The organism is Paenibacillus sp. GCM10023252, assembly GCF_042653305.1.
GTDB lineage: Bacteria > Bacillota > Bacilli > Paenibacillales > Paenibacillaceae > Pristimantibacillus.
In genome coordinates, this window is record NZ_JBHSHW010000029.1 from 295370 (window position 1) to 352238 (window position 56869).

Below are 56869 nucleotides of genomic sequence, written 5' to 3' on the forward strand. Positions count from 1 at the left end.
GATCTGTCTTCATCCAATATGCTCAGAACACATTCGATTGTCTGCCTAAGACGCTGAAGTCTGAGGGCTACAGCACTTCTGTGTTCCATGCCTATGAAGGCGGATTCTGGAACCGCAATACGATGTACGAGAATATGAAGTACGATACGTTCTACAGCAAGAAGCACTTCACCATTGACGAGCCAGTTGGCTGGTCGCTTGGCGACAAGTCCTTCTTCCGCCAGTCCGTCGATGTCATGAAGGAGCAGCAGCAGCCCTTCTATTCCTTCTTAATCACGCTGTCCAGTCATCACCCGTTCACAATGCCGGCGAGCTATCAGACACTCGATGTCGGGGAGTTCAAGGGGACGATCTTCGGTGATTATCTGCAGTCGATTCACTATGTAGATGCTTCTCTAGGCGCACTGGTAGAGCAGCTCAAGGCTGAAGGACTGTGGGATAAGTCAATCTTCCTGCTCTATGGGGATCACGACAACTCCTACAAGGATTGGCCGGTCTATGAGAAGTTCCTGGGCAAGCCGCTGAGCGAAGTGGAGAGAGATCGGATATTGAAGCAAGTTCCATTCCTCGTTCATCTGCCGGACAACGCTGCTGCTGGTGTACATGAGCAAGCAGGCGGCCAGATTGATGTCACGCCGACGATTCTTCACTTGCTTGGCGTAGACACGTCGAAGCAGCACTTGGCCGGTCTTCCGCTCGTTACCGACAAGCCTGTCGACAGCAAGCTGGTCGTCATCCGCAGCGGCGCATTCACGAACGGGAAGATCTATTACTTCCCATCCGCTGACGGCGTTCCGGAGAACGGCAAGTGCTGGGACATTGCCAAGAATGCGATTGGTGATGTGAATCAATGTCTGCCGTACGTCCAGACTGCCCGAGACGAGCTTAATATGTCAGACCGGTTAGTGACCCATAACTTGATCGCTGACTTTAATAAGGAAGCAGCTAAGGCTGCCGGTAAGAAATAAATAAAACCTCCTGGTGTTACAAGTGTCCGTTCGCGGGCATCTTGTAACACGGGAGGTTTTATTCATTCATTCTAGTCCTTCTTGTGCTGCTCCAGCCACTTCAGCATATCTTCCACTGTACGAACAGGCACAATATTCAGATTAGGGGCCCCTATGCGAGCCTCTCCTTCTTCACTCGCGGGTACGAAGAACACCTCGGCCTTCGTTCGGCTGACGGTATAGGCCTTCTGCCGCACCCCTCCGACCTCTCCAATACGGCCATCCGGCTCTATCGTGCCCGTACCGGCAATTGGGATACCTCCCGTGATGCCGCCGGGTGTCAGTTGATCCAGCAGAGCCAGTGTCAGCATCGCTCCATGCGAAGGGCCTCCAATATGGGCAATATAGGACTTGTACTGCACTTCCCGCGGAATGTCATATGTATAATCATTCTGAATGGTGATTCCCAAGACTGGACGGAGCGGGTCCGTACTCGCAGCCCGAGTGGTGACAGCTACCTGCAGGCTGAGACCGTCTCTCTTCACCTGCACATTAACCGTCTGTCCCGGCTCAACCTCCTCCATCACTGCTGCCACATCCTTCAGCGAAGTTATGCTTCGCCCTTCCAGCCGGGTAATCTGATCATCTGGACGAAGCAGACCCGCTGCAGGGGCATTCAGCAGGACGGACATCACTCTTACACCAGCGAGCTTCACGCCGCGCCCGAGCCCAGCTCTCTGCATGGCAATCGCGCTGGCTGCTTCATTCGCATCGGACTTCATCGCCGACACCTGGGCATAGGCGACATCAAGCGGGGTACGCTCCACCTCAATCTTGTGCAGCTCATAATGAGGGAATATCGCCGTATAGAGCCAATCTACGGGGAAGGCGGTTCGCACGAACACGAGTACTCCGTCAATGGAGCTGCTCGGGCTCCCTCCCTCTACCGCCGCATAATGACTCAGATTCATCGTCAGTCCTGGGTACTTCACCTCATAGTCCGTAGGACAGAGCAGCAGCAGCAGCAGGAGCCCCGTCATGAGCAGCGTCGTTAGACTTCTCTTCGGCATGAACCGCTGCTTCTCTCTCCTCAGCCATGCAGTCTCCGTTAGAATCATATCTGCGAACAGGAACAGGACGCCAGCACAGATCAGGACGAACAGGAGGAGCAGCAGCTTAGGTACCGCAAGGATTGTAATCGCAGCAGCCAAGCTGAGCACGAATACTGTTATTCTTACTCCGATAATGGCCCGATACCATCGTGCGCGCCGATATCGAAGGGCTTGTCTGCTGCGCTCAGCCCGCGTCAGTCCCCTTGCTGCGCCGATTGCCCACAGCAGAGGAACAGCCGCTGCCGCATACGTCAGTCCATTAATGACTTCTATCCATCGCATGCCGCCCAGCCGGAGAGGATCAGGCAGCCAGAGCAGCTCTGCCAATAGGATGAAGACGACGGCCAGCACGAGGCCTGCCGAGTAGTAACGTCTGGTTAACTGCATGGAAGCTCCGCTCCCTCCCTCTCTAACGATAAAAAAAGACTCAGAGATTGCTTGACATCTCCAGAGTCTTATCCTATAAGGCTATCGCCTTACTTCTTCACGTACTTGCTGGCCTTCTCGATGACTTCGTCCTCCGTCGGCGCCGTAACGTATCTTCCGTTAATGAACACGAAGGCGAAGCGTGAGCATGGCCCGCAATACGACTTGCAGCCTACCTTAACCTCGGTGTCCGGTGCAATCTTACTCAGCTTCGTCAGCATCGTCTTCACACGAGTATGCTTGCACTTGTCGCATATTCGAATATCGTTAGCCATGTGTGCTACTCTCCCATTATGGCTCCATTGCTAGCTGCTTGCTTAGTGGTCGCCGTGATTGCCCTTAGCCGGATTCGTAATTACGAAGCCCTCTTCAGGGGTGTAGAAATAATCGATTCGAATGCCGTCAAGGAATTCATTGCCTTGCTCTAGTATGACATCAATCTCCTTGTCCGTGGATACGACAACATCCTTCTCGGAAGGCACGTCAATGCCTAGACCGTAGTGTGCATGGTCTCCATGGGAGTGAGTAACGTATACCCGAAGCAGCTTGCCTTCGTTCTCCGGCTTGTCCAGCTCAAGCTTCAATTCCTTGGCCGCATTGCGTGAGATCTTGCAGTTCATAACGACAACTCCTTGTATTGTAAAATAGACCGCCCTCGGCGGCAATGGCAGTAATCTATATCATTCTATAGAATGGAGAGCAGAACTTCAACCTCTAGTTCAGCTTAGTCGGAAGCCGATACTTCCGCTCCGTCCGGCGGGCGAACCATTCAGCCGCAACCATCGTGACGGCAATATCATCAATCGGAAGATACGGCAGCACATCCGGCAGAATCCAATATAAGCCCACTGGAATGAGGAATAGCAGCTTATCTCCTAGAGATACCTGCTTGGAGACCAGCAGCTGCCCGATCCTCACGAAGAGATGCTTCCAATGTCTGAGAGACAGCAGCTTGCGCATGATGACATCCACTCCTTAAGTCTGACTTATGCTCGTATTATACCATATTGTCCCCGCGATGACAGCGGAGCACCTCTACGAGCAGAGCCTGCACTTCATCATAGATCTCTTCGAAGCGGCTGAGAGAGAGCGGATTCACGCCATATCCCGCTTCGACGGTGAAGCCAGGCTTCCTGAACTGCTGGATGAACCAATCCTTGTAGCCGGCATCGCTTCCAGTCAGCTTGACGGGCTTGTAGCCGCTGACATTACCCAACCTGCGGGCAAGGCTCTCCGCTTCCGGAGGCTCGCAGTCCCGGTAATTCCAGTAGATCTCCTGCCCTTGGGTATGGAGAGCGACGACGAGCTCGAACGGTATCGTTCGCGTTAACGCCGCAAGGGATTGCGCTTCCGGTTCGCTGAGAGGCGACTCCCCTGGATAGTCACGCGGGCCCGGCCCTTCGGTTCCCCGGCGGCGGCACTCCTCCTCCCAATGAGCAGGGAACTGGTCATTGAGATCCACTCCCCGTGCATTAGCCTTCCACCTGCGGAACTGTGCCGACCCATAATTCCATTGCAGCAGCTGCTCATAGTAAGGGTGATGCTCCTGCAGCCCGTCCACGACCAGTTCAACCCCGTCGGGATTGACCATGGGCACGGCCCACAGCGTTACTTCCTCGTATAACTCCTTCACGCTCGTACCGCGCAGCTTGCCCCCCTGTGTATAAGCTTGACCTAAGTCCTCGAGGAACCGCATCAGGAGGAGCGAAGTGATCCATTCATTGGCGTGGCAAGCCGCATTCACATGAATCGCCCGGCTGCCCCTGCCGAAGGTGACGGCCCATAGCTTCTTGCCAAGCACGCTTCTGCCGATTGATCGCATCTCTAAGCAAGGATAGTACTGCTGCAGCTGCCGCAGATTCCGGCTAAGCTCAGCAGGTCCGTAAGCTGCTGCTTCGACCATTCCAGCAGCCTGCCCCCCTTCCAGCCTGCGGCTGGAAGTTGCTTGATCGTTCATGAGATTCATAGCTGCCATCCTCCCTATTCCCTACAGTTCCTATCACTGTATGCAGGAAGCAGGTCGCTCCATGACAACAATAGAGCAGCCGAATTCCTCCTTAGGAATTCGGCTGCTCTCGTCTTAAGCTTGGCAGGTCTCCTGCTTATCCGATCTTCGGAACTTGCCATACGACAGGAGTAAGCTCGATCTGCTCACCCAGCCATTGCTGTGCGATCGACTTGAACATGGTAGGCTGTCCGCTGCAGAAGAACTGGTGGACGGGAAGCTCATCTCCACGTGACAGCTTGCCCTCATTATGAAGAATCGCGCTAATCTCCCTTGCCGTCTCATCCGCCGAGCTGATTAGCATCACCTGCGGTCCCATCACTTCGGATATTAAGTCCACTAGGAATGGATAATGGGTACAGCCAAGGATAAGGGTATCGAGTGAGTAGCTCCTCATATGTCCGATGGACTGATAGACCGCTTCACGGGTCTCGTTCGATCTGAAGTTGCCCTGCTCGACTAATGGAACGAACAGCGGACATGCTTCACTGATGACACGTACATGGGGATTAAGCTGACGCAAGGCCTGCTCATAGGCGCCGCTGCGAATCGTCCCCTCTGTTCCAATTACACCAATCTGACCTGTAGTGGAACGGCCAATGGCTGCCCGAGCACCAGGGTTAATGACTCCAATGACAGGAATGTTCAGCCGAGAACGAATATCCTCCAGAGCAACCGCTGTCGCTGTGTTGCAAGCGATGACAATCATTTTCGGTCCGAATTGAACAAGATAATCGACGATCTCACGGGTAAATCGAACAACTTCCTCAGCCGGCCTTGGTCCGTAAGGCGTACGTTCTGTATCCCCGAAATAAATAATTTTCTCACGCGGCAGTTGGCGCATGACTTCTCTAGCGACTGTAAGCCCGCCTACGCCTGAATCTAGTATCGCAATCGGTTGCTGCACAAACACACCGCTTTCCTTAAGCAAATTTCTCCAGCTTCGACCAAAATAGCATATGAACATAGGTTCGAAAAGGTACCTACATCTTAACGCAATTAGGGACAAGGTTCAAGAAACGGGTGCTTGCCATACAAGGCACAAAGCCGAGCTGCACCCCAAAAGGATTCAGCCCGGCTTGTTATCAACCAGCATGCAGCTTATCTATTAATGGATTGAAGCTCTCTGTCTACCGCAGCTTCCTTCGCTTCCACAATCTGCGGCAGCTCGGATGCCTCCTGCAGTTGAATCTCTTCATCTTGTTCAGGCTTCACAGCCTCACGCCAGCCCTTCACACTCTCCGCCACGCTGCCTGCTGCATCCTTAGCTCTGCCAGCAAGATGAACGGCTCTCTCGCTCACTTCCTTCGCTATTCGGCTGCTCGCAGCACGAGCTTCTCCTGCTATCCTTGTCGTCGTCTCACGAGCCTTGCCTGTCGTGTCTGCCAGATCCTGACGAAGCTCCTTGCCCGCCTTAGGCGCTAACAGCAGCGCCGTTACAGAACCAATAATTCCTCCAGCCAATGCGCCTAACAGAAAGCCGGTCGACTTGTTACGGTTAGCCATCATCATTCGCTCCCTTCATTCCTTCTGCTATTAGATTGCCCTTCACCCTGTGAACTCCATTCGGAGGAACGGGAGACGGCCCCTGATGCTTGCCGGCGAGCATGCCATAGCTGCCATGCAGCAATTCCAAGCTCAGCCCAATCCATCGTCTCCTCGAGCTTAGCGACAGATCGTTCGGAGTACTTGGCTGCTGCCTTCGAGATCGCACCGGTTACATGATGAACAGCTGAGGTCGTATGCTCAATGGCTTCACCTATCTGACCCGCTGCATCGAACAACCTTCCCGTAGCTCCGAGCTGACGGCTTGCCGCCTGCAGCGTCTGACTGGCAGGAACGAGGACCGCTCTCACCTCAGCCGCAAGCCCCATTAGCTCTTGCCCAAGCTCATCCACACCTGCCTGCATGGTGGTCAGCTTGTTCATCGCTCCTCTAATGCCCAGCAGTACGCCGATGACAAGGATAACTACGGCTGCTGCAATCACTGCGGCGCTCCATGCTGCAATCATGTGCCATTCCTCCTGCCTTCCTGAATGGATTACCCGGGCTAACGCCCAGTTCGTACTGACAGTATAAGCAGCATGGGCTTGTCTTGACACAACCGAAGCATATATTTCTATCTCTCCTGACACGATAATACGAAAAAGGTGTTGATCCCCTGCCTATAAGGAAGGTTATCAACACCTAATCAACACCTGTAACGACTATTCCAGCTCTCTCGCAAGGTAAGCTTCTACTGCCTGCTTGAAGGACAGCAGCCGCTTCGGAAGCTCCAGTGAGAGGGGATGCAGCTCACTCCGTGGCCATTCGTAATAATCTTGAACGAGCGGCTTGCGCAGCTTAACGAGCTGCAGCAGCATAGGAAGCTCTTCCGCTGAGAAGACTCCCTCTGAAGCAATAATATCTATAATGTCCTCGTAGCTGCTCGCATCCCGCATGATGAATCCGTCAATGAGGAAGCTTCCAACATCTGTGACGGTCTCCAGAGCCAGATGCAGCGCCCTCTCCTGAGCCAGACCCTCAAGCAGCGTTCCTTGCCAGCTAGCGCTGATCATATCCAGCGCTGCTGCAAGCTCCGGCAGCACCTGCAGCCTTACAGCCAGCTGTTCTTGATTTACATAGTACATGCTATTTTCCTGCTTTCACATTCTTCTTCTTGGCCTTGCGCTTCAGCCAGGCAACCATGACTATGCTGCTAATAATGACAACCAGCAGATAAGTCAGCATCTCATATACGTCACGCATGAACTTCTTCTCCTTCTAACTTACGTAATCAACGCTGACTGAAGCCTCGCGTACTTGGCTCATATGCTCGATTACTTTCTTATGAACCGGATGTACCTGGTAAGCTTCAAGAGCTTCCATCGATTCGAACTTCGTCACGAGAGCAATATCATAAGAGCGCTCGGAGTGCAGGACATCTATTCCTACTTCAATGGACTTCAGTTCTTCAATCTGGCCTTCCATGTCGCGAAGAACCTGTGCTGTGCGTGCTACACTCTCCGCGCTCCCATCCTTTAGCTTGAAGCATACGATATGAGTAATCATGTCCTAGTCTCCCCTTATCATGAGATGCTTGTCCGAATGACGAGCACCCTTTTGTCACATAATAACCTAAGCTGTCGCATTAGAGCAATCTTCTCATAGACCAAGGAGGTCGGCAACGACATGCGCTATACCGTAACCATTGCAGCAGCCCTGTTCGGGCTTGCCCTCTGTCTCTATAATTACACAGGCTACGACCCCCATAACTTCGTCTTCTTCATGTTCAGCATCCCCGCCTGGATTGCGGACTTATTCGTAGATATTCATGAGGTTAGCGTCCTCTGGATGTACGTATTGACCGTCATCAGCTATGCTCTAATTGGTTATATTGCCGATCGCTTCATTGCAGCGAACCGCAGACGGGCAAGGAACGAGGCCTGATCATGCGAATATCGGCAAAAAAAAAGGAGCCTAATCGGCTCCTTCCTCGTCTATGTTGACCTCTTGTCTAGGCCGCTTCGACTACAAGCTTCGCCTTCATTGTCGTATGTCCAGCACCGCATGGAATGGAGCAGACCATCTCATATACCTTGCCGGCTTGCTCCGGCTTAATCTCGATATCTACTTGATTAGCCTCTGCCGTCAGTTCAACGCCTAAGTCTTGAATAGCAAGGCCATGAATGCCGCTCGTGTTCTTAAGCACCATTCTTACCGTCTCGCCGGCCTTCACCTTATATTCCTCTTGGTCAAATACGAAGTCATTGGAAGCTTCTACCTTAAGCAAGGTAGTGCCTTCAGGAAGCGCTGCTGACTCATCAACGGGCTTCTCTGGCAGACCTGCTGTCAGCAGGTACACCGCTAGCAGCGATGCTGCTGAAAAAACGATAAACATAATCCACTTTTGCATAACTACGTGCTCCCCTTTACGATCAAAATGTCTATTTTCTATATTACATAAGATCGTCCAGAGTTCTCAACCTTAAACTGCAGAATGATGGAAATTTTTTTGGCTTATATGACAAAACCATGAACATTGTATGAACTTATGGAGACAAAAACTGCTTCAGCAGCCGCTCCGATTCCGCTCGTACGAATGACCACAGCATAAAGAAACGGTGATGGTAGCCTCGGCATATATACTGGGCTCCGAGCCCTTCCGTACCCCGCTCCTCCTCATATACCTTAATTCCTGCCTCGCGGAACTGCCTGCGGATAGCCGCCAGCTCAAGCAGCACTCGATCCTGGATACCTCGCAGAATCGACTCGTACAATCTAGGAAGCTTCATAGAAGCTGAGCCCATTGCCCGGATATCATGGTCCAGAATTCTCATGACGATGCCCAGCAGCATATACCGCTTCACAAGCGCAAGCTCTTCCTCCGTCTGAATGGGCGGGTGTCCGGATGAACCCTCCTTATTCTTAACCGCAGTTAAGCTCTCTTCCTTGCTAGTGGCCATAGCCGACCCTCCATAACAGAACATTTGTTCTTATTATAACGGGAGGCGGCTCGTCCATGCAAGTTAAATTCCGCCAAGGCACTAATCTCTATTCTTATCTTGCAGAACCTCAATCATCCGGCGCAGCTGCTCGGGCAGCGGCAGACCCAGCCTCCCGTAATTCTCGGTGATGGAGATTAATTCGTTAGCAATATAGAAGTAGATGGCTGCGCCCATCGTCATATTGTTCGACACGTCCAGCAATATATCAATGCGATGGGCAACCAGTATGACTAGCAGCATCAGCCCCTTGCGTGCAATGCCCCATGCCCCGAAGGAACTGTTCAGCCCCTTCCCCTCCTTAATGGAGGCAGCGACCCCCGTGACATAGTCCGTACCCATAGCTACCATCAGGAACGTCATAGACTCCATCCACATACCGAATGCAAATGTAATCATGGAACCGAAAAATGCGGATGCGGCACCAATAAAAAAGAACGGCAAAACACTCACTCCTTCCTATCATAATCTGATATATTGTATGCAAATAGAAGTAGGAATGGGAGGATAAGATGTGCATTTTCTAATACGCTTGTCCCACAAGCTGCTGCGGCAGAGCACCTATCTGCTGCTCATTAACACCGTGCTGCTCGTTGCCGTAAGCTCGACCGCTGCTTATCTCCTCGAGCCGGATACGTTCGGCAATTGGTTCAATGCGATGTGGTGGGTAATGACGACAATCGCTACGGTCGGCTACGGTGATTACTATCCGGTGACACCAGCGGGCAAGGGACTGGCCATGCTGCTCTATGTGTTCGGGATCGGCCTGCTCAGTCTACTAATTGGCAAGATTATTGATGCCGCTGCCGAGCTGCAGCGAAGAAGGGGGTCAGGCAAGTTGAAGTACGGAGGGCAAGGACATATTATCGTAATCAATTGGAGCACGAAGACGAAGCTGGCAGTGGAAGAGATACTCTCCTCTTCCTCACAAGCAGACATCCTTATTATTGATCATGGCGAGAAGCATCCCTTTGATCATCCAAGAGTACATTTTGTGAGCGGCGATGCTGCCTCAGAGGACGTATTGGAGCAAGCCAGCATCACGACAGCCAGCTCGGCTATTATTTTCGCAGATGGGAGCATCGATGATTCCTCGCTCGTAGACGGCAAGTCGCTCCTCATCGCCTCATCTGTTGAGCGAGCAGCCCCGAACGTACATACGACAGTAGAGATTATGCTGGAGAAGCATATTCCGAGCTTCCGGCATGTGCAGGTGAATGACTTCATTCTCTCACATGATGCGGTGTCGAGGCTCGCGGTACGGTCAGCGCTGGGTGAGGGCAACAATGACCTTATTCATCAACTGCTCAGCCGCCAGCATGGCTATGAGGTCATCGAGGTGAATATAGAGCCCGGCTGGAGCACATACAGAGAGGCCTTCGATGCTCTCCTGAAGCAGGGAGCGACCCTCATCGCCGACCGGAGCGATATGGGAATCAACAGCCGTCTTGATGACGCGATCCCGGAGGATGCCAGGCTGTACGTCCTTGCCGATCCACTGCGCTACTTCCCAACGAAGAATCGATAATATCATGTCGTAATTTCTGAATTCTGTTGTCACTTAATTATAATATTAATACCTACGAGATTATGTTACTTTATAGTCATGTCGTATTATTGAAGCCTAGAGAGGAAGATTATATTCATGATTAAGGTAGCGATGTTAAGCTTCTGGCACGTACACGCAGGTGATTATGCAAGAGAAGCGAACGAGCATCCAGGCACTGAGATTGTCGCAATCTGGGATGAGCTCGCTGACCGCGGACAGAGAGAAGCGAAGGAACGCGGTGTCCGTTATTATGAGTCGCTTGATGAGCTGCTGGCGAATGATGAGATCAACGGCGTCATCGTCGATACGCCGACGAATCTTCATCATGAAGTGATGATTAAGGCAGCTAGAGCTGGCAAGCATATTTTCACCGAGAAGGTTGTTGCGGCTACGCTCCGTGAAGCGAATGAGATCCTTGCAGCGGTTAATGAAGCGGGCGTGAAGCTGACGGTATCCCTGCCGCGCTTGAATCATGGATATACGCTTGCGGTGAAGGACGTGCTGGATAAGAAGCTGCTAGGCAACCTGACACAAGTTCGAGTGAGGCTGTCCCATAACGGCGCGCTTGCCGGCTGGCTGCCTGAGCACTTCTACAATGCTGAGCAATGCCAAGGCGGAGCCCTGATCGATCTTGGATGCCATCCGATGTACTTGACTCGTCTGTTCCTCGGTGAGCCTGTAAGCGTTACAGCTAACTATGGATATGTGACAGGCAAGGAAGTGGAAGACAATGCGGTTGCTGTCCTTCGCTATGAGAACGGCGCTGTAGGCGTCGTGGAAGCTGGCTTCGTAACGGCTCATTCACCATTCGCCATTGAGATTCACGGGACCGAAGGCTCCCTGCTGTACGGCACGCCAGAGGATAAGCTGCTCGTTCGCAGCAACCTAATTGAAGCAAGCTCCCAAGGCTGGGTGGAGCTGCCTGTACCAGACTCCATTCCAGGCGCATTCGATCAGTGGGTGAACCATGTGAACGACAATACGACAGGGGATGACAATATTGCGCTGGCGCTTGAGCTCACGCGTCTGATGGAAGCCGCGAATCTGTCTGCGAAGCATGGACGCGCTGTGAACTTGAACGAACTGGAAGCATGAAGCCGAAGATAGCGGCCGCAGGATTGTCTATTATGGAAGATCGGCCGGCTGCGCTTGACCGGCTCGACCTCTCCTTCCGCTGGGGCAGATTCGGCATCCGCATTCTCCACTGCCATCTGACCTCCTTCCCCCCTGGACGGATGGTCGGATTCCACAAGCATTCGGAGTATGAATTCCACTTCATTCCGAGCGGCAAGGGCAAGGTTATCATCGAGAAGCAAGAGTACAGCCTGGAGGCGGGCATGTTCTATCTGACGGGTCCAGGCGTCCTCCACTATCAAGAGGCTGATAGCGAAGTAGCTATGGATGAGCTGTGTCTGCATGTGGATATCGTCGAGCTGGAGGAAGCTCTTGGCTCTGATGATCAAGCTAGGGAGAACTGGGGGCAAGGGGCCGAGTATCGTGAGGCGGAGCTGTGTATGACAGGCCTTCGTGAGATGCCGCTGCATCCGGCCGAAGACCTCCATCATGCGATGGATTACTTCGTCTTCGCTTACCGCGCTTGGCTTCAGAACGATCCGGCATTCTACTCCGCCTACCGCCATGCGGTTATTCAGATTATGAGCCGGGCGGTCAGAGCCTACAAGCCGAATGAAGCTGAGCTTCCGCTCCCCGAGCGCGATATGGGCCACCACCGCTATCAGATGGCTACCCAATATATCCAGGACAACTACACCGATGCACTTACGCTGGAGAGCGTCGCGGAACGGATTCAAGTGAGCGGCCGGCAGCTTCAGCGTATTTTCCGAGAATGCGGCGGACTGTCCTTCAGTGAGTATATGGAGTCGATTCGGCTCGCCCATGTATGCAGCCATCTAAGGCGGACGAATGAACCGATCGAGGAGATCGCCCTGCAGCACGGCTATACCAGCGGCAACTATCTGTATTATGTGTTCAAAAAAAAGCTAGGCCTTACCCCGAAGCAGTATCGAGAGATGAAGTAGCAACCAGGAGGTCATATCGTGTCAGACATCATTAGAGTGGGAATTATCGGCAGCGGAGGCATCGCCCGAGCGCATGCGGCAGCTTACAAGACAATGATTGGCGTGGAGATTGTCGCCGTCGCCGACGTCGTGCCAGGAAGAGCCAAGCAATTCATCGAGCAGGAGCAGCTCGGATTCGCCTTAGCGTTCGAGGATCATCGGAAGCTGCTCGAGCTTGACCTGGACGGAGTCAGTGTATGTACGCCTAACTTCGCCCATTACGAGACGTCGGTCGATGCCTTGAACGCCGGGAAGCATGTGCTCGTGGAGAAGCCGATGTCCGTCACTCTGGAGCAAGCGGTAGATATGGTCGCTGCGTCGCAGCAGAGTGACCGCATGCTGTCTGTCGGCTTCCAGCCTCGCTATGACCCTAATATGAAGACGATTCGGGACCTCGTGCAGACGGGCCAGCTCGGCAAGGTCTACTTCGTGGAGACGGGCGGCGGGAGAAGACGCGGCATGCCTGGAGGAACCTTCATCCGCCAAGAGCTGGCCGGTGCCGGTGCGATGGCCGATATTGGCTGCTACTCTCTGGATATGGCGCTCAGCGCGCTCGGCTATCCGAAGCCGCTGACGGTGTCGGCCTATACGTCCAACTACTTCGGTACGAATCCGAAGTATCATAGCGAAGCCGACAAGTTCAATGTAGAGGACTTCGGTGTCGCGATGATTCGATTAGAGGGCGACATCGTCCTGAACTATAAGATCTCGTGGGCGATGCATATGGATACGCTCGGAGCTACGATGTTCCTCGGTACGGATGCTGGACTGAAGATTACTCCGGCAGGCAGCGGGCCTTGGAGCGGCGTATGGGATGGCAGCGTGGGCAGCATTACCCTGTTCCATGATGTGCTCGGCCATCATACAGAGAGCCCGATCCCCGTTGCTCAGCACGGAATCAACCTGTTCGAAGCGAAGGTGCATGACTTCGTCGCTGCCATTAGGGACGGTAAGCCCGCCCCTATACCTGGAGCGGATATTCTGTACAACCAAGCGATTATCGACGGGGTGCTGCGCTCAGCTGCGAGCCGCCGCGAGGTCGAGATTCATATTCCTGAGCTATAGGGATAGAGCAAATTCCTGAGGGATAGGGATAGAGCAAATTCCTGAAGGATAGGGATAGAGCAAGAGGGCTAAGCCATGCTGCATGGCTTAGCCCTCTTTTGACTTCAATTAATAGCTATGGCCGCTTACTCTGGCACACATGTCCCTCTTCTTACTTGTGAAGGCGGTATTCCCTTGAACTGCTTGAACATCTTCGTGAAGTAATTCGGATTGCCGCAGCCCACCTGCTCCGCGATCTCCGTAATGGTGTGGTCGCTCTCCACCAGCAGCCTCTCCGCCGCTAGCATGCGATGCCGATTCACGAATTCAATGAAGGTGCTGCCGGTCAACTTCTTGAAGCTTTTGCAAAAGTGATAAGGGTTCATGTTCACCATCTTCGCCGCTTCCCCAATCGTCAGCTTGTCAGCATAGCGGCTCTCCACGTAACGAATTAATGGCTTGAACCGGTCGCTGTTCTTAGCAAAGGCGGCTCTGGAGGCAATCCCCCTGCTCTCCGGCAGGAATTGTCTGGACAGCTGAGTCAAGAGCAGATAGAGATAGGTTCTGACAGCAATCTGGTACGCTCTCTTCTTCGCTTCGAACTCTGAGATGGCTTGCTCCAGAATGTGGCGAGCGGCTCCGCTGGAGAGATCGGCTGCTGGCAGCTTGACCGGGAAGTGCGTGGATCCCTCTAGGTATGGCATCATATACTCAGCATGCACGGGATCTGGTGTGATCGGGCTGAGCAAGGATGGATTGAAGACGACGGACACATATTCAATTGCCGCGTTGCTGGTGCTGTAGCCGACATGCAGGCCGCCTGCCGGAACGATGAGGATATCGCCTGGGACAGCATCATAGGGCTGGCTGTCGATGTGGAACACCGCTTCTCCAGCGACCATCAGGATGAGCTCGAAGTGCTCATGCCAGTGCAGCCCCAAGATGCAGCCGTCCTTGCGTCCCTCCGGGCCGCTGTTGCGGAATACATTGACCGGGTAGTGACTGTCCATTAGCTTAGTCATCTCGTGAAGCTCTTGAGGATAGGTCATATCATGCCTCCTGGTAGGGTCGGACTGCTGCACAAGATTGCACTGGTATTGCCCAAGATTGTATAGAGATTAAGGGCTTACATGGCGATATAATGGGCTTGTAGCACTTATCATATACCAACATAGGAGTGATTCTCAACCATGAGCAAGTACAAGGCAGCAATCGCAGGATGCGGCGGGATGGCGAATACATGGGTGGAATATGCACTGCAGCATGAGGATATCGAGATTGTGGCGCTGATTGATATTAAGAAGGAATTCGCAGAGGCGATGGCGGCTAGACACGGGATCTCGTGTGCAGCTTATGAAGATGTTGCCGAGGCGATTGAGCAATCGGGAGCGAACGTCGTATTCGACGTAACGATTCCGGCCAGCCACTTCAAGGTGAGCTCTACTGCCATGAGATTAGGCTGTCACGTGATGGGCGAGAAGCCCATGTCTGAATCGATTGCCGAGGCGCAAGAGCTCATCCGGATATCCGATGAGACCGGCAAGTCTCACTCCATTATGCAGAATAGACGGTATATCGCTCACATTAGAGCGCTTCGCGAGCTGATTGCGTTGGAGCAGATCGGCCGCGTCGGCTATGTCGGAGCTGACTTCTTCATCGGCGCACACTTCGGCGGCTTCCGCGATCTCATGGACAGCCCGCTAGTGCTTGATATGGCTATCCACACCTTCGATCAAGCAAGATTCATCACAGGAGCGGACCCGGTATCCGTCTACTGCCATGAGTTCAACCCTCCAGGCTCGTGGTATGCCGGCAATGCGTCTGCGATCTGTATCTTCGAGATGTCTGACGGCTCCGTATTCTGCTACCGGGGATCCTGGTGCGCCGAAGGGGCTAATACGTCCTGGGAATCAAGCTGGAGAATTCAAGGCGAGCGAGGCACCGCGATATGGGACGGTCATGAAGCCCCTTATGCCGAGGTGGTGAAGGCCGGGCAAGAGGCGAAGTTCAACCTCGAGACGGAGCGGATCGAGGCGCCGTACAGCTGGACTGGCCGATCGGGACATGCCGGCTGCTTGGATGAGATGTTCGCTGCGCTGGCGGAAGGACGGCCCGCCGAGACCGATTCGCGCGACAACATCAAGAGCATGGCCATGGTGCTCGGAGCAATTGAGAGCGCAAGAACAGGCCGGAAGGTGGACTTGAGCGTATAGGCAAGCAGCAGCGGTATTGGGGCTCCTCCAACTAGCTGCTTCCTCGCGTTGCAGCATCACATTCCGATGCTGCAACCTCCAACTAGCTACCTCTGAGCACTGCAGCATCACATTCCGATGCTACAGCCTCCTACTAGCTACCTCCAAGCGCTGCAGCATCACATTCCGATGCTACAACCCCAACTTGCTACCTCTGAGCACTGCAGCATCACATTCCGATGCTACAGCCTCCTACTAGCTAACTTGCTACCTCTGAGGGCTGGAGCATCACGTTCCGATGCTGCAACCCAACTAGCTACCTCCGAGAGCTGCAGCGGCTGCTGCAACGCCAGATTCTGGCGCTATTGCCCTCGGCCCGCCTCATCCGGCTGCTGCAACGCCAGATTCTGGCGCTATTGCCCTCGCCCCGCCCCATCCGGCTGCTGCAACGCCAGATTCTGGCGCTATTGCCCTCGCCCCGCCTCATCCGGCTGCTGCAACGCCAGATTCTGGCGCTATTGCCCTCGGCCCGCCTCATCCGGCTGCTGCAACGCCAGATTCTGGCGCTATTGCCCTCGGCCGGCCCCATCCGGCTGCTGCAGCGCCAGATTCTGGCGCTATTGCCCTCAGCCGGCCCCATCCGGCCGCTGCAGCGCCAGATTCTGGCGCTATTGCCCTCGCCCGGCCCCATCCGGCTGCTGCAACGCCAGATTCTGGCGCTATTGCCCTCGCCCCGCCCCATCCGGCTGCTGCAACGCCAGATTCTGGCGCTATTGCCCTCGGCCAGCCTAATCCGGCTGCTGCAACGCCAGATTCTGGCGCTATTGCCCTCGCCCCGCCTAACCCGGCCGCTGCAACGCCAGATTCTGGCGCTATTGCCCTCGGCCGCTGCACCTTATCCAGCGAGGCTGGACCAGCCCCGCTCACATATACTTCATCAGAATGGTCTCCACATGCTGAAGGTGCTGCCTCATCGTTGCAGCGGCACGCGCCTCGTCACTTGCAAGGACGGCCTCGTAGATCTCGCGATGCTCCTCGTACAGCTGCTGGGCGACGAGTTGATTCGCATAGATCTCGACCCTCCGGACATCGCGTATCGCCGCTTCAGTCTGATTCATGATGGACTCGAACAGATGAGCCATTATGGAGTTATGCGTGCTCTTGGCCAACATGAGGTGGAATTGCAGGTCCGTCCGCTCACCCTCAATATTGTCTCCGACGGAGCTCTCCATCTCATCGACTAATGCCTTCAATGCTGCAATATCCTCATCCGTCCGCTTGCTTGCTGCAATAGCTGCGTTCGACACTTCGAGCGACTGCCGTGCTTCGAGCAGCTCCAGCAGGGTTCGACGATTCATTCGGAGCGACTGAAGCTCCAACTCAGGCAGCACTGAATCACTAACCGACTGACTGATGACACGGCAGCCTCCTCCTTGACGTATCTCAATGAGTCCCATCGCCTTCAGCGCACTAAGCGCCTCTCTTGTTGTTGATCGCCCAACGCCGAATTGCTCCGACATCTCCTTCGTCGATGGCAGCTTATCGCCCACCTTCAGCTTGCCATCTAGGATGAGACTCTTAATTTGCTCGGTAATCTCTTCATAATGATTACGCCTTGTCAGCTTCGTAACTTCCATTCCAGTCGTCCTCTCCAGTTCCTATCTAACCACAATCGAATGATCTAGACGTCGTCAGCTGCTGAAAATAAAGACATATCCCGCCTCTACAGCTCAAATCGCCATCCCCCACGAGCTTGTATAGGCACATTCCTCCTATACAAGCAAGCAAGCCAGCGGGCGTGGTGGCACGCAGTGACACTCCCCCACGGCCCCAGCACCACGCAAGCACCTGCTTGAAATCAAGCTGCGCAGGTGCATTCCTCCTGTCTGCGCTGCTTAACCCACAAGCAGTGCGTATACAATACCAGGTCCATGCACGCCGATCGTCAGATCGTTCTCAATGTCAGAGGAGCGGCTCGGGCCGGTGATGAAGTGAACGCCAGCTGGCAGCTTCTCCCTGCCCCCTTCATCCAGAGGCGCCAAAATCTCGCCCAACCGCGTGACCAGCCGCTCAATCGGAACAATAATAATCAGCACTGTGGGCAGCAGGCTGACCGATCTCCCCTTATCCTTGGAGGACAGCACTGTAACAGAGCCGGTATACGCAGCCGCGTGGTCTGCAACAACGATTCCGAAGTCCGCCTCAGCCGCTCTCGCCTTCCAATCAATGGACGTTCCGCCCCCCTCGTTCCACACCGACACCTCCACCTCTGGCAGCGCAGATTCCAGCTCCAAGCCATCAAGCTCAGACTGATTCTGCCTTATTACATACCTGGCGCCCATCTCTTCAGCCTTGCTTGCAATGAACCCGCGTACCTCATTCCAATCCGCCAGCCTGGCAACATGGCCGCCGACGCTCACAAAGTTAGAGGTGAACTGCTCAATCTTCTCATCCAGCGTCCACTCGAATGACTGCCAGAAGTCCGGTGCTCCTCGATATGGGTGTTCAGGAGCCTCTAACTGCCGCGGCCTCCTTAGCTTCTCGGCAATACCGTTCATGAAGGCTTGCTGCTTCGTGCGAGAAGTCTCTTCCAGCTTAGCAAGCCACTCCCCATGCTGCTTAACAGATGGGTCATGCTGTTCCTCACTTTGCTCCTCACGCTTCACACGTATCTTCCCGTCACCCATGCTCATGTCCGCCTCCAGTACTCCGTCTGTTCACTGCATCCTGCATCAGCTGCTTCATGGCCGGGTCCATCGGCTTCAGCCCTTCACGTATCTCCTGCTCAAGCGTCCCCCACTGCTGGCGAAACGTCTTGTTCGGCAGACTAGGCGTTACCCGATAAGAGTTCCAGCCCTTGAGCGGACCAAGCTTCGTCCGAATCGCGCCATCCCTCACGATCAGCCTCTGCCCCAGCTTACCCAGACGAACCATACTATTCATCACCTTGGCATTGTTCATTACGCTCGCGAAGCCCTGCATACCGAGCCCCTCCAGCTTGTTCCCGTGGCCGCTCTCCACCTTGCGACGGCGAAGATAGACGAGCATATCGTGCAGCGGAATTTTCACCGGGCATGCCTCATAGCAAGCCCCGCATAGGCTGGATGCATTGGCGATATCATCCCACTCCGCAATATTCTTGTTCAAGGACGGGGTCAGCACCGCGCCGATTGGTCCGCTGTACGTGCTTCCGTAAGCATGCCCGCCGATATGGCGGTACACCGGACAAGCATTGAGACAAGCTCCGCAGCGAATGCAATTCAGCAGCTCCTGGAACTCCGGATCGCCGAGCTGCAGCGACCGCCCATTGTCGACAATGATGATATGCATCTCATCCGGTCCGTCCGCATCCTCTGAGCGGCGAGGCCCGGTAATGCCCGACATATACATGGTCAGCTTCTGTCCGGTTGCCGAGCGGGGCAGGAGGGTAGCCATCACTTCGAGGTCGGCCCAGGACGGAATAATCCGTTCCATCCCCATGAGCGTAATCTGCGTTCGGGGAACGGTCGTGACCATTCTGGCGTTCCCTTCATTCTCGAACAGCACCATCGAACCCGTCTCCGCTATTGCGAAGTTGCAGCCCGTCATGCCGATGTCCGCCTCCAGGAACTTCTCCCTTAGCTTCTTACGCACGAAGCCCGCGAGTATGGTCGTATCTGCCTCAAGCGTCTCGCCCGCTTCCTTCGACAGCAGCTCCGCGATCTGATACCGGTTCTTATGAATGGCGGGGATGACGATATGCGATGGCATCTCTCCGGCCAGCTGAATGATATACTCACCCAGATCCGTCTCGATAGCCTCTACCCCGATCGACTCCAGTGCCTGATTAAGATGCAGCTCCTCGGTCACCATCGACTTGGACTTCACCACACTTCTCGCCCCGCACTGCTTCGCAATATCTAGAGAGAGCTGAACAGCCTCCTGAGCCGTCTCGGCAAAATGAACATGAACCCCATTCGCCCTAGCATTATCGACAAATAAGTTCAAATAATAATCAAGATAAGCAATCGTATGCAGTCTAATCTGCTGGCCGCGCTCGCGCCATGCCTCCCAATTGCCATGCTCTTCCGTTGCTCTCTTCTTCCCGCCGCGCAGACGCTCCGTCGTGAACCGAACCGCCTTGCGCAGAAACTCGTCATTCAGCGCCAGATCGGCCCGCTTCTTAACGGTAGATGCCGCAGACTTAGTTCCACCTGCACTCATCGTGCTCCCCCTCCTTCCGCCAGCAGCTCAGCCAGGTGCATCACCCGCACCGGCTTGCTGCGATAATGCAGGTTGCCGGCAATATTCATCAGGCAGGCCATATCAAGTCCAACCAGCACCTCCGCTTCCGTCTCCAGCACGTGATCCACCTTCTCTGTCACCATTGCCCCGGAAATATCGGCCATCTTGACTGCGAATGTGCCGCCGAAGCCGCAGCAGTCCTCCGCCCAAGGCAGAGGAACCAGCTCCAGCCCCCGCACATGCTGCATGAGCTGGAGCGGTTCATCCTTCACCCCCAGGATTCGGCTCCCATGACAGGAGGGATGGTAGGTCACCTTATGGGGAAATATTGCCCCAACATCCTTCACGCCCAACACCCGCACGAGGAACTGAGTGAATTCATAAGACTTCGCCTGTAGCCGCTCAGACCGCTCCAGCATAACCGCATCCTGTTCGAACAGCTTCGGATAATGATGAATCATACCGGTGCAGGACCCAGAGGGAGACAGGACGAAGTCGCTGTCCTCGAACGCATCAAGAATCGTCCTCGCCGATTCGCGCGCCTCCTTCCAGTATCCGCTGTTGTAGGCTGGCTGCCCGCAGCAGGTCTGCACCTTCGGGAAGTGAAGCTCGACTCCGTATTTCGCCAGCACTCTAACCATCGCTTCCCCGACACGGGGATAGATTGCGTCGCTAAGACATGTAATGAATAAGGACACCTTCACCGTTAGCTGCACCTCGCTATTTTTTTCATATGGAAGTACTGATATTATATCAGGTTGTCAGACAAGTTGGATAGTATAAAAAAAAACGGCTCGATCCAGCATTGGCCTGTCGCCGCTCGCCTCACGCCATTCTCCATTCACTGTTCGCCTGCAATCTCGAGCCTAGCCGTCTAAATCCGTCAGCACGAATGAGCAGTAATGTCCGCCAGCTGAGCCGCCAGCACGAATCAGCGTCTGTAATGCCCGCCAGCTGAGCCAGCAGGCAGCCCGGCAGCTATTCCAGCCGCCGCGCTACACCATATGAACCTTAATGCTTCGCTCTCTAAGCTCGCTTGCGACCGCCTCTGGAAGACGACGGTCCGTAATGACCGTATGAACCTGGCTCAGCTCTGCAACATGCGTGAAGGCCTGCATGCCGAACTTGCTGGAATCCACTAGCAGAATCACTTCATCGGCCATGCCGATCATCTTGCTCTTCACTCGTGCCTGCAGCTCGTTCGATTCGCTGATTCCCCGCTCCAGATGAACACCCTTACAGGATAGGAACACCTTATCCACGTGATACGCATCCAGAGAACGCTCGGCGAGCGGACCGACGAAGGACAATGATCGCTGCGCAAGAATGCCGCCGGTCGAGATGACCTCAATCTTCTCCTTGTGGCTTAGTTCAGTTGACACCTTGATAGAGTTGGTCAGCACGGTCAGCGGAATATCCGGCACACTCGAGGCCATGTACCAGGCAGTGGACGAGGCATCCAGCAAGATCCGTTCCTTCGGCGCAATCAGCTTAATTGCAGCCCGTGCGATCCGCTTCTTCTCCTCCGCGCGAATGACTTCCCGCTCCGTATACGGAATCTCTTGCTGCTCCTTCACCGACACCGCTCCGCCATGGGAGCGGCGGAGGCGTCCTGCTTGCTCGAGACGATCAAGATCGCGGCGAATTGTCTCCTCGGTTACTTCACATAGCTCGCTTAGCTCGGATACTCTAATGCTCCCTCTATCCATTACGAGCTGCACGATCTTCTCATAGCGCTCCGCAACCAGCATCCCCTATCATTCCCTTCTTCCCTAGAAGATGCTCAAGAACTGCAGCCGCTAGAGCCGCAGCCTTGAGCCTCTCGTCACAGTCCCGTTACCCGGCAGAATCGCCCATAGGCGTCCTCCCAAGTATCGGAATCCTCTGGTTCATAGACCGTAATCGGGAATGAATCCCGGATGACCCGTCTAGCTTCCCATATATCTGCAAGCTCGCCAGCAGCAATCCACTGAACGACGAGATTGCCAATCGCACTGCCCTCGGCAGGGCCTGCCCATACCGGCTTGCCCAGCGCACCAGCTGTCCACTTACACAGCAGCTGATTATGAATGCCCCCGCCAACCATATGGAGACCTGCGAATGTTTGGCCGGACAGCCGCTCGGTTAACTCGAGCGCATATCGGTATTTTAATGCGAGGCTCTCAATAATGCAACGAACGATCTCACCGATTGAATTCGGCGCAGGCTGCCCAGTCCGGATACAATACTGTTCAATTCGCGGGGTCATCTCTCCTGGATGCAGGAACAAGGGATCATCCGGATCAATATACGCTGCAGCAGGCGGTGCCTGCTCGGCCTCTACGACCAGATCTGCGAAGGAGCTCGCAATGCCTGCTCTCTCCCACTCACGCTTGCATTCCTGCAAGATCCACAGCCCCATAATGTTCTTAATGAGCCGATAGGTGCCGTAAGCGCCGCCTTCATTGGTGAAGTTCAGCTGCTGCGCCAGCTCGCTGATTACCGGCTGTTCCACCTCAGTGCCGACGAGTGACCAGGTGCCGCAGCTGAGGAAGGCGAACGAGCGATCCAGAGCGGGCACAGCCACTACTGCTGAAGCGGTATCATGCTCCGCTACCGCGTATACCTGGGTTGCTGGAATGCCAAGTTCCTCGCTAAGGGAAGCCCGCAGCTCCCCGACTGGTGTCCCAGGCTGCACGACCTCATTGAACCAATCTGGCGACAATCCAAGACGCCCTAGCAGCTCCTCATCCCATCCTCCTGCAACAGGGTTGTACAGCTGTGTAGTCGTGGCGAGCGTGAATTCATTGTATCGCTCACCTGTCAGGAAGTACCGGAGCAGGGCGGGAATCATCAGGAACTGTTCAGCTTCCCGGAGTATAATCGAGCCTGCCCCCTTCATCGCATACAACTGATTGATCGTATTGAAGGGCTGGAATTGAATTCCTGTCCTCCTGTAGATCTCCTCGGCCGGGATGTCTTGCTGCAGCTTCTCGATGACATCGTCAGTCTGACGGTCCCGATAATGATAAGGATTGCCAAGCAGCTCACCTTCCGCGCTGACCATTCCGAAGTCAACGCCCCAGGTGTCGATCCCGACACTCTGAAGCTGAATGCCGGCATGCTTCGCCTTCAGCAGCCCTTGCTTCAGCTCATGGAACAATCGAAGAATATCCCAATGGAGCCTCCCTCCCACCTGCACAGGGTCATTGGGGAATCGATGAAGCTCCTGCAGTACAATCCGGCCTTCTTCCAGACGCCCCAGTATCGCTCGGCCGCTGCTTGCTCCTAAGTCATAAGCTAATCTTGTCACTGGTCAGCACCGTCCCTATCCGCTAAGTCAACCGTCCGGGAAGGACTTGTTGCTCGTAAGCGCGAACCTCAGCGAGCCACTCTTCACGAACAGGCACGCCCATTCTCGCACAATAGTAATCCCATATCGCACCGAATGGATAACTCTTGAATTCCTCAGTCAGTGCAAGCCTTGTCGTATAGTCCCCCTCCAGCTCCGCCTTGCGCAGAGCATCAACCGGGTCAAGCATCGCTCGAAGGAGCGCCTTCAGTGTATTGCGCGTCCCTATGACCCAAGCAGCGACACGGTTGATGCTCGCGTCGAAGAAGTCGAGACCGATATGCGTCTTGTCAAGCAATTCCCCGCGCACCAGCTCTCTGCCAATCTCAATGAGCTCATCATCCAGCGTCACGACATGATCGCTGTCCCATCTCATCGGCCGGCTCACATGCAGCAGGATGCCGCTTGTGAATAAGGCGAGTGAGGAGAGCTTGTTCGAGATCACTTCCGTTGGATGATAATGACCGGCATCCAGACAGATCAGCTTGTCATTCTGGATGCCATAGCCCATATAGAACTCATGGGACCCGACGACATAAGCTTCCGAACCAAGGCCGAACAGCTTGCTCTCTACCGCATCCAGATTGTATGAAGGATTCAGCTCCTCTGCGAACACTTCATCCAATGACTCCTTCAGCCGCAGCCTAGGCGCAATTCGGTCTACAGGATTATCCTTGAATCCGTCTGGAATCCACACATTCGTCACACAAGTCTGTCCAAGCTGTTCACCGAAGTAGGCTCCAATTCGTCTGGCTGCCTTGCAGTGATCGATCCAGAATCGACGAACGTCCGGATCAGGATGACTAAGCGTGAAGCCGTCCTTCGACTTCTCATGGGAGAAGCATGTCGGGTTGAAGTCCAGACCAAGACCTTGCTGCTTCGCCCAGTCCACCCACTTCTCGTAATGTCTCGGTTCCAGCTTGTCAAGCTCTACCTGCTCATCCGTGTCTGCATAGATGGCATGAAGATTCACCTTATGCTTGCCGGGAATAAGAGAGAAGGCCTTCTCCAGATCCCCTCTAAGCTCCTCGGGCGTACGGGCTGCGCCAGGATAGCTGCCTGTGACCGATATCCCCCCTGTAAGCGCCCCATCCTTGTTCAGGAATCCTCTTACATCATCCCCTTGCCAGCAGTGCATGGAGATTCGGATACGCGACAATGCCTCGAGTGCACCTTCCACGTCGATTCCATGCTGGGCGTACAGTTCCTTGGCTGCCTCATAATTGCGAATTAAGCTGTCTCTCATTATAACCGTAGACCTCCCTGTGGGATTACTTCATTGGATAGGCCATAATCGACATCAGGGCATTCTCAGCCTGAGTCGCATCTAGCCGACTGTATTGCACGAGTACAGGAATGCTGCTCACCACTTCCATTGCATAGGGAACGCCGATTGGAATCGGCGTCCCTTCATAGGACAGAGAGCTCGTGCGGATGTGCTTCGTTCGCCTTCCTGGGACGGTGACGGTGATGTTACCCCAAGGATCCTGTTCTTCGTAGAAAATCGTAATCCGAAGCTCGGCTGCCTCAGACGACGTATTCAGCACGCATATGGATTCATGGCTCTCATAGGCACCCGGTGCGCTGTTGACAGGAATGTAGCCATCTGGAATGTACCACAGCTTATGCCCACTTGTACCTGCTACTTCCATCGTCGCTACCCTCTCCTCCGCTTGAATGCTACCTTGTGAATGCGGCAGGTACTCCGCCGTCAATCGTCAACATACAGCCCGTTGTCTTATCCGACTTGGAGGAAGCGAAGAATGCGATTCCCTCGGCTATATCCCGCGGGTAGATATTCACCAGCAGCGTCGTCCGCTTGCGGTAAAATTCCTCGAGCTGATCCGGCTCGATGCCGTAGGCTGCTGCACGCTCATTGCGCCAGCTGCCGTTCCAGATGGCTGAGCCTTGCAGAATTGCATCCGGCAATATCGTATTGACGCGAATGCCGAATTCTCCGCCCTCGGCTGCAATGCAGCGAGCCAGATGAGCTTCGAGCGCTTTGACAGCACTGTAGGCTGACGCATTTTTGCCGGCATAGACGGAATTTTTGGAGCCGATGAACACCATATTGCCCCCGATAGCTTGAGACTTCATCAGCTTGAACGCTTCTCGTGCGACGAGGAAGTAGCCGGTGCCCAGCACATTCATATTCAGATTCCATTCCTTCAGCGACGTCTCATCGAACGGGCTGGAGGTAGCCAGACCTGCATTATTCACAATAATATCGACGCCGCCGAACGCCAGAGCAGTCTGTTCATAAGCCGCTGCAACCTGCTCCTCGCTCGTCACGTCCATCTTCACTGCGATGGCACGGTTGTCCCCATACTTAGCATTAATCTCCGCCGCAACCTTCTCGGCCCCTTCCAGGTTGAGGTCCGCCAGCACCACATGAGCACCTTCGGCTACGAGTCTGCGCGCCGTCTCACTGCCGATGCCGCCAGCACCGCCTGTAATGAAGGCCACCTTCCGAGAGAATTCCACTTCAGCCGGAGCGAGCGACAGCTTGTAGAGCTCAAGAGGCCAATATTCTACATTATAAGACTCGTTCTCAGACAAGGAGACGAACTGACCAAGCGCCGTTGCTCCGCGCATGACGGCAATGGCACGATGGTACAGCGCTCCGCTTACCTTCGACATTGACCAGCTCTTGCCCGTGTTAATCATACCCACGCCAGGAATGAGGATAACCCGCGGCGCCGCTTCGAACATGACATCACCATCATGCTTATTCCGCTCGAAGTAAGCTGCGTACTGCTCCTTATAGGCTGCGATTCCTTCCTTCAGCTTCGACTTCAGTCCTTCGATATCCTCTTCGCTTGGTGTCCAATCTATGAATAAGGGCACAACCTTCGTATGAACGAGATGGTCCGGACAGGCAGCTCCGATCTGAGACAATACAGCTGAATCTGCGCCTCCGGCGAAGGCCAGCACATCGTCACCGTCATCGAAGGTTAGAAGCATCTTCTTCGAATCACTAACTGCTCCTCGGATGGAAGGCATGACAGCTGCAGCGATTCTCCTGCGGGCTTCTGGCCGCAGCGCTTCATGCTTGACGCCTCCGAACAGCTTCTCAGGCTGAACTCTCGCTTCAATGTATGCCTCCGCTTCAGAGATAATCTTAATCGTCTGTGCGTAACAAGCTTCGGACGTATCCCCCCATGTGACGAGGCCGTGCTTCTCCATGAGCACGAGTTCGGCATTGGGATTGTTCCGCACCCCTTGTGCAATCATCTTGGACAGAGTGAATCCGGGACGTACATAAGGAACCCATACGAATCGATTCCCGAAGATCTCCTCTGCAAGCTGTCTTCCGTTATGAGCGCAGCATAGACTTATAATGGCATCGGGGTGCGTATGATCCACATGCTTGAACGGCAGGAACGCATGAAGCAGCGTCTCAATCGATGCTCGCGGATGCTTGGCATCCACCATACACTGGGCCAGATACGCCACCATCTCCTCGTCAGGCATCTCATCCCGCTCGAACAGCGGACGAATATCATCCATTCGAAGTCCAGTGAAGTTGCCCGCCTTCATTGAAGCCAGGTCAGACCCGCTCCCCTTCACATACATAACTTCAACTTCACGCCCGCGGAAGTCTTGAATGACGGTCTTCGTAGACGTATTCCCTCCACCCCAGTTGCAGACGCTGCGGTCCTCTCCGATTCGATTAGAGCGGTACACTAACTGCTCAAGACCACCTTGAAGCTTCGCTGCCGCTTCCTCGTTCCACATACTTTGCACCATGTCTGTCCCTCCGAATAATAGTTTGTTTTTATTTGTTTTGATACTAACACATTTGTTTGTGTTTGAATATCTTTATTTTTGTCTGTTCATAGGCATGAAAAAAGAACCGCGGCTACGCGGTTCCATGAGGGTGTATTATTGGTCTCCACATCTATGTCAGATTCCTGATGATCTCTGATGATTCTGTGTGATCTCCGTCTAATCTTCCGTCTGATCTCTGTCTGAACTCTGCCTAATATGCGCCTGATCTCTGTGTGATCTCCGCCAGATCTCTGACTGCTTATCCAACACCGACTGCTGCTGCCGGTAACGGAACACACAGACCTTATCGGGCCCAAGTCCAGCGAATTCCTGGAGCTAAACGGAACTGTACGCTCTTATTCGCCTCTACACAAGCGTTATCCCCTACATATTCGCCAGATAAGGTCTCCTCGTTCCGTTAGCTTCTCATTCAATCGAGCACGGTCAAAAGCATACAGCTCTTCATCACTTATAAAGGATTCAGCACAATTCCCTTAGGCAGGATGGAAGCAACTCGGCTGCCAACCTCAGGACGATCCTTCAGCTCTCCGCTTAGGATAGACACAATGCCCTCATCCTCACGGGAGCGAATGAGCCGCCCAAGCCCTTGGCGCAGGCGAAGCAGCATATATGGCAGGTCTACCTCCTCGAATGGATTCGCCGACACTTCCCGCTTCGCAAGGAATACGGGGTCTTGAGGTGGATAAGGCAGCGCCCAGATAATAACGTTGGATAGGGAAGGACCTGGAATGTTGAGACCTTCCCAGAGCGACACCGCGCATAGCACGCTCAGCTCGTCCTGCTCGAACTGGGAGATGAGATGACTGATCTCTTGATCACCTTCATAATAGAATCGCATATCAGCGCATTGCGGGTAAGCGCTAATCTGCTGCTTGAACAGGAACAACTCCTCGCGGGTAGGGAATAAGAGGAGCGCTCGGCCTTCCGTTCGCTCGAGCAGCTCCGCTGCCGCCTGCATCTTCTCCTTGAAGGTATCGCCTTGGGGCCACTCCGGTGCATAGGCCTTCATCTGCTTCTCGTAGTCGAACGGCGATTCGACGGAGAAGGATACGTAGTCTGCAGCTCCCAGATTGTCGGCAACATAATCGAAGGAGCCATCGACCGACATGGTTGCAGAGGAGAATACGATAGGAATCGGCAGCGAGAATACCTTCTCCTGCAGCACTTCCTTGACCGTTCTTGGCATGATGACAAGCTCCAGCCCGCTATCGCTCTCCACGGTCCAGCAGATCAGCTTATCCCCTTGGTCGAACAGGAGCAGCGCCTTCTGCAGCATCTCGATATGCTCTTCCACAATACGCAGCTGGTAGTCATTCAGTGTATACATCTCGCTCTCGAAGACAAGCTCTTCCTCGATGGCATCAAGGATGGACCGGAACCTCCGCACCTCGGCAAGCAGCTTGTCACTGAGCAGTACCTCTCTGCGTTCGGAGCCCAGAATGGCCCTGCTCTGTGCTCGCAGCAGCCGGAACATCTCTTCACTCTGCAGAATCGCTTCATCGATGAGTACAGCAAGCGACTCCCTTACTTCGCCCTGCAGCAGTCTGACAATCATATCCTCGAATACGGAATGCTTCAGATTATAGCTTAGCGCCTTCATGCCGGCCGACTCCAGCAGATGACCTTCATCGAAGACGACAGAGGAATGCTCGGGCAGCAGAGGAAGCTGGCCCTCCCGCTTGCGGCCTTCATACGTCCATACATGCTCCATATAATAGTCATGCGAGCAGACGATCAGGTCTTGGGAATGCCGGTAATACTCACGAGACAAGGTCTGGCCGCAGCGATGGCGCTTATCGCATACGAAGCAGTCCTGGAATGGATCCCAATTCGCCGCACTCCACTGCTTGTCATTCAAGTAAGCGTAATCCTTCCGGTCACCATAGGCATGGAAGGTCTGCATCGCCTTAGGCATGGAGACGAAGTCTGGCAGCCCGTCATAGATCTCCTGATAGAGCAAGCCATCCTCATCATCCAGCCTGGCGTTATCGAGCTTCACCAGACATAGGTACTGGTCCGGAGACTTCGCCAGCCGCGCGTCGACGGCTAAGCTTAGATGATTGACCAGCTTCGCAATATCTCCCTCAGGCTTAACCAATTGCTCGATGAGAGACTCATCTGCACAAGCGATGATGGCAGGCTTGCGCGTGTATCTGGCATAGCAGATCGCATAGAGCAGATAGACGAGCGTCTTGCCCGTACCTACCCCTGCCTCTGCGAATATCGTCTTCTTATCCGCGAATGCCCGCTCCAGCTGGAACGCCATATAGATCTGTTCGTCCCGAACCTCGAAGCCTGCTTCGGGCAATATATCGTAAAATACGTCAGCAATCCATTCCCCAGCTTGCGGGATAAATGGCTTCGTTGCATCGTAATGAAAGGGATACCGTTCCACTTGTGTAATGCCTCCATCCAAGTCTGTCAATAGGGTAGAACAGGAGTAACAACATTCTATTATCCCACGCGGCTATGCCAAACACAATGTAAAAAATAAACCATGCCCTAAAAGGGACATGGCTTATTGTGGACGCATTCGGGGTATTCCTAGCTTTGAAGTCGCCGCTAAGTGAGCAGCAAGCCTAGCAGCAGCCTATGGGATGAGTATAATCTTGCCTGTACTCTTGCGGCTCTCAAGCAGACGATGGGCATCGGCCCCATCGCTTAAGGAGAACACGGCAGGATCACTCACCTTGAGCTTGCCAGCCTGGACGAGGCCGAATAGCTCGGCTGCCCGTGAGGTTCTCTCCGCTTGTGAGGTAATATGGTTCCACAAGTCGCCGCCGGTCAGCGTCTTCGACGTATCCATGAGCATTCTAGGATCGATAGAGACAGGATCCCCGCCGGCCATGCCATAGAATACGACCGTTCCCTTCGTTCGGACGGCTGCGAAGCTATCCATAATAGTCGAGCCTACGGAGTCATAGGCAACGTCTATTCCTTGGCCATCTGCTGACAGCGACTTAACCCGAGCTGCCCAGTCGTCTGTATACAATAGAACGTGATCCGCTCCCGCTTGACGTGCCGCTTCGCCCTTCTCCACAGTGGAGGTCAGCCCAATGACTGCGGCCCCCTGCAGCTTGCACAGCTGAACGAGCAGCCCGCCGACTCCGCCTGCAGCGGCATGCACGAGCACTTCATCTCCTTCACGCACTAGATAGCTGTCCTTCGCTAGGTATTGCGCGGTGAGGCCTTGCAGCAGCAAGGATGCTGCAGTCTCGAAGGATATGGAGTCTGGCAGCGGAATCGCGTGATGCTGAGGGACCGCGACCAGCTCTGCATTCGAATGAGGCACATCAGCGAAGGCGATTCGATCCCCAGGCCGGAATCCGCTCACCCCCTCACCTACCTCCTCTACCACCCCGGCCCCTTCATAACCTAGAATATAGGGAGGCGTTCCTGTAAGGTGGTAATTCCCCTTCCTTCTATAGATATCCGCATAGTTCAGCCCTATAGCCTTCATTCGCACGACCAGATGGCCGGCCTTAAGCTCTGGATCAGGCAGCTCCTTCATGTGAAGCACCTCAGGACCTCCGAATGTATGGAAGCATAATGCTCGCATCTCTCTAACCTCTCTCTGCTTGTCTTCGTATAAGTGTCTTATATATTATAGAGATTGACGACATAATACACAAAAAAGACACAACCACCAGAGGGAGACTTATGTCAGACACAGCAAGCCCAACCATTCTAGTAACAGGAGCCACAGGCAACGTAGGAAGAGAAGTGGCACAAGGTCTGTCGGAGCTTCATATCCCGTATCGGGCAGCCGTTCGAAGCATCGCTGTGAATGATCGGCAGCCTTGGCAGCATCAAGTTGTGCTGGACTTCCTGAAGCCAGGCACATACGATTCGGCCCTGGAAGGCATGAAGCGTATCTTCCTCATTCGGCCGCCAGCCTTAGCTGACCCCGAAGACTTCGACCGCTTCCTGCAGGCTGCCAGGCGCCAAGGCGTGGAGCATGTCGTCTTCCTAAGCCTGCTTGGGGCACAGACCCTATTCTTCGTCCCTCATCGGAAGATAGAGAAAAAAATAGTAAAAGCATCCGTTCCCTATACGTTCCTGCGGCCAAGCTTCTTCATGCAAAATATGAACACCACTCATCGCGAGGAAATTCGAGACGAGCATCACATCTATGTGCCAGCCGGCAACGGCAAGACAAGCTTCATTGATGTGAGAGACATTGCTGCGGTTGCTTGCCGCTGCTTAACCGAGCAGGGTCATGAGAATAAGTCCTATGACTTAACCGGGGCTGAAGCTCTCACTTATGAGGAAGTAGCCCGTCAGATGTCTGACTCCTGGCATACAACGATTACATACGACAATCCCTCCAGCAAGCAATTCAAGGCCTATTGGCTGAACAAGGGCCTGCCTGAGGATCAAGTGAAAGTAATGGCTGGTATCTACCTTACCGCCAAGCTTGGTCTAGCGAAGAAGGTGACGCCGGAGCTGGAGCGGCTGTTAGGCAGACCTCCGATTACGATACGCACCTATCTGGAAGACTACCGGAGCGATTTCGGCTTCCCGCGATAAATGCGCCCTTAAGGATGGTGTGGTCACATGGTCAACCGATTAGCAAACATGCTGCATACAAGCCCCCCTGCCCTACCCTTCATTCGGGAGAGCGACTTCGCTCCGCGCAAGCCATGGAGCTACGCCGAGCGAAGACTGCTGGATTATTTATTCGTCTACATTCAGGAAGGAGAGTGTCTATTCACCGTTGATAAGCAACCGTATGCACTCCGTTCAGGTCAGTTCTGTCTGATCCAGCCCGGCAGCCTTGTTCAGTTAGCAGGACTCACTACTACCATCACACCGTTCGCCCATCTGGACTTCTTCTATAATCCCCATCGGGAGAGAAGCTTCCCCACACGTCCCGGGCAGATTGATCTCTCTGCCTATGCTGAGCTCATGCAGCCTAGACTGGAAGAGGTGTATAACGTGCACATTCCAATCGTGCTGCAGCCGCTTCACCCAAGTAAGTTCAAGGAAGATTTCCTGCGGATGATTGAGCTGTCCGGACAGCAGGATGACATCATGCAGCTTCGCGTTCAACAGCTAGCTACTGAGCTGCTCGTCCAGATTGTGGAGTCCTGTGCGGTGAACCGGGGTACACCCCCTATACGAGCTCAATCCTTGGGCTGGATTACCTCTTATCTGTCCTTGCATCTGGACAAGCCGATCTCCATTGAGGTCATGGCCAAGCGCGCAGGCTTGTCACCGTCTCGCTTCAGCGCTCTGTTCAAGGAGCGTTACGGTACGTCGCCTCATCAATATTTGCTGCAGATGCGAATCAACCATGCGAAGGAGCTGCTGGATCGTACCGAGCTCAGCCAAGAGGAGGTTGCCGCTTATTGCGGTTTTGCAGATGTGCACCATTATTACAAGATATTCAAGCAGAGAGCCGGCCTCACCCCCGCGGAGTGGAGAAGACAGCAGCAAGAGGCTGTCAGACGCCTCTAGAGCGCGCCTGACAGCCTCTCATTCTTAACGATTATACCTCCACAATAACCATCTGATGACACTCCAGCCGCGGAACCGTATACCGAACAAGCCCTTCCTCATATACGTACGGGATCTGAGTCCCCTGTGGAGCCAGATACACACCCTTAACGTCGTCCGGCACTCGCAGCTCGACCTCTACATCGTAGAGAGGAATAATATCCTCTATGACTTCAATGCCGTTGCCCCGCTTCACAGGAGATGCATATAGCAAGTGATTGACATAACGGCTCTCTGCTGCCTGATGCTGCAGCGTGACGACACCTTGCGCAGGAAGACTCGTACGAAGCGACGGACTGCCCCCGAGCAGCTTGTCAATGGCGTATAGCACTGTCTCTCGCAAGATGAGGCTTCCCTTCGTCGCATAATCCTCGAACACCTTCCACGCAATATAGATTCCGCTGTCGCTCTGAGCCATCCCCGGTCCCCCGTCATTCTGAGAACTCGGCGTATGCTGATGGGAGCAGAAGGTGAAGATATCGCGGTTGAAGTAAGGATCTTCCCTTCTCCCCAGCTCCGTCCCGCCCGCAAGAGCAATACGTTGACCTTCACTATAGAAAATATAAGCAGCAGGCTGCAGATTAGCCGGCTTGAATGCTGGCCTGAAGTAATCCGGTTGATACGGGTTGGTGCCAAGCAGCTTCACGCCGAAGTCAATAGCGAACGCATCCCCCTCAAGGCTCAAGCCGGATCTTCCTGTAGCCAGCAGCTTGCCTCCACCTGCTACATAGGCTTGCAGCCTTAGCTGAAGCTGAGGGGAGACGAGAATCTCATCTGGGAGAATGATGACCTTGTACGCCGTGAATTCGGTACCCAGATCAATAACATCGAACAGCACCTTGCCCTCCAACAGCATCCTTACCGCGCCGACGTCAGACAGCCCACCCCGGTCTTCAGCACTATACGCATGCATCACTGCTTCAGCCGACAACAAGGCAACATCAGCCACATTACTCACTTCCGTGCACCAGGCTTCCTTCTCCTCCACTTCCTTATACGCCGCTCCAATGAGTGAGTAGGTTGCCTCATCCATCACGCCCTCCGGATGGAGCTGATCTCCAACCGAACATCTAGCTCCATTAGCAATGCTTAGAGCCGTCTCATAGCGAAGCGCATTCGGATGCTTGTAGCCGCCGAACTCTCCCCAGGAGGTATGGAACTTGCCCGTCATCCCGAGATACGTCATCCCAAGCGTCTGGGCGTAGCGAGCAGAGAGCGGGAAGTGGTCATACCCCCAGCCTCCTGTTGGCAAGGATTCGAGCTCGAGATGCGTATTCATATGGGCCAGATCTCTGCGTCCTCTGCGAATATGTCCTCCATTGTGGAAGATGCCGTGTCCTGGCTTAATGGCATGGACAAGCTCTCGCACGCGGTTGGTGTAATTAGCATAGGTTCTCTCTCCGAGCGCTAGCACGGCTTCCGCATCTCGCGGATCCTGACCCTGCTCGCGCAGCGATCGAATACAATACTGGCAGTAGCACTCTCGTACACCGACAATATCTAGGAATATACCATCGCCGTCATACTTCTTAACCACTTCTTCAATCTGCTCTAGCAGCACATCTAGGTATGGTGTATTCATGCAGAATTGATGATACCCTGGCTCCATGAAGCCCCTGGCCCAATTCGTCTGATCCTCCTTGCTTCGTATGAGCCAGTCCGGCTTCTTCCGCGCAAGCTTCTCATCCAGGCCTGCAGATAGATAGATGGGTGTCTTCACCCCAATCTCATGCGCAGCTTCAATCATCGCCCCGAGCAGATCGAAGGTCAGCTCCGGATGCTGCTCGTTCGCCTCACTCGGATGATAAGCCCAGCCGTGATGGCATTTGGAGAATACCGTGATTGAATCTACATGTCCCTTGCGCAGCATCGCCTGGAACTGCTCCTTGGAGAACTGGGCTCCTATTCTCCCTATTGCTTCGGATGTATGGAAGTCCAGGTGAACTTGTCTGAATCTCATGTCGTTCGCTCCTTCAGTCAGTTGAAATTATTCAATCTATATCTCTTACTGTAAGGGCTATCATGATCATTCCATAGAGTCTGAATCGACTTCTTATAGCACAATATCGACTAGTCATAATCTGAATAACCATATACAATAATGACACTGCCCTCTATGAAGGAGACGATACCGAATGAATTGTATTCAGCTGTCCATCCCACCCCTGCCTCAGTTCATGACAGTCGGACGAGGCACTTGGAAGATAGGAATGCAGCACTTCGAACGAAGCTTCAATGTGTATGATATGCTGTTCGTTGCACGCGGAGCGCTCTATATGACGGAGAATGGCATCCCTTATACGATTGAGCCGGGACAGCTGCTCGTCATGGAGCCGGGGCTGACGCATTACGGTCACAGGGGATGTCAGGAAGAGACGGAGATCTACTGGGTGCACTTCGCTCATGGAGCAAGAGCGCAGATCGTAGCGGACAAGCAGATTGCCTGGTCCACGATTCTACAGCACGGAACCGACTTCGATCAGAAGCCTCGTGAGCAGCTGATGTTCCTGCCCAAGTACGGCGCCGTCGATCTCCATTCGCTGCAGCCACTGCTCAATGAGATGGTTCACATTCAGTCTCATCTGAATCTTGGCAATGCCTTGCAGCTGCACAGCCTGCTCGCCAGACTGCTGACCGAGCTGCAGCTTGGGCTGCAGCGCTCGTCCAAGCCTTCTCAATCCTTGAGTCTGAGCCATAGAGTGGAGCAGTTTTTGGCGGAGCGGCTCGGTGAGCCTTTTCACGCGGGGGAGCTTGAGAGGGAGCTGCACTTCAACTTCGACTATATGACCAAGTGTATGAAGAAGCATCGGGGCATGACACCGCTGCAATTCAGCCACTACCTGAAGGTTGAGGAGGCGAAGCGGCTGCTTGCGCATACCGAGCTTCCTGTGCCTGCAATTGCGGAGCAAGTTGGCATTCCCGATTACAACTACTTCATTCGGCTGTTCAGGGGCAAGACAGGCATTACGCCAAGCGTGTACCGCAAGAGCAAGCAAGGTGTCGTGTAGGTACGGGCCGAGCGGAACTAGCTGTTCGTGAAGGGAGGTCGAGCACGGAACTAGCTGTTCGTGAAGGGAGGTCGAGCGCGAGCGCCTAATCGCCGGTTAGCAAGAGCCCCGCGTCGAATGAAGCTTCGCGCGGGGCGGGAAGCTCGACCCGGAACTCCGCTCCTTCGCCTGGCCGAGAGCTGACCGTGATTGTGCCCTTGTGAAGGGTAACAATCTTATGGGTGATGGCGAGCCCGAGGCCGTTGCCCCCTCGATTGCGATTCCGAGAGGAATCCGCCTTGAAGAACCGCTCGAATATTCGCGCTTGATCCTGCTCGGACATGCCTATTCCGCTATCCTTCACGATAACGACAGCACGGCCCTCCTTGCTCTGCAGATGAATGGATATGGCACCATGCTGCGGGGTGAACTTAATGGCATTATGAATTAAGTTCGTCCATACTTGCCCAAGCAGGTCGCTGTCTGCCATCATTCGCACCTCATCCAGCTCCAGATTCATCTCCAGCTGCTTCGCCGACCATAGGGGCTCACATGACCAGACCGCTTCCCTGAGCTGGCGGTCCAGACGAATTCTGCTCACATGGAACGGGTGGTGCTCGGAGTCCAAGGACGCCAGCCGCAGCAGATTATCGCTCAGTCTAGAGAGGCGAGAGCTCTCCGTCTCGATAATAGACGCATAGCGAAGACGCTCTTCCTCGGTCACATCTGCACTTCGCAGAGCTTGCGCGAAGCCTCCGATTGCGGTCAGGGGAGACTGCATCTCATGACTGACATTAGAGACGAAGTCTTGCCTCATCTGTTCAAGTCCGCTCAGTTCACCAGCCATCTGCTGGATGCTGGCGGCCAGCTCGCCCAGTTCATCCTTGGCTGTCGTCTGCAGATGAATATTGAAGTCGCCCCCGGCAATCTGTCTCGTCGCCTTCGTCATCTGCTTCAGAGGCTTCACCAGGTAGCGCGCGGCAATAAGAATGAGGAAGCTTCCGACGATGAGTACACTAATGACAATCCAGTTCGTTATATTTTGCAACCCTCTCATCTCACGTTCCAGATTGGGCTTCAGCCTTAACATATATTCGGTTCCGTCCTCCGTCACCAAGGTCGTGCTTACCACTGCGCCTTCCATGCGCGGCATGACCCCCTTGCTCTCGGCTCCGAAGCTTGTAACCCCTCCATCTGGCTCTACTAATTGAATACGAAGCTGCTTAAGCTCCGCTGCCGATGCCAGGAATGCATCAAGAGACACTGGGCTGGAAGCCTCATAGAGCTGCTGAATTAACTGCCCGCTCCGCTTCAAGTCACGCGCCAAGTCCTGCTTGAGCACACTCTCGTTGCGCAGCGTTACGAGCATGGTCGATACGGCTAAGCTGGCGATGACGATGATGAGGAAGGTAAGCACAACCCGTACATACAGCGTTCTAATCATCACATTCCTCCAAGCGATAGCCCAGACCTCTGATCGTTACGATCCGGAAGCCTGAGACAGCCTCAGGATAGCGCTCCCTCACGCGCTTAATATGCACATCAACCGTCCGCTCATCGCCTTCGTAATCGATACCCCATATATCTTCAATCAGCTGATCTCTTAGGAAAGTCTTGCCAATATAGCTGCCCAGCTTGAATAGCAGTTCGAATTCCTTCAGCGGAAGCGTGGAGCGCTTATCGTTCAATATGGCTTCGAATGACGTACGGTCCAAGGTCAGCTTCCCGACCTGAACCGTCTGGTCTGCCGCCACCTTGTATCGCTTCAGCAGCGCCTTCACCCTTAGAACCAACTCTTGCGCATCGAATGGCTTCACCATATAATCATCGGCCCCAAGCTCGAAGCCTCTAACCTTATGGGCTATCTCACCTTGGGCCGTCAGCATGAGAATCGGGAGATCATACATGCTCCTGATCTCCTCGCACAGCTCCCACCCATCCTTCTGCGGCATCATGATGTCGATGACAGCTAGGTCAGGCTTAATCTTCTCCATGAGCTGCATCGCATGGACTCCGTCTTCCGCTTCAATGACTTCCAGGCTCTGCTTAGCAAGGAATACTCGAATGAGCTCCCGAATATGGGGGTCATCGTCAACGACTAATATTCTGGCCATCTGACCCTCCTCCTTCCTAGTGCAATATATCAGAATGACGTTACTAGCTCGTTAACATAGGGCATAATTATTGTAAAGTGGTTGATCCACTTGGGCTGCTCGGGCTGCTCGGGCTGCTCGGGCTGCTCGGTTCCGCTAACGGAACCAAGGGACCTTATATGACCGATATGGGCATCAGATGATCCTCTATCGGAACTGAACGCCCTTATTCGCCCTTAGTAGAGGGTATTCTCTTCATTATTCACCAGATAAGGTCTCCTAGTTCCGCAAGCTTACCAATCGATGTGCAAAAGGCAGAATAACGGCTTACGGTTCCGTTAGAATCTGCATTATTCAAGCATCAGCGAAAGTAATCGTTACGAGATTGGAGTGACACTCTGTTCGTTGCTCCGCTGCTCGATTGCTTGCTCGGTTGCTCGGTTGCTCCGTTGCTACGTTGCTCCGCTGCTCATTTGCTTGCTCGGTTGCTACGGTGCTCGGCTGCTCATCTACCCTCATTGTAGTCTTCTTGTGCGCTATGTCACAAGCTATGCGTCGGTGCTCCGCACCTTGAACACCCATAGGCGGCTCCCTATATAGTTAAGGACCATGCTGACAGCAGTCGCAGCGACCTTGCTCAAGACTAGCCCCATTCCGAGTCTATCCTCCAGCACATAGAGCAGTGCAGTTGAACAGGCTAATGTGGCAGCGTTCAGCACGAGGAATCGAATAAGCTCGGTGAAGCCGGCACGATTGTGTACTTGGAACGTCCAGCTCCTGTTCCACAGATAGCTGTTCGCGGTACCGGCGGTATAGGCGATGATCTGCGAGAGGAGTGTGGGAATTCCTGACCAGGCAAGAACGAAGAACACGGTGAAGTCAATCCCCGTGTTCATTCCTCCAACGATTGCGAAGCGTATCAGCTTCATCACTTAATCACTTCGTACAGCTTGGACATCCCGCCCATCATAGGCATCCCCCCGCTTGCCCCGTTCGATTCGGATTGCCATTCCGATGCGGGCACTTCCTTCGTGTTCTTAGCAATCCATTCCGACACTTCAGTCTGCGACGAACCCATAGGCGTCGTATAGAAGTAACGCACCTCTCCCGCGTCAACCATCTCCTGGAGCTCCTCCGCTGTTAATACCGGATCCGAGCCGAGGTATCCGCCGTACATCATTACGGCCTTGTCCGTTGCCAGCTGAATAGGCGTTGCGGACATGTTGCTTGCTGTAGCGACGAGGAACTTCTCTCCGTTGTAGTTAGATTCCAGGTAGTCCACCAGCTTAGGGTCTGCCTCTTGGCTTAGCATATCCGTCATGCCGCCCGCTGCGCTTAGCAACGGCCCTGCCTTGGGCAGAATACTGTTGTCCCCGTACAGCGCAGGAGTCATGGACCAGTATAGAGGTGCAATCAAGAGCGCTGCAGCACCAACAACGGCCGTATAATGGGTCGCCCTGGATCGGCCTTGCCCTTGGCCTTCACGCAGCCAGAGAAGAATGCCGCATACGACAACTCCTGCGATTGCTGCGGCTACAGCCCAGCCTGAGTGAAGGCTGCTCTGATTAAGGAACAGCGCTTGGCTCAGGAAGGTCAACAGAATAACCGCCGGCAGCAGCCGTCGCTGCCAGCCTGTCTCCTCCATGTAGTGCTTCCAGAGCTGCTTCCAGCCGATGGCGGTGAGTGCTGCAATTGCTGGAGCAAGCATCGTTAGATAATACTCGTGGAAGAAGCTCGCAATGCTGAAGAACACCAGCATCGGCAGCAGCCATACATACCAGAACAGCGCTTCATTCTGTTCAGCGGTGAGGCTGCGGCGCTTAACTGCTCCTGCGAATAGCGCCAGACTTGCCAGCAGCACGAACACTAACAGCCAGCTGGCTTGCCCGCTCAGCTCTGGAGAGAACATCCGCAGCGCCCCAGCCTCTCCGGTAGACATCGGCCCCATGCCGCCTGCAGGCATCTCACCGTTCGCCGGCATCTTAATGCCCATCTTCTCCATCTGCTCGCGGATCTTCTCCATCTGTTCAGGGTCGAGATCCGGCATCTCGCCGCCGCCCGGCATCGCCGGCATCTGGCCGCCGCCCGGTATCGCCGGCATCTCGCCGCCGCCCGGCATCGCCGGCATCTCGCCGCCGCCCGGCATCGCCGGCATCTCGCCGCCGCCAGGCATCGCCGGCATCTCGCCGCCGCCTGGCATCGCCGGCATCTGGCCGCCGCTCGGCATTGCCGGCATCTCGCCGCCATCCGGCATCGCCGGCATCTCACCGCCGCCCGGCATTGCCGGCATCTCGCCGCCTCCGCCCCCCATCATCTGGCCAGGGCCGCCTTCGCCTGTCAGTCTGGACACGCCATTGTAGCCGAAGGCTAGCTCCAGCACTGAATTCGTCTGGCTGGAGCCAATATACGGACGCTTATCCTCCGGAATCGAGTCCACGATGACCGCCCAGGAGACGGATACGAGCAGCAGAACGGCTGTTGCTGCGGTTAATTGAGCTATCCGGCGACGCCAAGGAACTCGAACTCCAATTACATACATGAGATAGAAGGCTGGCAGAACCATGTAAGCCTGCAGCATCTTAATGTTGAAGCCTATTCCAACCAGGACTACGGCAGCAATGAGCCAGCCTATCCGTCCGCCCAGGCGAATCGACTTGAACAAGGCCCAAGCCGCTAACAGCAGCGTGAACACCAGGATACTGTCCACATTATTCGTCCTACTCACCGCTACCGTGATCGGAGTCACTGCAAGCACCAAAGCTGCTATTCTAGCAGAGCCGGCGCCGAAGCTTGGCTTCATAATCGCATACAAGATACCAACAGACAGTACGCCTGCCAGCACTTGCGGAAGGATCAAGGACCAGCCATGATAGCCGAACAACGATGCGCTGATCGTCTGCACCCACATCGCAACCGGAGGCTTATCTACTGTAATGAAGCCAGCCGGGTCGTATGACGCGTAGAAGAAGTTATGCCAGCTCTGCAGCATACTCTTCACGGCGGCGGCATAATAGGTATTGCCGAGGTCCTGCTCTCCTATGTTGTAGATATTCAAGATTAGCGCCAGTCCCATAATGAGGACAAGCCATCCGTCTATTCTGCGAATCCCATTCATCACTCTCGCCACTCCTTCTCTCTATTGAATCGTCTGCCCTAATGTACCGAGCCTTCATGAACTGAATATGAACGAGCTTGTTCATACTCAGTTAATAATCCCTCTATACATTGGTGACAACGACGAAGCGGCAGCGCTTGATAAGGAGGAACAGCTAATGAATACCAGTATGAGTAAGAGCATGAGCGCAAGCATGGATGCAAGCATGAGCAACACCCATCATTATTCAGTCGTAATCCCTGTATATAATGAGGAAGAGGTAATTCCCACCACCTATGCGAGGCTCACGTCAGTGATGAGAGGCTTGGGTGAATCTTACGAGCTCATCTTCGTTAATGACGGGAGCCGGGATCGGACGTATGACTACCTAAGAGAGACCGCCTTGCGAGACTCCCATGTGAAGGTGCTCGACTTCTCCCGCAACTTCGGCCATCAGATCGCGATTACAGCGGGAATGAATGCAGCTGCAGGTGATGCGGTAGTCGTCATAGACGCCGATCTGCAGGATCCTCCGGAGCTTATTCCGGAGATGATATCAAGATGGAAGGACGGCTACGAGGTCGTCTACGCGAAGCGCAAGCAGCGCAAGGGCGAGACATGGTTCAAGCTGGCGACCGCCTCCCTGTTCTACCGGCTGCTCCGGTCGATGACGGACGTGGACATTCCAGTCGATACCGGCGACTTCCGGCTAATTGACCGTAAGGTATGCGACACCATGAACACGTTGTCAGAGAAGAACCGGTTCGTAAGGGGGCTGGTAAGCTGGGTGGGGTACAAGCAGATTGCGGTCGAATATGATCGTGATGAGCGGCTAGCGGGAGAGACCAAGTATCCCCTTCGGCGAATGCTTAAGCTCTCTCTCGATGCGATGACCTCCTTCTCGCAGAAGCCGCTCAAGCTTGCCACTTATGCAGGCTTCACCGTATCGGGACTCTCCTTCATCTCGCTCGTGGTGACGGTGTGCATGAAGCTGTTCACAGACAGTACAGTCGCCGGCTGGGCGTCCCTGCTCTCGGTCGTGCTCATGCTGAACGGATTCATCCTGCTCATCCTGGGCATTGTCGGTGAATATATTGGTCGCATCTATGATGAATCGAAGGGGCGGCCGCTCTATATCGTTCGCGAGAGCGTCGGCTATCATGAGGAGCAATCACACATAGCAGTCAAGAGAAGTCTTCCGCGTTAAGGAGCGCAACAGTTAACCCTCACCCCTCCTTGCACATAATCAAGGAGGGATGAGGGTTATCAGACTTACAACTTGCTGAATTATAGGGAATAGATCGCCTGAGCAGACTTGTACCGAATCCACTCCTGCTCGTCCTCGGTCAAGCCGCATGTCTGAAGCTTCGCGAGCTCTGTTCCTGTATTGTCCGCATGATCCGTGCCGAACAGGAATCGGTTAGCACCCAGCTCATGCACCCAGTGGCGAATGAGGAAGCCGCCTGTCCACGTAATGTCCGCGTATAGATTCGGGCATCTCTGCATGGCCAGTATCGTCTCGCCAGCCATCACCATCATCCCGCAATGAGCAATGACGATGTTCACATCAGGGAAGCGTTCAGCAACAGCAATGAGGTTCGACGGGTTAGCGAAGGGAATGCCAGCTCCCGTATGCACCATAACCGGAATGTTCAGCTTGCGAGCGAGCTCCATCACCTTCGTGCCGTCTCTGCCTCCTGGATGAACGGCATGCGCGAAGGTGTGGATCTTCACCCCGACGAATCCCAGCTCCTCCACGCAGCGGCGCAGCTCCGACTCATACACATCATCACGAAGATGCGGATTCGGATTAGCCATTCCATAGAACTCCCCAGGATACTGCCGCGACAGCTGCGCAATGGCATCATGCTGAGCTTGAACTCTCTCCAGATCATGACAGGAAGCCGGCTGCACGATCGTCTTCGCAATGCCGAATTGACGGTGCTTATCGAGCTGCTCCTGCAGCGTGAAGTCTTCATCGAATACATAATCCCAGCCCATGTGAGCATGAACATCTATAATAATGGGAGCCGCCTCCTTAGATAATCGCGATAGCCTTGTGCTGCTCCGCGCTCTCGTATACACCTAACGCCATCCGAAGCGTCGTTATATTGTCTTCTCCGCTAGTCTGGAAGGCTTCCCCGCCGTTCAGACAGTGAATGAAGTGGGACTGCAGCCGATAATGACTCTCTTCATGGTCCAGCTCAGTCTCTCCAACCAATCGCTCCTCCTGCCCATCCCTCGAGATGAGCGTCAGCCTTCCATCCGTATACAGCTTCATTGTACCTTCATCCCCGTCAATGACAAGCTGCTCCAGATGAACCGGCCCCACTCCAGCGCCAAGCGGCCGATCCAGCTTCTGCCTCGTCGCCCAGCTCATATCCATGAACCCGTAGAAGCCCTCATGTCCAAGGACAACGATGCCGCTATCCTCACCGACGATATAGGGGGACACCGTAGCGGTCTCAGCGAATAACCGATTCGGCGTGCCGAACAGGAACCGCCAGGCGTCGAACCAGTGCACTCCCATCTCGTAGAACAACAAGCGAGGCATCTCTGTGAAAAAAGGCTGAGGAAGCCTAACGCCAGGTGCCATTCGCGGTGTGTAATAGTCGGTATGCGTATAGCGGACAACCCGTACAGCTCCGATTGCTCCGCGATCGAGCTGCTCCTTCATGAGCTGGAACGGCTGCAGCCATCTCCAGTTCTCCGTAACCATCAGCCTTACGCCATGCTGCTTCGCAAGCTGTACCATCTCCTCCGCTTCAGCAACCGATCTCGCGAACGGCTTCTGACAGAGAATATGCTTGCCGGCTGCTGCCGCCTTGCGGACGAATTCCAGATGCGTCTCAGGTCCCGTCACGATATCCACAATGTCTATATCAGCACGGGCAAGCAGCTCATCCATCGACGTATACCTCGCTTCAGGGGGAATGCCGTAAGCTTCTCCCTTGTCATTCATCTTCTCCACGCTTCGGTTGCACAGCGCCGTCACTTGAACGTCTGGGAGCCGCGCCCATGCCCCGAGATGCTTATCCGACCAGAATCCCGTACCGATTAATCCAACCTTCCACATCTGCGGTCCCTCCTATCGATCCAGATGCAGCATTCGCTGCAGCACTTCATCCAAGGCTTCCTTCGTGAATACCTGCTTCCAATCGGGCTTGAAAATCTTCTCATACCCGTAATCAATCGCAATCTTCGCCGCATCCGAGAACGGATTCACGTTGTTGAATGCGATGGCCAGCGGGATCTGAATATGTCCAAGCATGAAGGAACGGGCCGCAGCTTCCGGAACGCCCAGCTTGACCACCTCATCCAGCGCCTCCTTCATGAGGCAAGCGGCTGCCGCGGCAACGACTTCAGCGGCTGCAGGCTCGAGCAGCGCCATCTGCTCCGTCGTAATGCGATGGCAGGTCGTGACCGGGGCGAACATGGCGATGCAGATTCTCTCCGCTTCAGCGAGTGGAGCTTCACTCCCAATATGATGGGAGAGGACGATATCCTGCTTGGCTGCAATCCCGCCGAACATATCTTGGCGCGCTTCCGGAGAGTCCTGCTCTTCGAATAATGCCGGATGACAGGGATGTGTGACGACATAGGTGCAGTCCTCACGCAGCAGCACTTGACCCGCATAAGCTGCGGCAGGATCAAGCAGGATGAGGGTTGCTCCAGGGCGCATATGAGGCACAATATCGCTTGAGATGGCTCCGATTAGAGCGTCAGGAACTGCAAGGATCACATAATCCGCTGCCTGAATAGCTTCATCATTAGGCGTAGGATGAAGACCCCTGTCGCTTAGTCTCTGAAGCCCAGTCTCAGACTGTTCACATACTAGGAGATGATAAGGGCTTCTCACAAGATTATCAGTCAGCCTGCAGCCCATCTTGCCGCCAGCGCCGATTAGAGCAATGGTGAATGTCGTTTGCAATGACTCATTCATGTCGTTGTCCTCCGTTTCGGTTATAACGCTTTCATGGTAGAATCATAACAAACGAAGGAATTGAATTCAATATGTATACAATTTATATTTTTCACCGTTGACATGAGGAAGGAGAGGCAGTTAAGCTTGCACTAATAAGGCGATACTGGAGGTATTCCATGCAGCTCGGCATTAGCACTTATACGCTTACTTGGTCATTCGGCGTTCCCGGCTACGAGAAGCCAATGAACGATTACACCCTTCATGACTTGATTGCAGCGGCGAGGGAGAGAGGCTTAACCCTCATCCAGATCGGCGATAATGTTCCTCTCCAGCACTGGTCTGACGCTGAACTGGCTGAGCTCAAGCTAGCCGCAGACGACGCTGGCGTTACGATTGAGCTAGGAACGCGAGGTACGGAGACCGCATTGCTGCGGAAGTACTTGGAGCTGGCTGTTCGACTGGACAGCTCACTCGTGAGGACCTTAATTACTGCGCCTCATCTAGAGGAGGCTGAGAGGGACTTGCAGGCCATTGCCGCCGAGTATGAGACGCACGGTGTTAGGCTCGCAATCGAGAATCACGGCCTTCATACGACCGCTCAGCTCGTGCAGCTATTCAGCAGTCTGAACAGCCCCGTCATTGCTTGCTGTCTGGATACCGTCAATTCCTTCGGAGCGCTTGAAGGTCCCGAGCAGGTCATCCATGCCTTAATGCCCTACACAGTTAACCTTCATATTAAGGACTTCGACATTCAGCGCGTCGACCATATGATGGGATTCACGGTACTTGGCACTCCGGCAGGTGCCGGACGGCTGCACATTCCCGAGCTCCTGCAGCAGCTCAGAGCGACGGGCAGGGAAGCGACAGCTATACTAGAGTTGTGGACACCATACACCCGTTCCGTGGAGGAGACCATCCAGCTGGAGCAGCAATGGATGGAGCAGAGCCTGGACTATCTGAAGGAGCTTATGACATGACCATTACGTTGAAGGAAAAAGCCTATATCCAGCTTAGACAGCTGATTCTTGGCGGAGAGATTAAGCCTGGCGTTCCCGTTACCGAGCAATCGCTAGTTGACCGACTGCAGATGAGCCGCACGCCGATTCGCGCAGCTATGGAGAGGCTGGCCGCTGAAGGGTTAGTGAACTATTCCTCGAACAAGGGGCTTAGTATCGCCGAGATGTCGCTGCAGCGGATTGTTGATTTTTTCGACTATCGGGTTGCACTGGAAGGTTATATTGCCCGCAAGCTGGCCGCTAGAGCATGGAGCGAGGAGGAGAAGAGCTGGTTCAAGGACAACCTAGCCGCTCAGGAGCAATGCATGAAGGAGCTCGACTTCGCCGGCTTCACGCAGGCGGACTCGGACTTCCACCGGCAATTGGTTCACCTCTACGATAATCAAGAGATGATTCAGACGATGGATCAACTCCAGGACAAGCTGTACCTCACGGCACTCAAGGTGCTTCGCAAGGACAACAGCCGTATCCAGCAATCCTACGCCGACCACGTCGCGATCGCTCAGCATCTCATGCAGGGCAACGCTGAGGAAGCAAGCCGCCTCATGGTAGACCACTTGGAGTACGGTAAGCAGATACTGATTCTATAATCAGTTGACCTGTGACTTAGGTGCACATATACAATGTACACCTAAGTCGACCGGCTGGCGTATGCGAGCAGCTGCTTGCTCATGTTGTTCCAGACTATACTCCTTCATCAACTTGACACTCTGCGCACCACTCTCTCTTCGCACAACATCTCACGCTGTTCCGCGTCATACTCACAATTCGCATCCCGCTCTTCCCGCGCTCCTCCCACCTAGCAACATTTGTTATATAACCTAACACAGCTTGTCCAATCGTTCATAATTTTTCACAATATTCTGCCTTTTAGGAACGTTTCTTGCTACGTTTTTTGTTATGCACCTGAGATTTTTTTCCTCTATGTCAGATTACATAACATATATTGGAGGTGAGATACCCTTAGACTCGCAACGATTGCGCTCCAAGCTTCAGTATGTTTCACATGATCATTACTAATCAGGAGGTATGTGAAGATGAAAAGAGTTGCATTGGTTATTATTGGTGCCCTGCTGTGTTCATTGGTGTCCGCCCTCTCCGCTTCGGCTGCAACGAACTATGACTACTTCTCACTAGGCAGTACAGCGGATGTCGCCCCTTCAACCAGCGGCGGAATGGTCATTATGGGCGGAAGCACCGACGTGGATGCTGCATTCGAGTGGATGATTAATCGTTCCGGCGGCGGCGACTTCGTCATCCTGCGCGCGTCAGGAACGGATGCCTACAACCCTTATGTGTACAATGATCTCGGCGGCGTCAACTCTGCGGAGACGATTATCGTCAAGAATCGAACAGGCGCCAACGACACCTTCGTCTATGACAAGATTCGGAAGGCTGAAGCTCTATTCATCGCTGGAGGAGACCAAGCGCTGTATGTCAACTACTTCAAGGATACGAAGGTTGAAGATGCTATCAATGAGCTTAAGACCCGCGGCGTTCCCATCGGAGGAACTTCAGCAGGAGCCATGATTATGGGCGAGCATGTCTATGATGCGAAGACGGGATCCGTGCTCACGAGCGAAGCGCTGCGCAATCCCTTCCACCGTTATCTATCCTTCACGAGAGACTTCAACTCTCTCTGGAACTTGAGTGATGTTATAGTCGATACTCACTTCTACGAGCGTGATCGGATGGGGCGTCTAGTGACCTTCCTGGCTCGTAATATATACGACGGCTGGGCGCCAGCGAACGGTGCTAAGGGAATCGGCGTCGATGAGCGGACGGCCTTCGTCGTAGAGCCGAGCGGAAGCGGTTATGTACTGGGTGAAGGCTACGTCTACTTCCTGAAGACAACGCAAGCCGCATCGACCATTATTTCCGGCAAGCCGCTTGTCATTAACGGCGTATCTACTTACCGAATTGCAGATTCCAGCTCCCAATCCTTCAATCTGAGTACTTGGACCGGCAGCGGCGGTACTTCTTACACATTAAGCGCGGCAGCCAGCAAGCTGACTTCCTCCAGAGGATCTGTATATTAGAATATAGCATATATCCCATTTTTGATTTGCTCCGGAAAACCAATCTATGTTACACTAGTGCCACTTAACGAAGAACGGAGGGTTACGTGTGATAGATTTTATCCGAGTTAGATTGTTGTGCAGCTAATTATAGCTCCTACAAGCTCTGCCTGCGCGCAGAGGACTCAGGATAGGTCTGTCCGCTAACCCAGCTTAGAGGCAGAGATTATATCACAGCAGATCGGCATTCAATAGGCAGCCTCTCTCATCCGGATGGAATCTTGAGCATTCCATCTGGAGCGAGCGGCTTGCTTGCTGCTTCCTATCTGAGTGAACCTTACCCTGATCTCCTCAGCGTGAACTGTGAACACAGGCAGAGCAAGACGGCCTGTGTTTTTTTGTTTTACCATCACAATTCATAACAAGAGGATGATGAACCTATGGAACAACAACCAAGGAATAGATCCATTATTGTCGGCGTTCAGCTGCAAAATCAAACCAACTTCGATTACTCCATGCTGGAACTCCGCAATCTGGCGGATGCCTGCAATATCGATGTCGCAGGCGAGCTTAGCCAGAAGGCGAGCCGCATTAATCCTTCCCATTACATCGGCATCGGGAAGGTAGAAGAACTGAAGGCTCTGGCCGAGGCTCATGAGGCTGAAGTTATTATTTTCAACGATGAGCTGTCCCCTTCCCAGATTCGCAATCTGGAAGCTGCGCTTGAGCGGACGGTCATCGACCGCACGATCCTCATCCTAGACATCTTCGCGGAGCGCGCGAATACAAGAGAAGCTCAGCTGCAAGTCGAAGTCGCTCGACTTCAATACATGCTGCCGCGGCTCGTCGGCCTTCGCGAATCACTCGGCAGGCAAGGCGGCGGTGCCGGCCTGAAGAATAGAGGCGCCGGGGAGACCAAGCTGGAGCTGGATCGCAGACGAATTGAGGAACGGATTACGATGCTGCAATCCGAGCTGGAGAAGCTGGTGGCCAGACGCCAGATTCAGCGCAAGCAGAGGCAGAAGAATGAAGTGCCGGTCGTCTGTCTCGTCGGGTATACCAATACGGGCAAGTCGAGCTTAATGAACGCGCTCATGGAGGCTTATAACTCGGGCACATTGAAGCAGGTGTTTGCGGAGAATATGCTTTTTGCAACGCTGGAGACTTCGGTCCGAAGCATTGATCTGCCTGATCACAAGTCCTTCCTCTTAACCGATACCGTTGGATTCGTCAGCCAGCTGCCCCATCACCTGGTCAAGGCATTCCGTTCTACATTGGAAGAGGTGGCTGAGGCCGACCTGCTCGTTCATGTCGTCGACTATGCTCACGAGGATTACGAGCAGCTCATCGCTGTGACGAATGAGACTCTGAAGGCGCTGGGAGCCAGTGATATTCCTACCATCTATGCTTATAACAAGTGCGACCTTGCCGAAGAGACTTACCCTAGGGTTGAGAATAACACCGTCTACCTCTCCGTCAAGGAGAAGAGCGGTCTCACGGAGTTAGTTGAGGTCATTCGCCGGCACATCTTCACGGACTATGTGGAATGCGACATTCTCATTCCTTACAGTGAGGGGCGCCTAGTCGCCTACTTCAATGAGCACGGCCATGTTCAATCGACCAGTTATGAGCCCGAGGGAACCCGCATGAAGCTGGAATGCCGATCGGCCGATCTGGCTAGATATCAGAACGAGATTACGGTGATGTAGCTGTCAGGTGCCCTAGCTGGAGCGGGATAGGAACAAAAATATGCAATTACTGGACGCAGCCCTTTCCATTCCTGGGGCAAATCCTATAGAATAGGTAAGAGTGTGTACGAGCAGCATCATAGCTTATTAGTAGAAAGGAACATTCCAATATGATTATTCAACCTAAAACCCGCGGGTTCATCTGCACGACAGCGCATCCGGAAGGCTGTGCGAGCCAAGTCCAGCGTCAAGTCGATTATGTGAAATCGAAGCCGGCCATCGATGGCCCTCGCAACGTGCTCGTCGTAGGAGCATCTACAGGCTATGGCCTAGCTTCACGCATCGTATCTTCATTCGCAGCAGGCGCTAACACCGTTGGCGTCTACTTCGACAAGGCTGCCGAAGGCGCCCGCACCGCTTCAGCAGGCTGGTACAACTCCGCAGCCTTCGAGCAAGCTGCTCTGGAAGCTGGACGCAAGTCGTACAGCATCGTCGGAGACGCTTTCTCCGATGAGATTAAGGCGAAGACCATCGATCTCATTAAGACGGAGCTGGGCCAGATTGATCTAATCATCTATAGTGTCGCTTCCCCGCGCCGCACCCATCCGAAGACGGGAGAGGTATTCTCCTCCGTCATTAAGCCGATAGGCGATACCTACTCTGCCAAGACCGTTAACTTCCATAATGGCGAAGTGTCCATTGCTACAATTGAGCCGGCTACTGAAGAAGAGATTCGTCAGACGGTTGCCGTCATGGGCGGCGAGGACTGGCAGATGTGGATCGACGAGCTGAGTGCGGCTGGTGTGCTGGCTGAGGGAGCAACTACGGTAGCCTACTCCTATATCGGACCGGAAGTGACTCACGCCGTCTATCGCGAAGGAACGATCGGAGCAGCGAAGAATGATCTAGAAGCAACGGCTCTTCGTCTGAACAAGCAGCTCGGCGCTGCTGGCGGACGTGCCTTCGTATCGGTGAACAAGGCTCTGGTTACTCAGTCCTCCTCCGCCATTCCTGTCGTCCCTCTCTACATCTCCGCCTTGTACAAGGTAATGAAGGAGAACGGTACGCATGAAGGCTGCATCGAGCAGATGTATCGTCTATTCTCCGAACGGTTGTACAGTGGCACCCCTGCAGCTGTTGACGAGAAGGGCCTCATCCGCGTTGACGATTGGGAGATGCGTCCTGAGATTCAAGCGGAGGTAGCTAAGCGTTGGGAAGAGTTAACGACGGAGAACGTCTATGAGCTGTCCGATCTGGAAGGCTACCGCCGCGAGTTCTTCCAGCTGTTCGGCTTCGAGACCGACGGGGTTGACTATGAAGCTGATGTGAATCCTGACGTTCAGATTCCTAATCTTCGCTAGGCCTGAACCCTTAACCTATAGGCAACGCCGGAACCGAATGTTCGGTTTCCGGCGTTTTTTTTGCTTCTTCTGTTTGATTTCACCCTACACCTTGAATTACACTTATTCTAATAGAACAACCTTGAAAGGCGGACGAAACCAATGAGTTACGCTCTATATATTGAGCCAGCTGCTTATACCAGCTTCGCAAGTGAAGCCGAGCAGATTGATCAGTGCAAGGACTGGGGACTGCTATCCGAGAAGGCAGTGAAGTCCAAGGCGTTCCATTATAAGGGAAGCGGGCAGCCGGTTCCCTGCACCATCGTTGGTTATGTTGACCAGATGACTGCTGTCATCAAGCTTGATCAGGAGCAGCTTCACTGCATTCACCCCTCCTATCTGAAGGAGATGCAAGCGGTTAGCTTCGGCTCGAGAGCGATAGCTGTGACCGCCCAAGCAAGCGAGGCGAATGAGAGCGCATTGCTTGCTTCTGCGGAGCGCGAGGCAGAGAGCCTTGCAGCGCTTGTGGACGAGCTTACTCTAGAGCAGCCTGTTCAAGTCGCACAAGCCCCGGCGGCTCCTTCTCCAGCTGAAGCCGGTGAACTGGCAGCCTCAGCTGAGGCTGCAGCAGCTCCTGCCAAGACTAAGGCGAAGAAGGAGCGAGCCCCTAAGCTCCAGCTTCCGGAAGAGAAGGTGGCGATGAGAGCAACGATTGCGGAATTCACAACCGTTCCGAACCACTTCGCAGATGAAGATGATGAGGTTATTGTCTATGAAGAGGTTGTCATGACAGTTAACGATGTAGACACTGAGGTAGGCTCCGCTTGGTCGAGCTACAGTGCAACCTTGAAGAAGCTGGAGCTTCAGGAGGGCGACGTGCTTACGTTCGAAGCGAAGATTGTAGCGAAGAAGCTGACCAGACATCCTGTTCCTTACAAGATTAACAATCCTTCCAAGCTTAAGAAGCAGGAAGCTTAATTGCTTCATACTTACGTTAACTTACTGACATTGACTTCCTATGTTAACTTACTAATTAGGGGCAGCCGATCGGCTGCCCCTTCGTTCTAATTAATTCTCACCAGCTCCAGATCGTCGAACACCGACCAGTTGCCTCCGTTCGCATCGGTCCATACCCCGATGTTCACCGTTCCACTTGTTACTTGGAAGGTTCCCGTCTCATACTTGGTCCAGCTGCTTACAGCGCCAGATCCAATCGAGGCCGTCACTTCCGCACCGCCATAACCGTTCGCATACAGATGCATCATATTCTGCCCGCCGCTTGATCGTACCCAACCCGACAGCTTGTATGTTCCGTTCGCCACACTGACTACTTGGGAAGTAAGCTGCTGATAAGCACTTGCATTGTAATGAACCAGCTTATAATTGCCTGAACGCTGACCGCCACTGTCTACACTGTGGGAGAGGGACTGCCCGCCAGGATGCCATTCAGTCCAGTTATTCAGATTCCCGGACTCGAATCCCGCATTCTGAATAGCATTCGTCTGATTCGAGGCCCCTCCTCCGCCCTGCCACTTGAACGTAACGGCAGCCTTAGCCGGCAACGTATACTCAATCTTCTGACCGTTCCATCGAACCTTGAATGTACTCTGGGACGTGCTATTATTGACTGCGAGCAGAGCTACGCTGCCGTCCGTATTCCTGAACGCGACGTTCTCGATGCCCCCGCTGAAGTTGTTCGTGTCGATGCGCACTGCTCCCGGCTTCACGAACTTTGTTAGATGCCCAAGTGCGTAATATTCCTCATTCTTCGTGTAAGTCCCGTTGGTAGAATCAATGGTAACGACCCCGCGGCAGTTCGTGCAGCCCCCGTTGATTGGCCCGTTGTTCTGATCCAGCGCCATATTCCACGTCTGTGTGGTCTTCGCCCAGTTGCGTGTCGCGCCAATAATAATGTTAGTCATGAACCACTTCATATTGTCGCCGAAGTCCGTTGCCCACCCGCCGCCAGAGCATTCCGTGAAGTAGATATTCTCAGTCGGATACTTATCCCGAATCGTCGTCTGCGGAGAGGCATTGTCTCCCCCGTAGCAGTGCCAGGCCGTACCGTCGATGTAGTTCCTAACATCTGCATCGGCTAACAGCTGGTCAGGGTACCAGGACTTATCCCAATTGTGGTCGAAGCCGATAATCTTGGTCGTAATGCTGTTGTTTGCAAAAGCAGGCCCCAAATGATTCTTAATAAAGCCCGCCTGTTCGGAAGGACCCATGCTCATGGAAGGATAGCCGGTCGTTGCATAGTCCGGTTCATTCTGAACAGTAATTGCGTGAACCGGCACGCCTTGAGCCGCGTAAGCTTGAATATATTTTACGAAGTAGTTCGCATAAGAGGCATACACGCCATTATCCCAATACTTCAGGTAAGAGCCGTGCAGCTGATCATTCACCTTCATCCAAGCCGGAGCAGACCAAGGACTGCCCATAATCATCATACTGCTGTTCTTGTTCATAGCGCTCTTGATTGTCGTAATGACATCCGCGTCCTTGGCGATGGAGAATCGGGTCAAGTTGTAATCCATCTCACCGACAGGAGCATCATTATACGTCCAGCTGCCATCTGGGTTATAGTCGGAGGCGCCAATCGTATGCCGGACCATGCTTATTCCGATTCCGCTGCCGCTGAACAAGTCATTCATCAGCCCTTCCCGCTGCGTGCTGTTCATCTTCTGCTGAATCAAGTAGGCGGATGAGCCGGTAATCGCCGCTCCTGCCCCGTCGAATGTCTGATAGGTTGTCCCTTCATTAACATCAATGGTCGTCGAGCTGCTCCCGCTGTCAGGCTGGAAGGTCAAGCTTGACTTCTGCGTTAATAGATTGGTCTTGTCTGCTGTCGTTAAGTAGACGCCGACCGTCTCTCCTGCGGCGGAAGCCGGCATAGGGAGCTGCATGACGAGCAGGCTTGCGGCTAATAGGGCGGATACGGGCTTGAACCATGAACGCTTCAACATGAATGAATGCCTCCTTTTATTTTGAATACGTTTACATTTTACCTTAGCCTCCTAGTCTAACAGCAACTGCACTTCACCGATCTGCCTCTGTTTATGCTCATTAGAGCCCCTCTATTATTCCGACTTTGCTGTTTTTTTGCGATATTGAACGAGGAAGACGGAAGCATGCCCCTGCTAGAGCAGCTTCATCTCAATGGCCTCAATCTGTGCGCACAGCTCATGATGCCAGGAGGTATCTCCGCAGTCATAGGCCACGAACGCAAGCGACTTCAAGCTGTCGAGCGTGCGAATCACGTCGAGGTTCACTGTTAAGCAATGATCCAGCTCCTGCTTCTCATGCAGTGACAGACATGGATAGCCCCCGTTCAATCTTGCCTTCAGCGTCAGCTCTGCGAGCCTGCGATGTACTGGATGAATACCAATCATACCCATACCTTCTTTCATGCGTAGTTTAGTCCTCTTCAGTTATTTCCCTTTGGATAGCATCGTACACTTACGATCGCTTCTATAATCTAATACTTTTCAAACAATTGTTGGGGTAAGATCTTAACATCTCGCGGGTATGATTAATCTCGTTCATCACTATATAGAGAATAAGGGGAGCCATTCATTGAAGAAGCTACTACGAATACAATTATCGTTAAAAAGCAAGCTCATTATCTCCTTCGCCGCTATCCTGTTCATCCCGTGCTTGACGCTTGGCTGGTTCGCTTATCAGACGTCCATGACGAACGTAGAGAAGCAGATGAAGAGTGCAACTAGAGAGAACGTACAATCACTGAATAAGCTTATTGAAGAATACATTGCACCGATTCAGAAGAACGTCGACTACCTCTCCCTAAGTCTGCCTGAGGAGGGGCAGGTGAACAGCTTCCTTCATGCGTTCCAATCCGTTCATCCCGAGCTGAAGACCACCTTCGTCGGTACGTCCGCGGGACTGATGTTCCTTAATCCGGAGGAGAAGCTTCCGGAAGGCTTCGATCCAAGGGAGAGGCCTTGGTACAAGGCGGCCATGCAGCAGGCAGGCAAGACAATCATCACAGACCCTTACGTCAATGCAACGAATGGTGAGATTGTCATCACGCTTGCCAGAGCAAGTGCTGACGGAGCCAAGGTCGTTGGCGTTGACCTGAATATGACGCAATTGGCCCAAGAGGTCATGCAGGTCAAGATTGGCAACAAGGGCTATATGACGCTTGTAGACAGATCACAGACGTATCTGGTCCACCCAACGCAAAAAGCCGGTACCGCCGTACCTGAGCAGCTTGCCAAGCTGATGTTCGCCGGCAGCGAAACCTCCTTCGAATCCGAGCAAGGCGGACAGGCCATGACATCTGTTGTAGCCACCAACACCTTAACCGGCTGGAAGATCGCAGGGAATCTATCTCTTCAAGAGATTAAGAATGAAGCTTCCGTCTTCCTGCGCAATACGGTCATTATTGTCCTGCTGGCTGTCTTAATCGGCTCGGTTGTTATCTACTTCATCATTCGCTCTATCATAGTTCCTGTTAAGAACCTGATAGCCGTGACGGATCAAGTAAGCAAGGGCAACCTCAGCATTCAAGTGGAGGACTCAACCTCCAAGGATGAGATTGCGCAGCTCGGCCAATCCTTCAATCGAATGGTTGACTCACTTAGAGAAGTATTACGAGAAGTTAGCCAGACTTCCAGCTCATTAGCGGCATCATCCGAAGAGCTGACGGCAAGCTCCGAACAGACGGCTCATGCTACACAATATATCGCTGAGAATATTGGACAGATGGCTGAAGGGGCAGAGCTGCAGATTGGAAGCGTGAAGCAGGGTTCACGACTGGTGAACGCGATGTCGCAGGATGTACTGGGCATCGCTCCCACGGCCAAGGAAGTGTCCGAGCATGCTACACTCGCTGCTCATATCTCGATGGAGGGCAATGCCACCATACAGACGGCATTATCTCAGATGAATGCGATGAAGGCTACAGTGGAGAGCTTGTCCGTTGTCATTCGCAATCTAACGACGAAGTCTAATGAGATTAGCGAGATAGTATCGCTCATCAGCGACATCTCCTCACAGACCAATCTGCTGTCACTGAATGCCTCCATTGAGGCGGCTCGTGCAGGTGAGCACGGCCGCGGCTTCGAGGTAGTCGCGAAGGAAGTGAAGAAGCTGTCGGAGCAGACGGAGCGTTCATCCAAGCAGATTATTACGATGATTGGGGTCGTTCAGAGCGAGGCGAAGCAAGCTGTCCGGTCCATGGATAATACCCATGCAGAGGTAACCGAAGGAATGAGCGTGATGAATCGGGCAGGAGAGCTGTTCGGTCAGATTCAGCATGCTGTCGTGGAATTAGAAGGACAGATACAGAACGTCTCCACAGCGTCGCAGCAGATATCGGGTGGAGCGGAACAGACCATACAGGCGATGGATGCCATCATGAGCGTCGTTGAAGAGAGTGCTTCTGCTACGCAGAATGTGTCTGCAGCAGCACAGCAGCAGCTTGCTTCAATGGAAGAGATAGCGGCCTCCTCCGAAGCACTGTCCAAGATGGCCATAGAGCTGCAAGAGATGAACGAGAAGTTCACGATGTAAGAAGCGGAATACACGAGGAAGTGCCGGTATCCCATATGAAGAGGGAATACCGGCACTTTATTTATGTGACCAGAATGACGACACTCCCTCTCTTATGCCCTTCATCCACATAGGCATGAGCCTGTCGCATATGCTCCAGCGGATAGCTGCGATCGATGACGGCCGCTAATTTCCCCTCTTCTACCAGTTCCTTCAGCAACACGAGATCCTCTGTCCGCTCCTTCGCAACGCCCTGTCCTTCTACAGAGACGAATCGCCCATTCGGGGCTAACACCTTCCTTGCACTTCCTCTTGAACTCTTCCCTACAGCGTCGAAGATCAGATCATAGCGCTCTGTGCTAAGCGTGTAATCCTCGGTTGTGTAGTCAATCACCTTATCCGCGCCCAGAGATCTAACCAATTCCAGATTCGCCGTACTGCACACGCCAGTCACTTCGGCCCCATAATACTTGGCAAGCTGCACAGCTGAGGTGCCAACTGCTCCAGATGC

55 protein-coding genes (2 of these 55 cut by a window edge) are annotated in these 56869 nt (G+C 53.7%); 18 read left to right on the plus strand and 37 right to left on the minus strand.

The genetic code is table 11. The features are described 5' to 3' along the window. Positions 1-968 carry the end of an LTA synthase family protein gene (locus ACFO9Q_RS17690; RefSeq protein ID WP_379184465.1) on the plus strand. 1033 nt of this gene lie to the left of the window's left edge, so 968 of the gene's 2001 nt are visible here — the last part of the coding sequence; the start codon falls outside the window, past its left edge; its stop codon occupies positions 966-968. A 71-nt stretch (positions 969-1039) separates the two neighbouring features. On the opposite strand, the gene ACFO9Q_RS17695 is transcribed toward ACFO9Q_RS17690, so the two are convergent. From ACFO9Q_RS17695 to ACFO9Q_RS17740, 10 genes are all read right to left on the minus strand, one after another. Then, positions 1040-2446, minus strand: a complete 1407-nt coding sequence (locus ACFO9Q_RS17695) for a PDZ domain-containing protein (protein ID WP_379184467.1) — start codon at positions 2444-2446, stop codon at positions 1040-1042. An 89-nt stretch (positions 2447-2535) separates the two neighbouring features. After that, the gene (locus ACFO9Q_RS17700; protein ID WP_379184469.1) at positions 2536-2760 is read right to left on the minus strand and encodes a DUF1450 domain-containing protein; all 225 of its coding nucleotides are present in this window, start codon (positions 2758-2760) and stop codon (positions 2536-2538) included. A 42-nt stretch (positions 2761-2802) separates the two neighbouring features. After that, the gene (locus tag ACFO9Q_RS17705; protein WP_379184471.1) at positions 2803-3105 is read right to left on the minus strand and encodes an iron-sulfur cluster assembly accessory protein; all 303 of its coding nucleotides are present in this window, start codon (positions 3103-3105) and stop codon (positions 2803-2805) included. A 94-nt stretch (positions 3106-3199) separates the two neighbouring features. After that, entirely contained in the window at positions 3200-3445 is a 246-nt protein-coding gene (locus tag ACFO9Q_RS17710) for a hypothetical protein (RefSeq protein WP_379184473.1), read from the minus strand. A gap of 37 nt (positions 3446-3482) precedes the next feature. Further along, positions 3483-4451, minus strand: a complete 969-nt coding sequence (locus ACFO9Q_RS17715) for a M14 family metallopeptidase (protein WP_379184475.1) — start codon at positions 4449-4451, stop codon at positions 3483-3485. A gap of 136 nt (positions 4452-4587) precedes the next feature. Beyond that, complete coding sequence (gene racE / locus ACFO9Q_RS17720) at positions 4588-5397, minus strand: glutamate racemase (protein WP_379184477.1); 810 nt, start codon at positions 5395-5397, stop codon at positions 4588-4590. A gap of 194 nt (positions 5398-5591) precedes the next feature. After that, a complete protein-coding gene (locus tag ACFO9Q_RS17725) occupies positions 5592-6002 on the minus strand; it encodes a YtxH domain-containing protein (protein ID WP_379184479.1) in 411 nt (136 codons plus the stop codon). Continuing rightward, on the minus strand, positions 5999-6502 hold the full coding sequence (locus ACFO9Q_RS17730; protein ID WP_379184481.1) for a hypothetical protein: 504 nt from the start codon (positions 6500-6502) through the stop codon (positions 5999-6001). The genes ACFO9Q_RS17725 and ACFO9Q_RS17730 overlap by 4 nt, the downstream gene beginning before the upstream one ends. A gap of 195 nt (positions 6503-6697) precedes the next feature. Beyond that, positions 6698-7120: a DUF86 domain-containing protein gene (locus ACFO9Q_RS17735; protein ID WP_379184483.1), complete on the minus strand. Its 423-nt coding sequence runs from the start codon at positions 7118-7120 to the stop codon at positions 6698-6700. Positions 7121-7253: 133 nt separating this feature from the next. Further along, positions 7254-7541: a Dabb family protein gene (locus ACFO9Q_RS17740; protein ID WP_379184485.1), complete on the minus strand. Its 288-nt coding sequence runs from the start codon at positions 7539-7541 to the stop codon at positions 7254-7256. Positions 7542-7661: 120 nt separating this feature from the next. Between ACFO9Q_RS17740 and ACFO9Q_RS17745 the strand changes: the two genes are divergently transcribed. Beyond that, positions 7662-7919 (plus strand): hypothetical protein, encoded by a 258-nt coding sequence (locus ACFO9Q_RS17745; RefSeq protein ID WP_379184487.1) that lies wholly within the window; start codon positions 7662-7664, stop codon positions 7917-7919. Between the two features lie 67 nt (positions 7920-7986). Here ACFO9Q_RS17745 and ACFO9Q_RS17750 read toward each other — a convergent pair whose 3' ends face one another. The 3 genes from ACFO9Q_RS17750 to ACFO9Q_RS17760 form a co-directional block, all read right to left on the minus strand. Then, positions 7987-8385, minus strand: coding sequence for a cytochrome C oxidase subunit II (locus ACFO9Q_RS17750; protein WP_379184489.1), 399 nt, complete (start codon positions 8383-8385; stop codon positions 7987-7989). A gap of 136 nt (positions 8386-8521) precedes the next feature. Beyond that, positions 8522-8935, minus strand: coding sequence for a hypothetical protein (locus tag ACFO9Q_RS17755; RefSeq protein WP_379184491.1), 414 nt, complete (start codon positions 8933-8935; stop codon positions 8522-8524). A gap of 81 nt (positions 8936-9016) precedes the next feature. Continuing rightward, positions 9017-9418, minus strand: coding sequence for a phage holin family protein (locus ACFO9Q_RS17760; protein ID WP_379184493.1), 402 nt, complete (start codon positions 9416-9418; stop codon positions 9017-9019). Positions 9419-9488: 70 nt separating this feature from the next. Between ACFO9Q_RS17760 and ACFO9Q_RS17765 the strand changes: the two genes are divergently transcribed. From ACFO9Q_RS17765 to ACFO9Q_RS17780, 4 genes are all read left to right on the plus strand, one after another. Continuing rightward, positions 9489-10502 carry a potassium channel protein gene (locus tag ACFO9Q_RS17765; protein ID WP_379184495.1) on the plus strand — a complete coding sequence of 338 codons (1014 nt, stop codon included), beginning with the start codon at positions 9489-9491 and terminating at the stop codon, positions 10500-10502. A 117-nt stretch (positions 10503-10619) separates the two neighbouring features. Then, positions 10620-11618, plus strand: a complete 999-nt coding sequence (locus ACFO9Q_RS17770) for a Gfo/Idh/MocA family protein (protein WP_379184497.1) — start codon at positions 10620-10622, stop codon at positions 11616-11618. After that, the gene (locus tag ACFO9Q_RS17775) at positions 11615-12562 is read left to right on the plus strand and encodes an AraC family transcriptional regulator (protein ID WP_379184499.1); all 948 of its coding nucleotides are present in this window, start codon (positions 11615-11617) and stop codon (positions 12560-12562) included. The genes ACFO9Q_RS17770 and ACFO9Q_RS17775 overlap by 4 nt, the downstream gene beginning before the upstream one ends. Before the next feature lie 18 nt (positions 12563-12580). Next, positions 12581-13666, plus strand: a complete 1086-nt coding sequence (locus ACFO9Q_RS17780) for a Gfo/Idh/MocA family protein (protein ID WP_379184501.1) — start codon at positions 12581-12583, stop codon at positions 13664-13666. 125 nt (positions 13667-13791) lie between these two features. On the opposite strand, the gene ACFO9Q_RS17785 is transcribed toward ACFO9Q_RS17780, so the two are convergent. Continuing rightward, positions 13792-14694, minus strand: a complete 903-nt coding sequence (locus ACFO9Q_RS17785; protein ID WP_379184503.1) for a helix-turn-helix domain-containing protein — start codon at positions 14692-14694, stop codon at positions 13792-13794. A 141-nt stretch (positions 14695-14835) separates the two neighbouring features. On the opposite strand from ACFO9Q_RS17785, the gene ACFO9Q_RS17790 reads away from it, so the two are divergent. Then, positions 14836-15858 (plus strand): Gfo/Idh/MocA family protein, encoded by a 1023-nt coding sequence (locus tag ACFO9Q_RS17790; protein WP_379184505.1) that lies wholly within the window; start codon positions 14836-14838, stop codon positions 15856-15858. Between the two features lie 513 nt (positions 15859-16371). On the opposite strand, the gene ACFO9Q_RS17795 is transcribed toward ACFO9Q_RS17790, so the two are convergent. From ACFO9Q_RS17795 to ACFO9Q_RS17850, 12 genes are all read right to left on the minus strand, one after another. Continuing rightward, entirely contained in the window at positions 16372-16764 is a 393-nt protein-coding gene (locus tag ACFO9Q_RS17795; RefSeq protein ID WP_379184507.1) for a hypothetical protein, read from the minus strand. Beyond that, a complete protein-coding gene (locus tag ACFO9Q_RS17800) occupies positions 16761-17474 on the minus strand; it encodes a FadR/GntR family transcriptional regulator (RefSeq protein ID WP_379184509.1) in 714 nt (237 codons plus the stop codon). Before ACFO9Q_RS17800 ends, ACFO9Q_RS17795 begins: the two co-directional genes overlap by 4 nt. A gap of 258 nt (positions 17475-17732) precedes the next feature. Further along, positions 17733-18530 carry a LutC/YkgG family protein gene (locus ACFO9Q_RS17805; protein ID WP_379184511.1) on the minus strand — a complete coding sequence of 266 codons (798 nt, stop codon included), beginning with the start codon at positions 18528-18530 and terminating at the stop codon, positions 17733-17735. Beyond that, the gene (locus tag ACFO9Q_RS17810; protein WP_379184513.1) at positions 18517-20040 is read right to left on the minus strand and encodes a LutB/LldF family L-lactate oxidation iron-sulfur protein; all 1524 of its coding nucleotides are present in this window, start codon (positions 20038-20040) and stop codon (positions 18517-18519) included. The genes ACFO9Q_RS17805 and ACFO9Q_RS17810 overlap by 14 nt, the downstream gene beginning before the upstream one ends. Continuing rightward, positions 20037-20765: a (Fe-S)-binding protein gene (locus tag ACFO9Q_RS17815; protein WP_379184515.1), complete on the minus strand. Its 729-nt coding sequence runs from the start codon at positions 20763-20765 to the stop codon at positions 20037-20039. The genes ACFO9Q_RS17810 and ACFO9Q_RS17815 overlap by 4 nt, the downstream gene beginning before the upstream one ends. Before the next feature lie 291 nt (positions 20766-21056). Continuing rightward, positions 21057-21812 (minus strand): DeoR/GlpR family DNA-binding transcription regulator, encoded by a 756-nt coding sequence (locus tag ACFO9Q_RS17820; protein ID WP_379184517.1) that lies wholly within the window; start codon positions 21810-21812, stop codon positions 21057-21059. A 74-nt stretch (positions 21813-21886) separates the two neighbouring features. Continuing rightward, positions 21887-23353, minus strand: a complete 1467-nt coding sequence (locus ACFO9Q_RS17825) for a rhamnulokinase (protein ID WP_379184519.1) — start codon at positions 23351-23353, stop codon at positions 21887-21889. 22 nt (positions 23354-23375) lie between these two features. Then, a complete protein-coding gene (gene rhaA, locus ACFO9Q_RS17830; RefSeq protein WP_379184521.1) occupies positions 23376-24638 on the minus strand; it encodes an L-rhamnose isomerase in 1263 nt (420 codons plus the stop codon). Positions 24639-24663: 25 nt separating this feature from the next. Further along, a complete protein-coding gene (locus ACFO9Q_RS17835) occupies positions 24664-25044 on the minus strand; it encodes a sensory rhodopsin transducer (RefSeq protein WP_379184523.1) in 381 nt (126 codons plus the stop codon). Between the two features lie 28 nt (positions 25045-25072). Then, on the minus strand, positions 25073-27142 hold the full coding sequence (locus ACFO9Q_RS17840) for a bifunctional aldolase/short-chain dehydrogenase (RefSeq protein WP_379184525.1): 2070 nt from the start codon (positions 27140-27142) through the stop codon (positions 25073-25075). A 490-nt stretch (positions 27143-27632) separates the two neighbouring features. Next, complete coding sequence (locus ACFO9Q_RS17845; RefSeq protein ID WP_379184527.1) at positions 27633-29579, minus strand: ATP-dependent DNA helicase; 1947 nt, start codon at positions 29577-29579, stop codon at positions 27633-27635. A 195-nt stretch (positions 29580-29774) separates the two neighbouring features. Beyond that, positions 29775-30743, minus strand: coding sequence for a quinone oxidoreductase family protein (locus tag ACFO9Q_RS17850; protein ID WP_379184529.1), 969 nt, complete (start codon positions 30741-30743; stop codon positions 29775-29777). A gap of 101 nt (positions 30744-30844) precedes the next feature. On the opposite strand from ACFO9Q_RS17850, the gene ACFO9Q_RS17855 reads away from it, so the two are divergent. Both ACFO9Q_RS17855 and ACFO9Q_RS17860 read left to right on the plus strand, forming a co-directional pair. After that, complete coding sequence (locus tag ACFO9Q_RS17855) at positions 30845-31714, plus strand: SDR family oxidoreductase (protein WP_379184531.1); 870 nt, start codon at positions 30845-30847, stop codon at positions 31712-31714. Between the two features lie 27 nt (positions 31715-31741). Next, positions 31742-32644 carry an AraC family transcriptional regulator gene (locus ACFO9Q_RS17860; RefSeq protein ID WP_379184533.1) on the plus strand — a complete coding sequence of 301 codons (903 nt, stop codon included), beginning with the start codon at positions 31742-31744 and terminating at the stop codon, positions 32642-32644. Between the two features lie 31 nt (positions 32645-32675). Here the strand turns inward: ACFO9Q_RS17860 and ACFO9Q_RS17865 are convergent, their stop codons facing one another. Further along, positions 32676-34643 (minus strand): alpha-amylase family protein, encoded by a 1968-nt coding sequence (locus ACFO9Q_RS17865; RefSeq protein ID WP_379184535.1) that lies wholly within the window; start codon positions 34641-34643, stop codon positions 32676-32678. Between the two features lie 175 nt (positions 34644-34818). Here ACFO9Q_RS17865 and ACFO9Q_RS17870 point away from each other — a divergent pair, with 175 nt between their 5' ends. Continuing rightward, positions 34819-35691: a helix-turn-helix domain-containing protein gene (locus tag ACFO9Q_RS17870; RefSeq protein WP_379184537.1), complete on the plus strand. Its 873-nt coding sequence runs from the start codon at positions 34819-34821 to the stop codon at positions 35689-35691. Between the two features lie 85 nt (positions 35692-35776). Here the strand turns inward: ACFO9Q_RS17870 and ACFO9Q_RS17875 are convergent, their stop codons facing one another. The 4 genes from ACFO9Q_RS17875 to ACFO9Q_RS17890 form a co-directional block, all read right to left on the minus strand. After that, a complete protein-coding gene (locus ACFO9Q_RS17875) occupies positions 35777-37114 on the minus strand; it encodes a sensor histidine kinase (protein WP_379184539.1) in 1338 nt (445 codons plus the stop codon). Continuing rightward, positions 37107-37784, minus strand: coding sequence for a response regulator transcription factor (locus tag ACFO9Q_RS17880; protein WP_379184541.1), 678 nt, complete (start codon positions 37782-37784; stop codon positions 37107-37109). The genes ACFO9Q_RS17875 and ACFO9Q_RS17880 overlap by 8 nt, the downstream gene beginning before the upstream one ends. Positions 37785-38311: 527 nt before the next feature. Then, a complete protein-coding gene (locus tag ACFO9Q_RS17885; RefSeq protein ID WP_379184543.1) occupies positions 38312-38692 on the minus strand; it encodes a GtrA family protein in 381 nt (126 codons plus the stop codon). Next, positions 38692-40878 carry a glycosyltransferase family 39 protein gene (locus tag ACFO9Q_RS17890; RefSeq protein WP_379184612.1) on the minus strand — a complete coding sequence of 729 codons (2187 nt, stop codon included), beginning with the start codon at positions 40876-40878 and terminating at the stop codon, positions 38692-38694. The genes ACFO9Q_RS17885 and ACFO9Q_RS17890 overlap by 1 nt, the downstream gene beginning before the upstream one ends. 205 nt (positions 40879-41083) lie before the next feature. Between ACFO9Q_RS17890 and ACFO9Q_RS17895 the strand changes: the two genes are divergently transcribed. Further along, entirely contained in the window at positions 41084-42064 is a 981-nt protein-coding gene (locus tag ACFO9Q_RS17895; RefSeq protein ID WP_379184615.1) for a glycosyltransferase family 2 protein, read from the plus strand. 80 nt (positions 42065-42144) lie between these two features. Here the strand turns inward: ACFO9Q_RS17895 and ACFO9Q_RS17900 are convergent, their stop codons facing one another. Genes ACFO9Q_RS17900 through ACFO9Q_RS17910 form a run of 3 tightly spaced genes read right to left on the minus strand, consistent with a single transcriptional unit; the run spans position 42145 to position 44800 of the window. Continuing rightward, entirely contained in the window at positions 42145-42942 is a 798-nt protein-coding gene (locus tag ACFO9Q_RS17900) for an amidohydrolase family protein (RefSeq protein WP_379184545.1), read from the minus strand. Then, positions 42896-43933, minus strand: a complete 1038-nt coding sequence (locus tag ACFO9Q_RS17905; protein ID WP_379184547.1) for a Gfo/Idh/MocA family protein — start codon at positions 43931-43933, stop codon at positions 42896-42898. Before ACFO9Q_RS17905 ends, ACFO9Q_RS17900 begins: the two co-directional genes overlap by 47 nt. A gap of 12 nt (positions 43934-43945) precedes the next feature. Further along, positions 43946-44800 (minus strand): phosphogluconate dehydrogenase C-terminal domain-containing protein, encoded by an 855-nt coding sequence (locus tag ACFO9Q_RS17910; RefSeq protein WP_379184549.1) that lies wholly within the window; start codon positions 44798-44800, stop codon positions 43946-43948. 158 nt (positions 44801-44958) lie between these two features. Here ACFO9Q_RS17910 and ACFO9Q_RS17915 point away from each other — a divergent pair, with 158 nt between their 5' ends. The 6 genes from ACFO9Q_RS17915 (at position 44959) to ACFO9Q_RS17940 (ending at position 51822) form a co-directional block, all read left to right on the plus strand. Beyond that, entirely contained in the window at positions 44959-45759 is an 801-nt protein-coding gene (locus tag ACFO9Q_RS17915; protein WP_379184551.1) for a sugar phosphate isomerase/epimerase family protein, read from the plus strand. Beyond that, positions 45756-46388 carry a GntR family transcriptional regulator gene (locus tag ACFO9Q_RS17920; RefSeq protein ID WP_379184553.1) on the plus strand — a complete coding sequence of 211 codons (633 nt, stop codon included), beginning with the start codon at positions 45756-45758 and terminating at the stop codon, positions 46386-46388. The genes ACFO9Q_RS17915 and ACFO9Q_RS17920 overlap by 4 nt, the downstream gene beginning before the upstream one ends. Before the next feature lie 447 nt (positions 46389-46835). After that, positions 46836-47837: a cyanophycinase gene (locus ACFO9Q_RS17925; protein WP_379184555.1), complete on the plus strand. Its 1002-nt coding sequence runs from the start codon at positions 46836-46838 to the stop codon at positions 47835-47837. Positions 47838-48256: 419 nt separating this feature from the next. Beyond that, positions 48257-49525 (plus strand): GTPase HflX, encoded by a 1269-nt coding sequence (gene hflX / locus ACFO9Q_RS17930; RefSeq protein ID WP_379184557.1) that lies wholly within the window; start codon positions 48257-48259, stop codon positions 49523-49525. A 149-nt stretch (positions 49526-49674) separates the two neighbouring features. Continuing rightward, positions 49675-50865, plus strand: coding sequence for an enoyl-ACP reductase FabV (gene fabV, locus ACFO9Q_RS17935; RefSeq protein WP_379184559.1), 1191 nt, complete (start codon positions 49675-49677; stop codon positions 50863-50865). A gap of 141 nt (positions 50866-51006) precedes the next feature. Then, positions 51007-51822, plus strand: a complete 816-nt coding sequence (locus tag ACFO9Q_RS17940) for a hypothetical protein (RefSeq protein WP_379184561.1) — start codon at positions 51007-51009, stop codon at positions 51820-51822. Positions 51823-51908: 86 nt separating this feature from the next. On the opposite strand, the gene ACFO9Q_RS17945 is transcribed toward ACFO9Q_RS17940, so the two are convergent. Together ACFO9Q_RS17945 and ACFO9Q_RS17950 are read right to left on the minus strand one after the other, a co-directional pair. Then, positions 51909-53810 (minus strand): glycoside hydrolase family 30 beta sandwich domain-containing protein, encoded by a 1902-nt coding sequence (locus tag ACFO9Q_RS17945; protein WP_379184562.1) that lies wholly within the window; start codon positions 53808-53810, stop codon positions 51909-51911. Between the two features lie 174 nt (positions 53811-53984). Then, positions 53985-54254, minus strand: a complete 270-nt coding sequence (locus ACFO9Q_RS17950; RefSeq protein WP_379184564.1) for a DUF7667 family protein — start codon at positions 54252-54254, stop codon at positions 53985-53987. 166 nt (positions 54255-54420) lie between these two features. Here ACFO9Q_RS17950 and ACFO9Q_RS17955 point away from each other — a divergent pair, with 166 nt between their 5' ends. Then, positions 54421-56379: a methyl-accepting chemotaxis protein gene (locus ACFO9Q_RS17955; RefSeq protein WP_379184566.1), complete on the plus strand. Its 1959-nt coding sequence runs from the start codon at positions 54421-54423 to the stop codon at positions 56377-56379. Between the two features lie 61 nt (positions 56380-56440). Here ACFO9Q_RS17955 and ACFO9Q_RS17960 read toward each other — a convergent pair whose 3' ends face one another. After that, positions 56441-56869 carry the 3' end of an NAD(P)-dependent alcohol dehydrogenase gene (locus ACFO9Q_RS17960; RefSeq protein ID WP_379184568.1) on the minus strand. 483 nt of this gene lie beyond the right edge of the window, so only the last 429 of its 912 coding nucleotides appear in the window; its start codon lies beyond the right edge, outside the window; it ends in the stop codon at positions 56441-56443.

What these genes read in the sequence shown, in the direction of transcription:
- ACFO9Q_RS17875 (WP_379184539.1), bottom strand. Translation starts at nt 37,114, where the DNA reads ATGATTAGAACGCTGTATGTACGGGTTGTGCTTACCTTCCTCATCATC.
- ACFO9Q_RS17895 (WP_379184615.1), top strand. Translation starts at nt 41,084, where the DNA reads ATGAGCAACACCCATCATTATTCAGTCGTAATCCCTGTATATAATGAG.
- ACFO9Q_RS17940 (WP_379184561.1), top strand. Translation starts at nt 51,007, where the DNA reads ATGAGTTACGCTCTATATATTGAGCCAGCTGCTTATACCAGCTTCGCA.
- ACFO9Q_RS17910 (WP_379184549.1), bottom strand. Translation starts at nt 44,800, where the DNA reads ATGAATGAGTCATTGCAAACGACATTCACCATTGCTCTAATCGGCGCT.
- ACFO9Q_RS17850 (WP_379184529.1), bottom strand. Translation starts at nt 30,743, where the DNA reads ATGCGAGCATTATGCTTCCATACATTCGGAGGTCCTGAGGTGCTTCAC.
- rhaA (WP_379184521.1), bottom strand. Translation starts at nt 24,638, where the DNA reads ATGAGAGACAGCTTAATTCGCAATTATGAGGCAGCCAAGGAACTGTAC.
- ACFO9Q_RS17885 (WP_379184543.1), bottom strand. Translation starts at nt 38,692, where the DNA reads ATGAAGCTGATACGCTTCGCAATCGTTGGAGGAATGAACACGGGGATT.
- hflX (WP_379184557.1), top strand. Translation starts at nt 48,257, where the DNA reads ATGGAACAACAACCAAGGAATAGATCCATTATTGTCGGCGTTCAGCTG.
- ACFO9Q_RS17755 (WP_379184491.1), bottom strand. Translation starts at nt 8,935, where the DNA reads ATGGCCACTAGCAAGGAAGAGAGCTTAACTGCGGTTAAGAATAAGGAG.
- ACFO9Q_RS17710 (WP_379184473.1), bottom strand. Translation starts at nt 3,445, where the DNA reads ATGCGCAAGCTGCTGTCTCTCAGACATTGGAAGCATCTCTTCGTGAGG.
- ACFO9Q_RS17770 (WP_379184497.1), top strand. Translation starts at nt 10,620, where the DNA reads ATGATTAAGGTAGCGATGTTAAGCTTCTGGCACGTACACGCAGGTGAT.
- ACFO9Q_RS17700 (WP_379184469.1), bottom strand. Translation starts at nt 2,760, where the DNA reads ATGGCTAACGATATTCGAATATGCGACAAGTGCAAGCATACTCGTGTG.
- ACFO9Q_RS17870 (WP_379184537.1), top strand. Translation starts at nt 34,819, where the DNA reads ATGAATTGTATTCAGCTGTCCATCCCACCCCTGCCTCAGTTCATGACA.
- ACFO9Q_RS17715 (WP_379184475.1), bottom strand. Translation starts at nt 4,451, where the DNA reads ATGAATCTCATGAACGATCAAGCAACTTCCAGCCGCAGGCTGGAAGGG.
- ACFO9Q_RS17735 (WP_379184483.1), bottom strand. Translation starts at nt 7,120, where the DNA reads ATGTACTATGTAAATCAAGAACAGCTGGCTGTAAGGCTGCAGGTGCTG.
- ACFO9Q_RS17890 (WP_379184612.1), bottom strand. Translation starts at nt 40,878, where the DNA reads ATGAATGGGATTCGCAGAATAGACGGATGGCTTGTCCTCATTATGGGA.
- ACFO9Q_RS17925 (WP_379184555.1), top strand. Translation starts at nt 46,836, where the DNA reads ATGAAAAGAGTTGCATTGGTTATTATTGGTGCCCTGCTGTGTTCATTG.
- ACFO9Q_RS17860 (WP_379184533.1), top strand. Translation starts at nt 31,742, where the DNA reads ATGGTCAACCGATTAGCAAACATGCTGCATACAAGCCCCCCTGCCCTA.
- ACFO9Q_RS17810 (WP_379184513.1), bottom strand. Translation starts at nt 20,040, where the DNA reads ATGAGTGCAGGTGGAACTAAGTCTGCGGCATCTACCGTTAAGAAGCGG.
- ACFO9Q_RS17740 (WP_379184485.1), bottom strand. Translation starts at nt 7,541, where the DNA reads ATGATTACTCATATCGTATGCTTCAAGCTAAAGGATGGGAGCGCGGAG.
- ACFO9Q_RS17840 (WP_379184525.1), bottom strand. Translation starts at nt 27,142, where the DNA reads ATGGTGCAAAGTATGTGGAACGAGGAAGCGGCAGCGAAGCTTCAAGGT.
- ACFO9Q_RS17835 (WP_379184523.1), bottom strand. Translation starts at nt 25,044, where the DNA reads ATGGAAGTAGCAGGTACAAGTGGGCATAAGCTGTGGTACATTCCAGAT.
- ACFO9Q_RS17705 (WP_379184471.1), bottom strand. Translation starts at nt 3,105, where the DNA reads ATGAACTGCAAGATCTCACGCAATGCGGCCAAGGAATTGAAGCTTGAG.
- ACFO9Q_RS17905 (WP_379184547.1), bottom strand. Translation starts at nt 43,933, where the DNA reads ATGTGGAAGGTTGGATTAATCGGTACGGGATTCTGGTCGGATAAGCAT.
- ACFO9Q_RS17730 (WP_379184481.1), bottom strand. Translation starts at nt 6,502, where the DNA reads ATGATTGCAGCATGGAGCGCCGCAGTGATTGCAGCAGCCGTAGTTATC.
- ACFO9Q_RS17880 (WP_379184541.1), bottom strand. Translation starts at nt 37,784, where the DNA reads ATGGCCAGAATATTAGTCGTTGACGATGACCCCCATATTCGGGAGCTC.
- ACFO9Q_RS17820 (WP_379184517.1), bottom strand. Translation starts at nt 21,812, where the DNA reads ATGCTGGTTGCGGAGCGCTATGAGAAGATCGTGCAGCTCGTAATGGAT.
- ACFO9Q_RS17790 (WP_379184505.1), top strand. Translation starts at nt 14,836, where the DNA reads ATGAGCAAGTACAAGGCAGCAATCGCAGGATGCGGCGGGATGGCGAAT.
- ACFO9Q_RS17805 (WP_379184511.1), bottom strand. Translation starts at nt 18,530, where the DNA reads ATGAGCATGGGTGACGGGAAGATACGTGTGAAGCGTGAGGAGCAAAGT.
- ACFO9Q_RS17775 (WP_379184499.1), top strand. Translation starts at nt 11,615, where the DNA reads ATGAAGCCGAAGATAGCGGCCGCAGGATTGTCTATTATGGAAGATCGG.
- ACFO9Q_RS17785 (WP_379184503.1), bottom strand. Translation starts at nt 14,694, where the DNA reads ATGACCTATCCTCAAGAGCTTCACGAGATGACTAAGCTAATGGACAGT.
- ACFO9Q_RS17865 (WP_379184535.1), bottom strand. Translation starts at nt 34,643, where the DNA reads ATGAGATTCAGACAAGTTCACCTGGACTTCCATACATCCGAAGCAATA.
- ACFO9Q_RS17945 (WP_379184562.1), bottom strand. Translation starts at nt 53,810, where the DNA reads ATGTTGAAGCGTTCATGGTTCAAGCCCGTATCCGCCCTATTAGCCGCA.
- fabV (WP_379184559.1), top strand. Translation starts at nt 49,675, where the DNA reads ATGATTATTCAACCTAAAACCCGCGGGTTCATCTGCACGACAGCGCAT.
- ACFO9Q_RS17920 (WP_379184553.1), top strand. Translation starts at nt 45,756, where the DNA reads ATGACCATTACGTTGAAGGAAAAAGCCTATATCCAGCTTAGACAGCTG.
- ACFO9Q_RS17745 (WP_379184487.1), top strand. Translation starts at nt 7,662, where the DNA reads ATGCGCTATACCGTAACCATTGCAGCAGCCCTGTTCGGGCTTGCCCTC.
- ACFO9Q_RS17915 (WP_379184551.1), top strand. Translation starts at nt 44,959, where the DNA reads ATGCAGCTCGGCATTAGCACTTATACGCTTACTTGGTCATTCGGCGTT.
- ACFO9Q_RS17750 (WP_379184489.1), bottom strand. Translation starts at nt 8,385, where the DNA reads ATGCAAAAGTGGATTATGTTTATCGTTTTTTCAGCAGCATCGCTGCTA.
- ACFO9Q_RS17800 (WP_379184509.1), bottom strand. Translation starts at nt 17,474, where the DNA reads ATGGAAGTTACGAAGCTGACAAGGCGTAATCATTATGAAGAGATTACC.
- ACFO9Q_RS17695 (WP_379184467.1), bottom strand. Translation starts at nt 2,446, where the DNA reads ATGCAGTTAACCAGACGTTACTACTCGGCAGGCCTCGTGCTGGCCGTC.
- ACFO9Q_RS17725 (WP_379184479.1), bottom strand. Translation starts at nt 6,002, where the DNA reads ATGATGATGGCTAACCGTAACAAGTCGACCGGCTTTCTGTTAGGCGCA.
- ACFO9Q_RS17855 (WP_379184531.1), top strand. Translation starts at nt 30,845, where the DNA reads ATGTCAGACACAGCAAGCCCAACCATTCTAGTAACAGGAGCCACAGGC.
- ACFO9Q_RS17950 (WP_379184564.1), bottom strand. Translation starts at nt 54,254, where the DNA reads ATGAAAGAAGGTATGGGTATGATTGGTATTCATCCAGTACATCGCAGG.